Here is a 56,648-nt window from a genome sequence, read left to right on the forward strand (position 1 = left end):
GGCGGAACCCTAAGCCGCCGTTACCGCAGAAACGGATATGTACCCCGACCTTAAGTGAACGGCATTCCGCCCGAATGGAAGGTTTCGAGCCGCTGACAAGTCACCTGCTCCTGAGCCCGGTACCGGAAATTTCAAACAGGCAACACCAAGGAGGCGATTAATGAGCTATACCCGCTAATCTCCCATTGCAGTTCTTCAGCAGGAGGTTGGCAATGAAGCGCAGTCACTCACTTGCAGCTCTAATGGTCACCGCAAGCCTTTTCGGCTGCACCACTTCATCCAGCCATGGAGTGAGCGTTCCTTTGGTTGCCACCCGGCAGAACGCCGGTCAGATCGGCAATGTAACGTTGGCCGACTGGGGCAAAGAAACCGGGTTCAGTTTCTTCATCAGTGGTGCTCCAAGCGGATCGTCTCTGCCCTTACGCCTCTTCACCTTCATCAATAAAGGCAGCTGCCAGCAACCCGGGCCAGTCGCTTACGCCATGAATGATCATGTCACCACCGAACGCCAGGCCATACGCGGCTGGGCTTTCTCAAGAAGCGCGCCTGTCGCAATGCCGGTCCTGCTTTCCGGTGAGTACTCCATCGTCGTGCGAAGTGCACCGGACAGTGGCAACGTCGATATCTTTTGCGGAGACATCAGGCAGAAAGGCTCAGGGAAATAGCCTCTCTTTCACGTCTCAATCACATCGTCCGCCCAACTGATGGCCGCAACAACGGTGGGAAAACCGATCGTGCTGGTCAGTGAGATCAGCGTGTGACGGATCTGCTCTGGCGTAGCGCCCGCTTCCAGTGCCCGTCGGGTATGACTGTGCACTGCGCCCTCAGAGCGGATGGCCGCGGCGGCACCGAGCTGGATCAACTGCACAACGATCTCTTCCAGTGGGCCGGTATGACGCACCGCCGTACCCAAGGCCTCAACGGCAGCCAAGTAATCCGGGTACTGCTGTTCGAGACGCTGGTAAGTGTTGTGCGCTTTCTTCTTTGTCATGTTGGTTTCCTCACGCTGGAGGGCGATCAGTTCTCGCCTTGGCGCCCGAGTCATCAGGCTGCGATTTCCGAAACTTGCACACTGCAACAGTAGGCTACGCTTACAGCAGCTTATTGCACACGATGCTCGCGTCTGCAGGTTTTGGTTTGTTCTGGAGAGCGTCTGCAACAGCTATTTCAGACAGGCCCAAACAATTCACGCAGGACTACGTGATGACCGAGCCCCTCCTCAGTTTTGATCAACTCAAGCGTGCTGCCGCCTCCGGCGAAATCGATACCGTTCTTGTTTGCATGGTCGACATGCAAGGCCGACTGGTCGGCAAGCGATTCCAGGTCGAGTTTTTCATCGACAGCGGCCATGAAGAAACCCACTGCTGCAATTACCTGCTGGCCGACGACATCGACATGGAGCCGGTGCCGGGTTACGCCGCGGCCAGCTGGAGCAAAGGCTATGGCGACTTTGTGCTCAAGCCCGACATGTCCACCTTGCGCCGGGTGCCCTGGCTCGAATGCACGGCGCTGGTGCTCTGCGATGTGCTCGATCATCACCATCGACGCGACCTGCCGCACAGCCCCCGGGCGATCCTGAAAAAGCAGGTCGAGCGACTGCGCGAACGCGGTTACACCGGGATGTTCGCCTCGGAACTGGAGTTCTATCTGTTCGACGAGAGCTACGAGGCGATCCACGAGCGCAACTACCACAAGCCGAAAACGGCCGGTCACTACATCGAGGACTACAACATCCTGCAGACCACCCGCGAAGAACCGGTGCTGCGGGCGATTCGCAAGCATCTGCAGGCCAGCGGCATTCCCGTGGAAAACTCCAAGGGTGAATGGGGGCCGGGCCAGGAAGAAATCAACATCCGTTACGCCGATGCACTGACCATGGCCGACCACCACGTCATCATCAAGCACGCCTGCAAAGAGATCGCGCAACTGCAGGGCAAGGCGATCACGTTCATGGCCAAGTGGCGTTATGACGCCGCCGGTTCCAGCAGCCACATTCACAATTCGCTGTGGGACAAGAACGGTAAAAAGCCGCTGTTCTTCGACACCAAGGCCGAGTTCGGCATGTCGAAACTGATGCGCTCCTGGGTGGCCGGGCAGCTTAAATATGCCAACGACATCACCTGTTTTCTCGCGCCTTACATCAATTCGTACAAGCGCTTTCAGGCCGGCACCTTTGCCCCGACACGGGCGGTATGGAGTCGGGACAATCGCACCGCGGGCTTTCGTTTGTGCGCAGAAGGCAGCAAATCCATTCGCATCGAATGCCGCATTGGCGGCGCCGACCTCAACCCCTATCTGGCCTTCGCCGCCTTGATCGCGGCAGGACTGGCCGGCATCGACGAGAAGCTCAGCCTCGCGCCGCCCTTTGAGGGCGATGCCTACGTCGACGAACACTTGCCTGAAGTCTCGAAGACCCTGCGCGAAGCCTGCGCCGCACTCCAGGGCTCGACCATGTTGCGCGAAGCGTTCGGCGATGAAGTGATCGACCACTACGTGCACACCGCCGAATGGGAGCAGAAAGAGTACGACCGGCGGATCACCGACTGGGAACTGCAGCGCGGGTTTGAGCGCTATTGAGACCGCCATCATGACGTCAACGATTCAACTCATCTCCCCGGTCGATGGCCGGGTCTATGCCGAACGTCGCTGCGCCGATGCAGCGCAAATCGACCAGGCTCTGGCAGCGGCCGAAGCGGCCCAGGCGCAATGGAAACGCCGGCCACTGAGCGAACGCGCCGCCTTCTGCAGCGCCGCGGTGGACGCGATGCTGGCCATGAAGGCTGACATCGTGCCGGAATTGGCCTGGCAGATGGGCCGCCCGGTGCGTTTTGGCGCTGGCGAACTGCGCGGGTTCGAAGAGCGTGCCCGCCACATGATCGCCATTGCGCCTGAAGCGTTGGCAGCGCTTGAACCCACTCCGGTTGCGGGTTTTCGACGCTGTATCAAACGCGAGCCGCTGGGTACGGTATTGGTCGTCGCGCCCTGGAATTACCCCTACCTGACCGCGGTGAATACGATTATCCCGGCACTGATGGCCGGCAACAGCGTCATCCTCAAACACGCGTCGCAAACGCTGCTGGTGGGTGAACGGTTCGCCGAGGCGTTTCGTCGCGCCCATCTGCCCGAAGGGCTGTTCCAGAACCTGCTGCTCAGTCACGTTTATACCGGAGCGATCATTGCCTCTGGACGCGTGCAGCAAGTGAACTTCACCGGCTCGGTCGAAGCCGGCAAATCCATGGAACACGCTGCCGTCGGAGGCTTCCTTGGCGTGGGCCTGGAGCTCGGTGGCAAAGACCCGGCCTACGTACGGGCAGACGCCAACCTCGAACACGCGGTGGAAAACCTGGTGGACGGCAGCTTCTTCAACTCCGGGCAAAGCTGCTGCGCGGTCGAGCGTATTTATGTCGATGAAAAAATCTACCCGGCGTTTGTCGAACGCTTCGTAGCGCTGACTCGCCAATACGTGCTGGGCAACCCGCTGGACGAAGCCACCACGCTCGGCCCGCTGGTCGCCCCGAGTGCCGCTGAGTTCGTTCGCGGACAGATCGCCGATGCGCTGACCCAAGGTGCTCGGGCGCTGATCGATCCAAAGGAATTTCCTGCCGACGCGCCGGGCAGCGCCTACCTCGCGCCGCAAGTACTAGTCGACGTCACCCATCAAATGTCGGTGATGCGCGAGGAAAGCTTTGGTCCCGTGGTCGGCATCATGCCGGTGGCCAGCGACGACGAAGCCATCGCCTTGATGAACGACAGTGAGTTCGGGCTCAGCGCTTCCATCTGGACGCAAGACCTTGCCGCCGCCGAGCGCCTGGGCAACGAGATCGACACCGGCACCGTGTTCATGAACCGCTGCGATTACCTGGACCCGGCCCTGGCCTGGACCGGTGTGAAGAACAGCGGGCGCGGCGTCACGCTGTCGCGCCTGGGTTATGAAAATCTGACCCGCGCGAAATCCTTCCATTTGCGCCACGAGATCTGAGCCATGAGCCTGACCGCGAACTGGAATTACCCCACAAGCATCCGCTTCGGTGTCGGCCGCATCGCTGAGCTCGCCGAGATCTGCCGCAGTCAAGGGATCCAGCGACCGTTGCTGGTCACCGACAGTGGCCTGGCGCGTGCCCCGATCACCATCGCAGCAGTGGACGCCTTGCGCGCCGCCGGCCTTGGCGTCGCACTGTTTTGCGACCTTAAACCCAACCCGGTCGAAGCCAATCTGGCGGGCGGGCTCGACGCCTGGCGCGCCGGTAAACACGATGGCGTGGTCGCCTTCGGCGGTGGCAGCGGCCTGGACATGGGCAAGCTCATCGCGTTCATGAGCGGCCAAACCCGCCCGGTGTGGGACTTCGAAGACATCGGCGACTACTGGACCCGCGCCGACGAAGGTAGCATCGCCCCGATCATTGCGGTGCCGACCACGGCAGGCACCGGCTCCGAGGTGGGCCGTGCGGCGGTGATCATCGATGAGCGTACGCACACCAAACGCATCATCTTCCACCCGAAGATGATGCCGCGCGTGGTCATCAGCGACCCGGCCCTCACCGTCGGCATGCCGGCCAAGGTCACCGCCGGCACCGGCATGGATGCGTTTGCGCATTGTCTGGAATCCTATTGCGCCCCCGGTTTTCACCCCATGGCCGAAGGGATTGCGGTGGAAGGCATGCGCCTGGTCGCCAATGCCCTGGTGCGGGCCGTACACACGCCCTCGGACCTGGAGGCGCGCGCGGAAATGCTCGCGGCTGCTGCGATGGGCGCTACCGCTTTCCAGAAAGGTCTGGGCGGGATGCACGCCCTCTCACATCCGGTGGGCGCCCTGTACGACACCCATCACGGCATGACCAACGCCACGTTCATGCCCTATGTCCTGAAATTCAATCGCCCGGCCATCGAGGAACGCATCACGCGCCTCGCGGCTTATCTGCGTCTGCCCTCGCCCGGCTTTGACAGTTTTCTGGCCTTCGTCCTCAAGTTGCGCAAGGACATCGGCGTGCCCCATACGCTGGTTGAGCTGGGGGTGGATGATCGGCAGGCCGACTTGATCGCGGACATGGCGATTGTCGACCCTTGCGCCAGCGGCAACCCGCTGCCACTGACCCGAAATGGCGCGGCAGAAATTTTCGAAGCGGCGTACCACGGCCGTCTATAGAGCAGTTGTCTGTCCATGGCCAAAGTGCGAACGCGCAGCATGGACGGGGTTTATCCGCAAGAAACAGGAGCAGTACGACAAGGGGTTGAAGGCCAGCCCATCCGGTCACGTAAAACCCGGATGGATGCGTATCAAAACCTGAGGGGCACACAACATGAAGCCAGCAAGCCAGCCCGGCACGAGCGCGCCGCAAGACGATGACGTCAAGGTGCTGCACAGCATGGGCTATGCCCAGCAGCTCTCGCGACGCATGGGCGTTTTCTCCAACTTTGCCATTTCCTTTTCGATCATCTGCATCCTCTCGGGTGGTATCAACTCACTCGCTCAGGGCACCTCGGGTGCGGGCGGTGCGTCAATCGGCATCGGCTGGCCGATCGGTTGCCTGATCTCCGGGGTGTTCGCCATGGCCATGGCGCAGATTTCCTCGGCCTACCCCACCGCTGGCGGCCTCTATCACTGGGGGTCGATTCTCGGTAACCGCTTCACCGGATGGCTGACCGCGTGGTTCAACTTGCTCGGGCTGGTCACCGTGCTCGGTGCGATCAACGTCGGCACCTATTACTTCTTTTTCGGCGCCTTCGGACCGGCCCTGGGCATGGAGGACACCACCACGGTGAGGGTGATTTTCCTGGCGATCCTGACCGGCCTCCAGGCCTTGTGTAACCACCTGGGTATCGGCCTGACCGCGAAGCTCACCGATTTCTCGGGGTATCTGATCTTCGCCACGGCGCTCGCGCTGACCATCGTCTGCCTGATCTCTGCACCCAGCTATGAGTTCGCCCGGTTATGGACCTTCAGCAACTATTCCGGCGAGGCTGGCGGCAGCGTTTGGCCTCAGGTGTCGAACGGCTGGATTTTCATGCTCGGCCTGCTCTTGCCGATCTACACCATCACCGGCTATGACGCCTCCGCGCATACCTCGGAAGAGACCCGAAATGCCGCCATGTCGGTGCCACGCGGCATGGTCATGTCGGTGGTCTGGTCGCTGCTGTTCGGCTGGGTGATGCTCAGCGCATTCGTATTGATGCTGCCGAACATGGATGACGCGGCCAAGCAAGGCTGGAACGTGTTTTTCTGGGCCATGAACACACAAGTCAACCCAACGTTGAAGCTCGCACTGTACGTGGCGATATTCATTTCGCAGGTCCTCTGTGGGCTGGCGACGGTGACCTCGGTTTCACGCATGATCTTCGCCTTCTCCCGGGATGGCGGCTTGCCCTGCTCGAAAGCGCTGGCCTCGGTCTCGCCGACATTCCGTAGCCCGGTGGCGGCGATCTGGACCGGTGCCACCCTCGCGGTATTGTTTGACTGGGGATCGTCGGTGATATCCGTCGGTGCAACGCCGGTCTACACCATCGTGGTGTCCTGCACAGTGATCTTCCTGTTCTTCTCCTTCGTCATTCCCATCGTGCTGGGCCTGTTTACCTACGGGACCTCGAAGTGGCCAACCATGGGGCCGTGGAACATGGGGCGTTTCTGGTACACCGTGTTTGCCCTGCTCTCGGTCCTGTCGATGGTGATTATTTTCGTCATCGGCATCCAGCCACCGAACGATTGGGCGCTGTACATCACCATCGGCTTTCTGGTGCTGACGGCCATCGTCTGGTTCGGTTTTGAAGCCCGTCGCTTCCAGGGTCCGCCGATTGGCGACATGATCGTCAAGCGTCAGGCTGAAATTGCCGCGGCTGAAGAGGCGTTGAATAAACGGGCTGGAAGCTGATCGCTACAGATGAATAACCTGTGGCGAGGGAGCTTGCTCCCTCTGGGCTGCGCAGCGGCCCCAAAAGATCGCAGCCTTCGGCAGCTCCTAGAGGTTTACACGCCCCTGTAGGAGCTGCCGAAGGCTGCGATCTTTTAAGGCAACACTCATGCTACATCGATCAGCTCTCAGAGGACATGATTGAGTCGTCGCCGGACTCAGCAGCCAGCTTCAATCGGTCAGCTTTACTGATGTATTTAGACTTGCTTGCCGGTGCCAGTTTGGCACTGGCCTTTTTGGCGTGAGCCTTTAATAACTGCTGTATTTTTTTACGACGATTCATATTTTTTCTACCCGGCTTGTAAGTCTTGAATGATATCAGCTTGCGGTTTGCGCAAAAAAGTAGAAGTGGCCCTAGTGCCGCAGGTGGTGCGTTGTTACTGTCAGCGGCTTGAGAATCGGCCTCTTTGGAGCCTCGCATGCCCCCTCTCTGCACCCTCCAGCCTCTGCCCTCCTCAACACTGTTTTCGCTTCGTTCGCGCAGCCTGCTCGCGCGGACCTGGTTGCGATTGGCCTTGTGCCTGAGCATTGTCGCGCCCGGCATGGCCGCTGCAGAGACACGCCCCGAGAACATGGTTTATCTGCGTACGATTGATCCGGGCATCGAGCAAGACATTCGCTATGCCAGCGCTCACAACTTCACCGGGCACCCACTCGACGGGTACGACGCTGGGGAGTGCCTGTTATCGCGGGACGCCGCCAAGGCCCTCGCTCGGGTACAAACGGCCTTGCGTGCGCAGGGTTACGGTTTGAAGGTGTTTGACTGTTACCGACCGAGCCGTGCCGTTGCCGATATGGGGCGTTTCGCTTTGGTGCCAGGTGACCCACGCAAGGCCGAGTTCTATCCGCGCGTGGACAAGCAGGACTTCTGGCGCCTGGGTTACGTGGCCCGGGTGTCGGGCCACTCCAAAGGCTCAACCGTGGATCTGACACTGACCGGCCCGGATGCCCTGCCCGCCGATACCTGGACACCTTCAGCCGGGCAAGTCGATTGCACGGCCGCCTATGGCCAGCGTTGGCGCGACGGCGCACTCGACATGGGCACCGGTTTCGATTGCTTCGATGAGCGAGCGCATACCGACAACCCGACGATCAGCGCTGCCGCCAGGGACAATCGCCAGAAGCTCAGCAGGGCGATGGAAAAAGAAGGGTTTACCGGGTACTCGAAGGAATGGTGGCACTTCACCTACAACGGCGAAGGATCGCCGAAGAACGTCATGGACTTCCCCATCACGCCGCTGGGGACACGCGATGTTCTCGACACCGCCAATCAGCTGATTGTGGTCACCACAAAAAACTGGACTGACATCCAGGGCACAGCCCAGCGCTATGAACGGCAGGGCAACACCTTTCGAAAATACGAATCGCCGTTTCCGGTGGTGGTCGGCAAGAGCGGGCTGGCGTGGGGCAAGGGTCTTGGCAGCGTTGAGCAACGCGAAGGTCCGATCAAACGTGAAGGCGATGGAAAAGCGCCAGCCGGGGTATTCAAACTGGGAACGGCGTTTGGCTACGACAGCACGGCCGACACCCGACTGCCTTACCTGGCGCTGACCCCGACCATCGAATGCGTGGATGACAGCCACTCCGCCCGCTATAACGAGCTGGTCAATGGAGCGACTGTTTCGAAAGACTGGAACAGCTCCGAACGTATGCGTCGCGATGACGATATGTATCGAAAAGGCATTTTCATCAAGCACAATACGCCGGCGTCCCCCGCCTGGGGTTCGTGCATTTTCTTCCACATCTGGCGTGGGCCCACCTCCCCGACGCTGGGCTGCACCGCCATGGATCAAGCGGATATTTCTCGCTTGTTCCATTGGCTGGATCCTCGCCAGTCCCCGCTGCTGGTTCAAATGCCCGAGGCGGAATATGAGCAAATCCGCGAAAGCTGGAACCTCCCCGAACGTTGATACAACACCGTTACGCAGGCTGTTACTTCCTGATCCGCACCGGCGCCAATGACCCTCCTGACTGTAACGCCAAGACACTTTGCCGCACTGCGCGACCCGCCTATCGTGAAGCCGTCAATGTGCTTACAGGGTCGTGACCCATCAGAAGCCCGCTGCCCATTGATTGCCCAACACTCAACCAAGGAAGAGGGAAACCATGAGTCAGTCAAACGCAGTCAGCAAACAAAGCCAGCAACTGCACAAAGACGTGCAAGAGGCGTTCAAGTCGTTCCAGAGCGTCGCCCCAACGGCCCTGAAAACCACCGACTACAGCAAGGTGCTGACGTCGACCCTGGCGGCCACCCAAAAGTCGGTCAAGATCCAGATCGCCGCCGCTGATCTGACCCTGCTCAAACAATCAGGCTACAAGCTGTGCTTCGCCAAAAAGGTCGGCAATGAAGCCTACAACGTGGTCTGGCAGTCCTATGTTCAGTATCTGAGCAACAGCACGTTCAGCTGGACGCCCCAGTATCAGTTATTCGGCGCCAACTCTTTCCAGGCCAACGTGCAGGTTGATGTGTCGACCAACCTCGTCAATATCGGGCTGGGCCAACAGTCGATACTCGACAATGCCGGCCTGTTGGGTTCGGCGACGAGCGGTGGCCCCGACACCTCCATCACCCTGGTGAACAACTACGGTGCGATTCACCCCGGCCTCAGCCAATTGTCCACGGGCATCGATGGCAAGCAGATCAGCACGCCCATCTACGTGGCCTCGGCACAAGTCGTCACCGGCCAGACCGTGCTAACCCCCGTCGAGACCATTCTGGTGTGGTTCGAACAGAACGTGCAGACCAGCACCATGTTCAGCACCTCACGCTCGCAATCCATCGAAATCGACCTGACCTTCGATAACAGTGCGACCCGCCTCTACTCTGGCGGTAGCTGGACTGTCGTGTAACGTCAGCCTCCAGGGGCAACCTTGTGGTTGCCCCTCTGTTCATCAATCGTCACTGCCACCCCGGGCGAAATAACCCGTCAACGACCGGCAGATGGATTCGGCCAGATCTTCCTGAGTGGCGATGCCATAGGGTTGATTGCGATCGAACTGCTCTGACCAGCGAATGCGGCCCTGAGCGACATCAATCAAGCGTACCGAGGTCCGGACGCGGGCCGGCTCCACCCGCACGCTGCCCTCCAGCGAATAGCTGCCGCGCCTGGCCCGCTCCAGGTCTGGTGCTTTTACGCTGCTTCGTGGCACCTTCATCAACACATGGTTTGCAGGTGTTTGCATCTGTTCGAACGACTCGAACAGCCTGCAACTCAACTCTTCGCACAAGCCCTGGGTAAAGTCATCGCCATCATGGGTGATGCAGGTAAACGGCTGGAGCTGCAGGACAGGATGGCGAATGGCGATGCCTTTGAGTCTGAGTCGCTGGTACGCCAGCCGATAACAACCGGCCGGCAGGCTCAGGCGCACCGGATCCTGCTGGCCAAACGTGGCGTAATGACTGGCGAGCTTGCGCCGCAACCGGCCTACCTGAACCCGCACCACCGGATCATCGCCGGTGCTATAGACCGCCGGATCACGGCGAAACACCGCGATGCCGATGGCGTGCTCGGTAAGGGGGATGTCCGAAAACTGAAGGTCGTACTCGACCAGAAAGCGCAGCAGGCTGCCCATCCGCCGTGACTTGGCGAACAACGGGCTGGCCAATAACTGCGCGAGCACCCGCTCCACCTCTTCCCGAGCGAGAGGCTCGGGAACGATGTCCGCACTCGAGTTACCACTGTGCTTGGTCACAACTGCCTGCCTCCTTGCAGGTTGCCGCCTGTCGCCCGCCACCTCGATGGCCATGAACGACTCGAGCGCTGCCAGAACGTAGCGTAGCAGTTGCAATCGGATCGGGAAGATATTGCAGCGGCTGGAATTCCTGGCCATTGCCAAAGGAACACTCAGTGCAAATTCGTATACCATATCTGCAATTCAATCCTAACGATCACGACCGTGGCCCTGACAAAACTCAACGCTCCCGACCTTGGCAATTCGCCTTCGACGTCGGAAATCATCACCCGTCATCTGCGTGACGCCATCGTCGCCGGGCATTTCGCCGAGGACGAGCCGATTCGCCAGGACGATATCGCCCGCCAGTTCAACGTCAGCAAGATTCCAGTGCGCGAAGCCCTCAAGCGCCTGGAGGCCGAAGGACTGGTGATGTTCCAGCGCAATCGCGGGGCGATGGTCACCCGGGTTTCCGATGCGGAACTGGCGCAGATGTTCGAAGTGCGCATGCTGCTCGAAGACAAGGTGCTGCGCCTGGCCATTCCCAACATGACCGAAGAAACCTTCGCCCGTGCCGAACGCATCTGCCAGGAGTTCATCGGCGAAGATGACGTGGGTCGCTGGGCCGAACTCAACTGGGAACTGCACGCTTGCCTCTACGAACCGGCGCAACGACCGTTTCTGGTCGGCCTGATCCGCTCGGTCAACGACAAGCTGGAGCGCTACCTGCGCATGCAAATGAGCCTGTCGGCCGGCAAGGAACGCGCCGATCACGAACACCGGGAAATCCTTGCGGCCTGCCGCGCCGGTGACGTGGACCTGGCGGTGAAGTTGCTCGACGAGCACATTGCCGGCGTCTGCAAGACCCTGTTCGAGCACCTGCCTCACAGCCACTGACCCCTCGCCACACTGTGCCGATTTCGTCATCGGCACTGGATAAAACCATCAAGCCGGCAAGCCCTCGTACAGGCCACTCTTTTGTTCACTCATCTGAACGGGCGTGGCCAACTTATGAAACGCATCACCGTGATCGACTCCCACACCGGCGGCGAACCGACCCGCCTGGTGACCTCCGGTTTTCCTGACCTGGGCAGCGGCAGCATGGCCGAACGTCGACAGCGGCTGGCCGAACAGCATGATCAATGGCGCGCTGCCTGCGTGCTGGAACCACGGGGCAGTGACGTGCTGGTCGGCGCCCTGCTCTGTGAGCCGGTGGACCCGAGCGCCTGTGCCGGCGTGATTTTTTTCAACAACAGCGGATACCTCGGCATGTGTGGCCATGGCACCATCGGCCTGGTGGCCTCACTCGCGCATCTGGGCAAGATCGGCCCTGGGGTGCACAGCATCGAAACCCCGGTGGGCACCGTGCAGGCAACGTTGCACGAAGACTATTCGGTGAGCGTGCGCAACGTGCCGGCTTACCGTTACCGCAAAGCGCTGTCACTGCAGGTACCGGGGATCGGTCAAGTGACCGGCGATGTTGCCTGGGGTGGGAACTGGTTTTTCCTGATTGCCGACCATGGCCTGCGCGTTGCTGGCGATAACCTCGATGCGCTGACCGCCTACACCTACGCCGTGCAGCAGGCACTGGAGGCTCAGGGTATTCGCGGCGAAGACGGCGGGTTGATCGACCATGTCGAGCTGTTCGCCGATGACGAGCAGGCCGACAGCCGCAACTTTGTCCTCTGCCCCGGCAAGGCCTACGACCGCTCTCCGTGTGGCACCGGCACCAGCGCCAAACTGGCGTGCCTGGCGGCCGACGACACATTGCAGCCGGGGCAGATCTGGCGTCAGGCCAGTGTCATCGGCAGCGAGTTCGAGGGTTCCTACGAACTTCAGGGCGAGCGCATTGTGCCGACCATTCGCGGCCGCGCCTTTATCAGCGCCGAAGCCAGCCTGATCATCGAGCAGGACGACCCGTTCGCCTGGGGCATTCGCCCGTGAACGAGGGCCGGGTGGGCGATGTGATCGTGATTGGCGCCGGCATCATCGGTGCCGCTTGTGCCCAGGCGTTGGCGGGGCGCGGCTTGCGTGTGCTGGTGCTGGACGCCGGCCTGCCCGGCGCTACAGCAGCGGGCATGGGCCACTTGCTGGTCCTCGACGACAACCCGGCCGAACTGGCCCTCAGTCAATATTCCCTGCAACGCTGGCGCGAACTGGCGCCGGCCCTGCCCGACGGCTGCGCCTACCGCCGCAACGGCACCCTCTGGCTGGCGGCCAATGCCGAAGAAATGGCCGTCGCCCACAGCAAATACCTGAACTTGCAGGCCCAAGGCGTGGCCTGCGAATTGATCTCCCGCAGTGCCTTGCACCAGCGCGAACCAGAACTGCGCGAGGGCCTGGAAGGCGGATTACTGATCAATGGCGACGGCATTCTGTATGCGCCGGCGACGGCTAATTGGATGCTGGACACACCGAACATCAGCCAACGCCGGGCGCGGGTCAGCGAGGTCGATGGCAACCGCGTGCGACTCGACGACGGCCAGTGGCTGAGCGCCGATGCGGTGATTCTGGCCAACGGCATCCAGGCCAACGAGCTGTGCCCGGAATTACCAATCGAACCCAAGAAAGGCCACTTGCTGATCACCGACCGCTACCCCGGCAAAGTCACCCACACCTTGGTGGAGCTCGGATACGTCACCAGCGCCCACAACGCCAGCGGTCCATCGACGGCTTGCAACATTCAGCCCCGACCAACCGGGCAACTGTTCATCGGCGCGTCGCGACAATTCGGCACCACTGACCCGCAGGTCGAGGGCTGGATGCTGGCGAAAATGCTCCGGCGTGCCGCCGACTACATGCCGGGTCTGGCTCAACTCAATGGCATCCGCGCCTGGACCGGTTTTCGCGCGGCCAGCCCCGACGGCTTGCCCTTGGTGGGTCAGCACCCACAACGCAAAGGTTTATGGCTGGCGGTCGGTCACGAGGGCCTCGGCGTGACGACCGCCCCCGGCACCGCCGACCTGCTGGTCGCGCAGCTGTTCGACGAAACGCCGCCACTGGCCGCACAACCGTATCTGCCGCAACGTTTTCTCGGAGAGCCCGTTTATGCCTGAATTGATGCTGGACGGACGTGCCCTGCGGGTGGCCGAGGGCACCAGCGTCGCCGCGGCACTGGCGCTAAGCGGCGATGGCTGCACGCGCACCTCGGTCAGTGGCCAACGCCGCGCACCGCTGTGCGGCATGGGCATTTGCCAGGAATGCCGGGTGACCATCGATGGTCGACGGCGTCTGGCCTGCCAGACGCTGTGCCGTGACGGCATGCACGTGGAGACTCAAGCATGAGCGAATACGCCGACCTGCTGATCATCGGTGCCGGGCCTGCCGGAATGGCCGCTGCGCTCGCTGCGGCGTCAAGCGGTGCGCGCATCGTCCTGCTCGATGACAACCCGCTGCCGGGCGGGCAAATCTGGCGTGACGGGCCTCAGGCCAAGCTGCCGAACCCGGCACGTCAGATGCGTGATCGGCTGGAGGCGTGCAGCAACATCCGTCGCCACTCCGGCACTCGGGTGATTGCCTGCGTCGGGCCGAAACAACTGCTGGTCGAAGACGCCGATCGAGGCTGGGTGATCGGCTACGACAAACTGATTCTGTGCACCGGCGCCCGCGAGTTGCTGCTGCCCTTCCCCGGCTGGACGCTGCCCGGCGTGACGGGCGCGGGTGGCCTCCAGGCATTGATCAAGGGCGGGCTGCGGGTGCAGGGCGAACGCGTTGTGATTGCCGGCAGCGGACCGTTATTGCTGGCCAGCGCCGCTACTGCAAAACACAACGGCGCCCGGGTACTGCGCATCGCCGAGCAAGCCCGCGCGCCCGCCGTCGCCGGTTTCGCCGCGCAACTGCCACGCTGGCCCAACAAGCTGATGCAGTCGCTCACGTTGATTGACCGCCACTACCGCACCGGGACTTATGTACTGGCCGCTCTGGGCAATGAGCGGCTGGAAGGTGTGCGCCTGCAACAGCAAGGAAAAATCGTCGAACTGGAATGTGATCGCCTGGCCTGTGGCTTCGGTCTGATTCCCAATACCCAACTCGGCCAGGCCCTCGGCTGCGAACTTGAAGATCAGGCAATCGCCGTCGATGCCTGGCAGGCCACTCGCCGCGCCGATCACTACGCGGCAGGTGAATGCACCGGTTTCGGTGGCAGTGAACTGGCGTTGGTCGAAGGCGCCATCGCCGGCCACGCCGCCGTCGGTGAACTTGATTCAGCCCAAGCATTGTGGCCGCGCCGTGCGCGCTGGCAGGGTTTTGCCAACGCGCTGAACAAGGCCTTCACCCTCGATCCGCAACTCAAGACGCTGGCACAACCCGACACCTTGGTGTGCCGTTGCGAAGACGTGCCTTACGGGTTACTTGCCGGGCACACTGACTGGCGCGAGACCAAACTGGCCAGCCGCTGCGGCATGGGCGCGTGCCAGGGCCGGGTGTGTGGCGGCGCGTTGCAGCACCTGTTCGGCTGGCAACCTTCGACACCACGGCCGCCGTTCAGTCCGGCACGGATCGAGACCTTGCTCTGCCTGGACGACACCCCGCCGGCCTGAATGCCGGCCCGGGGCTTTCGGGTCCGTCGCCGAGTCTTTATGATCCCGGGCATTGCCTCCAGACGCCCAGCGCCATGTATGCCTCGCTCACTACCTTCAAACCCTGCGACCTGCCCACTCTGCTGAGCAGTCTGCAGCCGATCGCGGCGCTGCTCGATACCCTGTCGGACGTGGTGTTTTTCATCAAGGACAGCGAGGCCCGCTATGCCTTCGTCAACCAGACCCTGGCCCGGCGCTGCGGCTTCAAACACAGTGACGAGTTGCTCGGGCGCACCGCCGACATGGTCTTTCCCGAGCGCTTCGGCCCGCTGTACACCGAGCAGGATCGGCGGGTGCTGTCCACCGGCCGCGAACTGGCCGACCAACTCGAACTGCACCTGTATTACGGTAACCAACCGGTTTGGTGCCTGACCCACAAACTCGCGCTGCGCGACCTGCAAGGTCAGATCGTCGGCCTGGCCGGCATCTCCCGCGACCTGCAAACGCCACAGTCGAGCCATCCGGCCTTTCAGAAACTCGCCGCAGTGGACGCGCATATCCGCAGCCATTTCGCCCGCCCTATCAGCCTTGCCGAACTGACCGCGATCGCCGGGTTTTCCGTGGCGCAACTGGAGCGCCATTGCAAACGGGTGTTCCAGCTCACCCCACGGCAGATGATTCACAAGGCGCGCCTGGAAGAAGGCTCTCGACTGTTGCTGCACACCGACCTGCCCATTACCGAGATCGCCCTGCGCTGCGGTTACACCGACCACAGTGCCTTCAGCCGGCAGTTCCGCGCCTTGACCAGTCTGGCACCGAGTCAGTATCGCGAAAGCCGTCGCTGAACCCGGGCGAGTGTTCCTTTAAGGGGCGCCCGGCGTTCCCACTGCTCCCTTCTGTAACACCACCTGATACAGCCCGCCGAGGCGTTCTTCTCCTACGCCCTATTCCTAAAATCTTGCAGGACGTTTAACTCAAGGCTTGGCGATAAATTCTCGCCTCTGTTCGGAAACAGGCACGCTCATTGCTAATCACATATCGTATACGAAATTCACAATACGATATCCAACAGCACTTTCCGACAACGAGGCCTCTATGAAAAACCCCGCATTTGCCGTAGCCCTCAGCGCTGTTCTCAGTACTTCCTTTATCGCCACCGCCCAGGCCGACAAGCTCGACGACATTATTGGTTCGGGCAAGCTGCGCTGCGCCGTGACCCTGGACTTCCCGCCCATGGGTTTTCGTGATGCAAGTAACAACCCGGCCGGTTTCGACGTGGACTACTGCCACGACCTGGCGAAGATCCTCGGGGTCGACGCCGAAGTGGTTGAAACGCCCTTCCCCGATCGAATTCCGGCGCTGGTCTCCGGGCGCGCCGACGTGATCGTTGCGTCCACGTCCGACACCCTCGAACGGGCCAAGACCGTCGGCCTCACCGTGCCGTACTTCGCCTTCCAGATGGTGGTGCTGACCCGCGACAACACCGGCATCAACAGCTTCGCCGATATCAAAGGCAAAGCCCTGGGCAACACCAGCGGCACCTATGAAGCCATCGCCCTGGAAAAAGACGTGAAGAACTGGGGCACCGGCACCTTCCGCGCGTATCAGTCGCAGAACGACACGCTGCTGGCGGTCGCCCAGGGTCACATCGACGCCACCGTGGTCACCAACACCGTGGCCGCCGCCACGATCAAGTCGGGCAAATACAAGAACCTGAAAATCGCCGGTAACGCGCCGTACACCATCGACTACGTGTCGCTGGGCGCCAAGCGCAACGAGTATGGCCTGCTCAACTACCTCAACCTGTTCGTCAATCAGCAGGTGCGCAGCGGCCGCTACAACGAGCTGTTCACCAAATGGGTCGGCACCGAGATTTCACCCACCGACCTGACTGTGCCCAAGGTCTATTACTAAGGTGTCCGGCATGCCTAGGCCAACCTCTCTGACCGGTCGCAGCCTGGTCGCCGGCGCCGCACAAGGCGCCTTGCTGTTCGCCGATGTCGGGCTGAGTTTCTGGGGCGGGGTCGATCCGTACAGCGGCGAGGTCATCGACCGTCACCACCCGCTGAGCGGCGAATACCTGGCCGCCCGGGTGCTGGCGATTCCCAGCGGCCGCGGCTCGTGCACCGGCAGCAGTGTGCTGATGGAACTGATCAGCAACGGTCATGCGCCGGCCGCACTGGTGCTGGCCGAACCCGATGAGATCCTGACCTTGGGCGTGCTCGTGGCACAGACCATTTTCGAGCGTTCCCTGCCGGTGCTGTGCATCGGCCGGGAGGCCTTCGCCGCCTTGCGCGGCAAGGCCTTTGCTCGGGTCGAAGCCTCAATGGTGACTCTGTTCGAACACCTGCCGGGCGATGCCTGGCAGGCACTCGACAGTCCGTTGCAGACAGCAGAAAAAAACACCGCTATCGAACTCACCGATCACGATCAGGCACTGCTCGACGGCGAGCATGGCAAAGCTGCCCAAGTGGCCATGAAGATCGTCTTGCGCATGGCTGAACTGCAAGGCGCCCGTCACCTGGTGGATGTCACCCAGGCACACATCGACGGCTGCATTTATACGGGACCTGCGAGCCTGCGCTTCGCCGAACAACTGGTGCAGTGGGGAGCAAACGTACGGGTGCCGACCACCCTCAATTCAATTTCTGTCGACCAACGCCGTTGGCGCGAGTTGGGCATTGATCCGGCACTCGGTGTGCCGGCCAGCGCCTTGGGCGACGCGTACATGGCGATGGGCGCACAGCTGAGTTTTACCTGCGCGCCCTACCTGCTCGACAGCGCGCCGAAGGCCGGCGAGCAAATCGTCTGGGCCGAATCCAACGCCGTGGTGTATGCCAACAGCGTGCTCGGCGCACGCACCCTGAAATACCCGGACTACCTGGATATCTGTATCGCCCTGACCGGCCGCGCCCCCCTGATCGGCTGCCATCTGGACGCGCAACGTAAAGCGAGACTGCAAATCGAATTGCCGGTTTTGCGCGAGCTGGACGATGCCTTCTACCCGCTGCTCGGCTACCACATCGGCGCCCTGGCCGGCAGCCGGATTCCACTGGTGCTGGGGCTGGAACACAGCAAGCCGAGCCTGGACGATTTGAAAGCCTTCGGTGCGGCTTTCGCTACTACTTCCGCGGCGCCGCTGTTCCATATCGCCGGGGTGACCCCGGAAGCACTCGACCCAGCACAGGCACTGGAAGCGAATGTCCCTGTGCCGGTGGAAAAAATCCGCCTGAAGGATTTGCTGCTCAGCTGGCGAGAACTCAACAGTGCCCGCGACAACCGGGTGGATGTGGTCTCGCTGGGCAACCCGCATTTCTCCCTCAGCGAATTCGCGCATCTGGCGCGGCTGTGCCGGGGTCGGCACAAACACCCCGAGGTGGTGCTCGCCATCACCTGTGGTCGCACGGTGCTGGAGCAGGCGCGCGAGGCCGGGCATATCGCGGTGATCGAAGCCTTCGGCGCGACCCTGGTCACCGATACCTGCTGGTGCATGCTCGGCGAGCCGGTGATCCCGCTGGCCGCCAAAACCTTGATGACCAACTCGGGCAAGTACGCCCATTACGCACCCGGCCTGGTGGGCCGCAAGGTGCACTTCGCCAACCTCGCCGAATGTGTCGACGCCGCCTGCTGCGCCACGGCCAGTGGTCGTTTGCCGGCCTGGCTGCAATCGGCCGCCTCCCTGGAGAGCCCTGCGCATGTTTGATTACACCTTCCAATGGCGCGCAACCCTGCGCGCCCTGCCGGACATGCTCGCCGGCGCCTGGGTCACCTTCGAGACCGCTGCACTGTCGATGATCTTCGGCGTACTGATCGCCCTGGCCCTGACGGTGATGCGCGAAACCAAACAGCCGTTGTTGCGCGGCATCGGCAACGGCTGGGTGTCAATCGCCCGCAACACCCCATCGCTGTTCCAGATCTACGTCCTCTACTTCGGCCTCGGCTCGCTGGATTTGCACGTCAGCTCATGGTTCGCGCTGCTGGCCGGGATCACCTTCAACAACGCCGGTTACCTCGCGGAAAACTTTCGCGGTGGCCTCAAGGCTGTGCCCGGCACGCAAGTGCGCGCTGCGCGGTCGCTGGGCATGAGTGCCTTTCAGGCTTACCGGATGATCATCGTCCCGCAACTGCTGCGGATCGTGTTCTACCCGTTGAGTAACCAGATGGTCTGGGCGGTGTTGATGACGTCGCTGGGGGTGATCGTCGGGCTGAACAATGACCTCACCGGCGTGACTCAGGATTACAACGTCAAGACGTTCCGCACTTTCGAATATTTCGCCATCGCCGCGGCGCTGTATTACCTGATTGCCAAGGCGATCGTCGGCGTCGCCCGGCTGATGGCCTGGCGGCTGTTCCGTTACTGAGGAGGTGAGCATGTTGACCACCAGTTTTTCCTGGAATGACCTGTTGTTCTTGCTTGATGGCGCCTGGGTCACTCTGAAACTCACGTTCTGGTCGATCATCCTCGGCTCTTTCGCCGGGCTGCTGTTCGGCCTGCTGCGGGCGCTGTTGCCACGCGCCAGCCTGCCACTGGCCTGGGTGCTGGACGTGTTTCGCAGCGTGCCGTTGCTGATCCAGTTTGTGTTGTTCAACTCGCTGAAAAGCATCGTCGGCTTGAACATCAGCGCCTTCAGCGTTGGCTGCATTGTGCTCGGGGTCTACGCCGCCGCGTACTTCACCGAGATCGTGCGCAGCGGCGTGCTGTCGGTGCCGTTCACCGTGCGCCGGGCCAGCCGCTCGCTGGGCCTGAGCTTCCTCCAGGACCTGCGCTGGATCGTCCTGCCGATGGCCACGCGGGTGGCTTTTCCCGGCTGGCTGAACCTGGTCCTCAGCGTGATGAAAGACACCGCGCTGGTGATGTGGATCGGCATCGTCGAACTGCTGCGCGCTTCGCAAACCATCGTGACCCGCATTCAGGAACCGCTGCTGGTGCTGTGCATCGCGGGCCTCATCTACTACGTCATGAGCCTGGTGGTCGCTCGCCTCGGCGCTCGTCTGGAAAGAAGGTGGCAAGAAAATGATTGAGATCGACAACGTACACAAATCCTTCGGCAACCTCGAAGTGGTCAAGGGCGTCAACCTGACGGTGAACAAGGGCGAGGTGGTGTCGATCATCGGCGGCTCCGGCTCGGGCAAATCCACCCTGCTGATGTGCATCAACGGCCTGGAGCCGATCCAGAAAGGCAACATCCGCGTCGACGGTGTCGAGGTCCACCACAGCGCCACGGACCTCAACCGTCTGCGGCAGAAGATCGGCATTGTCTTCCAGCAATGGAACGCGTTCCCGCACCTGACCGTGCTGGAAAACGTGATGCTGGCGCCGCGCAAAGTACTGGGCAAGAGCAAGGCCGAAGCCGAGGAACTGGCGGTCAAGCAACTGACCCACGTCGGTCTGGGCGACAAGCTCAAGGCCTTTCCCGGCAAGCTCTCCGGCGGCCAGCAACAGCGCATGGCCATCGCGCGCGCCCTGGCCATGTCGCCGGACTACATGCTGTTCGACGAAGCCACGTCGGCCCTCGATCCGCAACTGGTGGGCGAGGTGCTGGACACCATGCGCATGCTCGCCGAAGACGGCATGACCATGGTCCTGGTGACCCACGAAATCCGTTTCGCCCGCGATGTGTCCGACCGCGTGGCATTTTTCCGCAATGGTTTGGTGCATGAGATCGGTTCGCCTGATCAGGTTATCGGTAACCCGGTGCATGCGGAAACCGCGGCCTTCCTGAAATCAGTGAAATAACCGATGGCCCCATCGCGAGCAAGCTCGCTCCCACAGGGTTTGGTGGTGTACACAAAATCAGTGTGGGAGCGAGCCTGCTCGCGATGAGGCCCTAACAGACAAAACAAGGAGCAAACCATGCGCTCATCAAAAGTCATCCATGTAGTCAGCTGCCACGCCGAAGGCGAAGTCGGCGACGTGATCGTCGGCGGCGTCGCGCCACCGCCCGGGGCCACCGTGTGGGAACAGTCGCGCTGGATTGCCAAGGATCAGACCCTGCGCAACTTCGTCCTCAACGAACCGCGCGGCGGGGTGTTCCGTCACGTCAACCTGCTGGTGCCGGCCAAGGATCCTCGGGCGCAGATGGCCTGGATCATCATGGAACCGGCCGACACACCGCCGATGTCCGGCTCCAACTCGCTGTGCGTGGCCACCGTGTTGCTCGACAGCGGCATCCTGCCGATGACCGAACCGCAAACCCGGCTGGTGCTCGAAGCCCCGGGCGGGTTGATCGAAGCGGTGGCCGACTGCCGTGACGGCAAGGTCGAACGGGTTGAAATCAAGAACGTGCCCTCCTTCGCTGACCGCCTCGACGCCTGGATCGAAGTCGAAGGCGTCGGCTCATTACAGGTCGATACCGCGTACGGCGGCGACAGTTTTGTGATCGCCGACGCCAAGCGCCTGGGCTTTTCCATTGGCCCTGATGAAGCAGCCGAACTGGTCGAGGTCGGGCTGAAAATTACCCGCGCGGCCAATGAACAATTGGGCTTTGTCCATCCGCTGAACCCTGAGTGGTCGCACATTTCCTTCTGCCAGATCGCCGCGCCCCTCGTCTATGAAAATGGCATCGCCACCGGCGCCAACGCGGTAGTGATTCAACCCGGCAAGATCGACCGCTCGCCCACCGGCACCGGCTGCTCGGCGCGCATGGCGGTACTGCAGGCGAAGGGCTTGATGCAGGTCGGCGAGCGTTTTATCGGCCGTTCGATCATTGGTTCCGAGTTTCACTGCCGCATCGATTCGCTGACGGAAGTGGCCGGACGCCCGGCGATTTATCCGTGCATTTCCGGTCGAGCCTGGATCACCGGCACCCACCAGTTACTGCTCGATCCGAGCGATCCGTGGCCACAAGGCTATCGCTTGTCTGACACCTGGCCGGGTGCCTGAGCACGGCCTTACAAACCCTTACCAAAAAAACTCTGACAAACGGCTAGTAAAAACCCCACGAAACTGAAAAAAGCACTGGCCGAGTCTTTTCACTTGCAATATCGTATACGAAATACAATTACCGAACCGGAGGCAACAATGAGCAAGCGCATTAACTGGAGTGGCGTCTTCCCCGCGGTGACCACTCAATTCAACGACGACTTCTCCATCAACCTGGAAAAAACCCACCAGGTGATTTCCAACGTGATCCGTGACGGCGTGTCGGGCCTGGTGGTGTGCGGTTCGGTGGGGGAAAACACCTCGCTGACCGCCGAAGAAAAAATCGCCGTGACTGAAGTCGCGGTCGACGCCTCCCGCGGCCGCGTGCCGGTCATTTGCGGTGTGGCCGAATTCACCAGCATCGCAGCGGCCAAAGTCGCCAACGCCGTGCGCCGGGTTGGTGTTGACGGGGTCATGCTGATGCCGGCGCTGGTCTACGGCTCCAAGCCGTTCGAGACCGCCGAGCACTACCGCTACGTGGCGAAAAACGCCGACGTTCCGCTGATGGTTTACAACAACCCGCCGATCTACAAAAACGACGTCACCCCGGACATCCTGATTTCCCTGGCCGACTGCGACAACGTGGTGTGCTTCAAGGATTCCTCCGGCGACACCCGTCGTTTCATCGACGTGCGCAATGAAGTGGGTGACCGTTTTGTGCTGTTCGCCGGCCTTGATGACGTGGTGCTGGAAAGCATCGCCGTGGGCGCCGAAGGCTGGGTCTCGGGCATGTCCAACGTGTTCCCGAAAGAAGGCGAAACCATCTTCCGCCTGGCCAAGGCCGGTCGCTTCGCCGAAGCCATGCCGATCTACGAATGGCTGATGCCGATCCTGCACCTCGACGCCCGTGCCGACCTGGTGCAGTGCATCAAGCTGTGCGAAGCCATCGCCGGTCGCGGTAGCGCCCTGACCCGTCCGCCACGCCTGGCCCTGCCGGAAGCCGATCGGGTGTTCGTCGAACAGATCATGGCCAAGGCCTTGGCCAATCGTCCAGAACTGCCGGACGTCGGTCTCTGAGTGATTGCCGGGCGGGCCATTACGGCCCCGGCCCGGCTTGCCCCGATACCGGTAAGTTAAGGTGCGCAAACTTGTGGGAGCGAGCCTGCTCGCGATGGCGGCGGTACCTTCAGCATCAATACTGGCTGACCCACCGCTATCGCGAGCAGGCTCACTCCCACAGGGCTGCGGTGTTCAGGTCCATAACTTTCCGGCATTACGGCTTTGCCCTGTCTTTGCGCCTCTACAGGAAACGTCAGCATGCCCAATCCTCACAGCACCGCCCGCGCAACCACACCTTCGGGACTCAAGCGCGTGGTGGCCGCCGCCATGGCCGGCACCGTCGCCGAATGGTATGAATTCTTTCTCTATGGCACCGCCTCGGCACTGGTCTTCGGCCAATTGTTCTTCCGTCAAACCGACAGCCCGATCGATGGCATCCTTGCCGCCTTCGCTTTGTATGCCGTTGGCTTCCTCGCCCGCCCATTGGGCGGCTTGGTGTTCGGTCATTACGGTGACAAGTTCGGCCGCAAACGCCTGCTGCAATTGAGCCTGGTGGTGGTCGGTATCACCACGTTCCTGATGGGCTGCCTGCCCGGTTTCGACCAGATCGGCTACGCCGCGCCCGTGTTACTGGTGCTGCTGCGGCTGATCCAGGGCTTCGCCTTCGGCGGTGAATGGGGCGGTGCGATTCTGCTGGTGTCCGAACACTGCCCGGACAATCGCCGAGGCTTCTGGGCCAGTTGGCCGCAAGCCGGTGTCCCGGCCGGTAACCTGGTGGCGACTGTCGCGTTGCTGCTGTTGTCGTCGAACCTGTCGGAGGAGCAATTCCTCGCGTGGGGCTGGCGCGTCGCGTTCTGGTTCTCGGCGGTGGTGGTGCTGATCGGCTACTGGATTCGCACCAGCGTCGATGACGCGCCGATCTTCAAGGAAGCCCAGGCCCGTCAGGCGCAAAACAAGCAACAACAATTGGGCGTGGTCGAAGTGCTGCGTCATCACTGGCGTGCGGTGCTGGTCGGTATCGGTGCGCGGTTTGCCGAGAACATCCTTTACTACACCGTCGTAACCTTTTCGATTACCTACCTGAAACTGGTGGTGCACAAGGACACTTCAGAGATTCTGTTTCTGATGTTCGGCGCGCACCTGCTGCATTTCTTCATGATCCCGTTGATGGGTTATTTGTCCGATCTGGTCGGGCGTAAACCGGTGTACCTGACCGGCGCAATCCTCACCGCGTTCTGGGGCTTCATCGGCTTCCCGATGATGGACACCGGCAACAACTGGCTGATCATCGGGGCCATCACCTTGGGCCTGGCGATCGAGTCGATGACCTACGCGCCCTACTCGGCGCTGATGGCCGAAATGTTCCCGACCCACGTGCGCTACACCGCGTTGTCCCTGTGCTACCAAGTGGCACCGATCTTCGCCGGCTCGTTGGCGCCGCTGATTGCCCTCACCCTGCTCAACAAGTACCACAGCTCGACGCCGATCGCCTGGTACCTGGTTTGCGCTGCGCTGATCTCCATCGTCGCCGTCGGTTTGACCCGGGAAACCCGGGGTAAGTCACTGCATGTGGTGGATGCCGAATCTGCTGCGCGGATCGCTGCTCTGGATACCGCCGAACCCGCCAGCGCACGCCGGGGTGATTCGTTGGCTTGACGCAGTCAAAAGATCGCAGCCTTCGGCAGCTCCTACAGGGATCGCGCATATCCACGAATTATTGGGTGTACGCGGCTTGTGTAGGAGCTGCCGCAGGCTGCGATCTTGGCGATCCGGCAAACAGAAAAAGACTTGCCTGAGCCCCCCTTTTCCGACAGGAGTTTTTCATGCCCCACATCATCGGCCACAACTACATCGGCGGTGCGCGCAGTGCCGCCGGCAACATCACCGTGCAAAGCCATGACGCCAGCACCGGTGAAGCACTGCCCTACTCGTTCATGCAAGCCACCATTGACGAAGTCGACGCCGCTGCCCGGGCCGCGACCGCCGCTTACCCGACCTTCCGCAATTTGCCGGCGAGCCGCCGCGCGGAGTTTCTCGAGGCCATCGCCGCGCAACTGGACGCGCTGGACGATGCGTTCGTTGCCCTGGTCACCCGCGAGACGGCGCTGCCGACCGGGCGTATTCAGGGTGAGCGCGGTCGCACCAGCGGACAGATGCGCCTGTTCGCTCAGGTCCTGCGCCGTGGCGATTTCTATGGCGCGCGTATCGACCGCGCCTTGCCCGAACGTCAGCCGCTGCCACGGGTGGACCTGCGTCAGTTCCGGATCGGCGTCGGCCCGGTCGCGGTGTTCGGCGCGAGCAATTTCCCGTTGGCGTTCTCCACCGCCGGTGGCGACACCGCTGCCGCCCTGGCCGCCGGTTGCCCGGTGGTGTTCAAGGCCCACAGCGGGCATATGGCAACTGCCGAACTCGTGGCCAATGCAATCGTCCACGCCGCCGAGCAAACCGGCATGCCGAAAGGCGTGTTCAACATGATCTACGGCGCGGGTGTCGGCGAAGCGCTGGTCAAGCATCCGGCGATTCAGGCGGTCGGCTTCACCGGTTCGCTCAAGGGCGGTCGCGCCCTCTGCGACATGGCCGCCGCACGGCCTCAGCCGATTCCGGTGTTCGCCGAAATGAGCAGCATCAATCCGGTGCTGGTACTGCCCGAAGCCCTGCAACTGAGGGGAGAGAAAATCGCCAGCGAACTTGCCGCGTCAGTGGTGCTCGGCTGCGGCCAGTTCTGCACCAACCCCGGTTTGGTGATTGGCATTCACTCTCCCGAGTTCAGCACATTTATTGAATCGCTCAGCGCGGTAATGGCCGATCAGCCAGGGCAAACCATGCTTAACGCCGGCACGTTAACCAGCTACGCCAAGGGTGTGCAGGCGCTGCACGCGCATCCGCACATCACTCACCTGGCCGGTCGTGAACAACAGGGTAAGCAGGCCCAGCCGCAACTGTTCAAGGCTGACGTCAGCCTGCTGCTCAACGGCGATTATCTGTTGCAGGAGGAAGTGTTCGGCCCGACTACCGTGTTGGTGGAAGTGGCTGACAAGGCCGAACTGCAACGGGCGTTGCAGAGTTTGCACGGTCAACTTACGGCCACCCTGATTGCCGAAGCCGGAGACCTGCAAACCCATAGCGACCTGCTGCCGCTGCTTGAACAGAAAGTCGGCCGGGTACTGTTCAACGGCTACCCGACTGGCGTCGAAGTCTGCGATGCGATGGTGCATGGCGGTCCCTACCCGGCCACCTCCGATGCCCGTGGCACCTCGGTCGGCAGCCTGGCCATCGAGCGTTTCCTGCGCCCGGTGTGTTACCAGAATTGCCCGGATGCGCTCCTGCCCGAGGCGCTGCAAAACGCCAATCCGCTGGGCATCGCCCGTCTGGTCGACGGCACCAGCCACCGCCAACCGGTTTAAATAATCACTCAGCGGTGCCTCCCTGTGGGAGCGAGCTTGCTCGCGATGAGGCCATCAGATTCAACATCTTCGTTGACTGACACGACGCCATCGCGAGCAAGCTCGCTCCCACAGGGTTGAGGGCGTGCCCCGTTTCTTCAGTCCAGCAGCGCCTTCAAGTCGTTGTACAAGGCTTCGGGAATCTGCACGCCCTCCACCGAACTGCGTGCTCGCGCCTCATAACGCCGTTGCGACGGCAAGCGCGCGCCCTGCCCTTGTATGCTCTGGAACATCACTTCGGCACGGGCCAGGTGCTGCTCGGTGGCCTCACCGAGAAAGCGTCGCGGATCGAGGGCGATGATCAACTCGCCATGGTACGGCGACGATTTGCTGCCCGCGTCGTACGCCAGCGATTCCGCACTGGTCAGGTCACCGATCAACGGCCCGGCGATCAACTCCACCATGGCAGCCAGCGCCGAGCCCTTGTGCCCGCCGAACGTCAGCATCGCGCCGGCATCGAGCACCACATTCGCATCGGTGCTTGGCTGCCCGTCTGCGTCCACACCCCAACCTTCAGGAATCGCTTGGCCGGCACGTCGATGCAACTCGATCTCGCCACGGGCAATCGCACTGGTGGCGAAGTCGAACACAAACGGATCCTTGCCCGAACGCGGCCAGCCAAACGCAATCGGATTGGTCCCGAACACCGGTTGACTGCCTCCCGCCGGCGCGACCCAGGCATGACTGGGATTACACGCCAGCGCCACCAGGCCGGCAGCAGTCAGTTGCTCGATCTCGACCCACAGGGCGGAAAAATGCACGCAGCGATTGATCGCCAGCGCCGCAATCCCGTTTGCCCGGGTTTTCTCCTCCAGTAAGGGCAGGCCTGCCTGAAACGCCAACTGGGAGAAACCACCCGCCGCATCGACTCGCACGATCGAAGGGGCCTGGTCGATCACCCGTGGCTCGGCATCGGCCACCACCTTGCCGGCCCTGAGCGAATTCACGCACCCCAATATCCGGTACAAACCGTGGGAGGCGCAGCCATCGCGCTCGCCGGCAATCACCGTGGCGGCCACCGCCTGAGCGTGGGCAAGGTTGAAACCGTTGTGCAGCAAGATCGATTCGGCCAGCTCGCGAGCTTCGGCCAGGGACAGTCGTTTCATCATCAACTCCTTGGACAGACCGCCCAGACTGGCCCATTCCAGACGCCACGGCTTGATCGCTTTAGGCCCGGTCGACGACGAATTCAGCACATCCCGGCAACCCACCATTCGTCGGCTGGGCCGTGCACTACCCCTTGACACCGATTGAGCTCTGCGCGAGTATTATTTCAATCGCATACGATACAAACGTATACGACAGACAACCACCACCTATTGAAACGTTGAGGATTCATCCCATGAGCAAGATCGAAAAAGTACTGTTTACCGGCAAAACCCACACCACGTTCAGCGACGCGACCCGTGCCCACGGCAACCTCGACATCGAGCTGTCGTCGCCAGGTGACGCAAAACCGGCCCACGTATTTGCAGCCACCCAAGCGCACCCGACCGCCGAGCAACTGTTCGCCGGTGCATGGTCGGCCTGCTACATCTCCGCCATCGAACACATCGCCAAGGCGAAAAAAGTGGTGCTGCCGGCCGATGCGTCTGTCGACATCGAAGTCGATCTGGGCCAGACCGGTCAGGCTTACTTCCTTCAGGCTCGATTCTTTGTCCGCTTGCCGGGCGTGGCACACGACGTCGCAACCGCACTGGCGCACGCCGCACACGAACTCTGCCCGTACTCGAAAGCGACGCTGGGCAACATCGATGTGGCGGTGAACGTCCTGACGGCGTGAAAATCGCTTTAATCCAATGAATATATCGCATGCGATATAAGCGCATGCGAAAACAATACAAACTCAGGAAATCATCATGAGCAAGATCGAAAAAGTACTGGTCACCGGTAAAACCCACACCACCGTCAGCGACGCTGGCGTCACCTCGCGCGGCCATGACGGCAGCCTCGACATCACCCTGTCGACGCCCGGCATCGCCAAGCCAGCCCACGTGTTCGCCGCCACTCAGCCGCACCCGACTGCCGAGCAACTGTTCGCTGGCGCCTGGTCGGCCTGCTACACCGCTGCCGTCGGACTGGTGGCCGGTGAGATGAATGTGGTGTTGCCGTCGGATCTGTCCGTCGACATCGAAGTCGATCTGGGTCAGACCGGTCCGGCCTACTTCCTTCAGGCTCGATTGACCCTGCGCGTGCCGGGTTTGTCCCACGACATCGCGACGACACTGGCGCACACCGCCGATCAAATCTGCCCGTACTCGAAAGCGACGCGGGGTAACATTGACGTGGCCCTGAACGTCCTCACGGCATGACGCACCGCGCGGCGTTGCTATCGATCGGCATAGTCGATACGCCACATATATCGTATACGCTTTAAGCGCATACGAATCACAAACCCAAAAAAACGTTGAGGACTCAACCATGAACAAGATCGAAAAAGTCCTGGCCACAGGCAAAACCCACACGACATTCAGCGACGGTGACAACTCTTCCCGCGGCCTCTCCATCCAGCTCTCTTCGCCTGGAAACCCTAGACTGGCACACGAGTTCGCAGCCATTGTTCCGCACCCAACGGCAGAGCAGTTTTTCGCCGGCGCATGGTCGGCCTGCTACACCGCTGCCGTCGAGCTGGCGGCGAAAAACATGAAGGTGACGCTGCCGCCTAATATGGCCGTTGATATTGAGGTCGATCTGGGCCAGACCGGTCCGGCCTACTTCCTCCAGGCCCGGCTGACTCTTCGCGTGCCAGGCTTGACGCAAGACGTCGTGACGGAGCTGGCGCACGCCGCAGACCAGATCTGCCCGTACTCGAAGGCAACGCGCGGCAATATTGGCGTGGTCATCAACGCCCTGACAGCGTGATGCACCGTACGACCGGTTCGACTTTCGCCGTCGAACCGGTCGCCACCGTCAGTTAGAGTCGTTCCGACACAATCGCATACGAGGTATATTTCGCTTTTTTGCGAGCCATCCGTCTTTGGCCAACGAGGATGTACATGAAACCCACCGACAACGCCGCCCCCGACGACCTGAAACTCTCCGAATTCCTGTGTTTTGCGGTCTATTCCACCAACCTGGCGTTCGGCAAGGCTTACAAGCCAATACTCGAGCAGCTTGGGCTGACCTATACGCAATACATCACCATCGTCGCGCTGTGGGAGGAAGACAACCAGACCGTCGGCAGCCTGGGCGAGAAGCTGTTCCTCGAATCGAACACACTGACCCCAATCCTGAAGAAGCTGGAAGCGATGGGTTTTTTGCAAAGGCAGCGCGATCCCGAGGACGAGCGCCAGGTAAGGATCAGCCTGACGAAGAACGGTCGACAGCTGCGCGAAAGCCAGCCGGAAATGGGCCTCGCCGACGCAACGGGCCTGACGCTCGACGAGTTCACGACCCTGCAGAGGGCGATCGTGAAGCTGCGCAACAATCTGATCAAGTCGACGAAAGGCGGGGAATGAGCCGGCACGTCGATCTGAATATTTTCGTGTGCGAACTAGCGCACCGCCTCATCCCGCACCACCCCGCGCTCCTCGAGCAAGCGCACAAACATGGTCAGACTTTGCGACACCGTCCCGCGGCGCCACACCAGCCAGGTGCGCAAATAGCGGAACGATTCCGATAACGGCCAGATGCTCACGGTGGTGCATCCGGGCATGCTGTTGAGCATGCTGCGGGGCATCAGCGCCAGGCCTGCACCGGCGCTGACGCACGCCAGCATGCCGTGATAGGACTCCATTTCGAAAATCTTGCCGGGCACGGCCGCGTCCTTGGCGAACCAGCTTTCGAAGTGGTGTCGGTAGGAGCAATTGGAGCGGAAGGCATAGATGTTTTCGCCATTAACATCCCGCGCACGATGAATGGGGGAATGGTTGAGCGGCGCGATCACCACCATTTCTTCCTCAAACGCCGGCACGCCCTCCAGTGCCGGGTGCAGCACCGGCCCATCGACGAACGCTGCCGCCAATCGTCCCGACAACACCCCGTCGATCATGGTCCCCGAAGGTCCGGTGGACAGGTCCAGCTCGACCTTGGCGTGCTTCTGGTTATACGCGGCCAGCAGCTCAGGGATGCGCACCGCAGCGGTACTCTCCAACGACCCTAGGGGAAACGATCCCTGAGGTTCTTCACCCGCCACGGTGGCGCGTGCCTCCTGGACCAGGTCGAGGATGCGCCGGGCATAATCCAGAAAACTCCAGCCGGCCGGCGACAGGCGCAGGCGGCTCTTCTCGCGGATAAACAGGTCCACGCCCAGATCCAGCTCCAGTTGCTTGATCCGCGTCGTCAGGTTCGACGGCACCCGGTGGATGTGCTGAGCCGCCGCGCTGATGCTGCCGTGCTCGGCGACGGCTTTGAATATTTCCAGCTGAACCAGATCCATGTCATTCTCCAAACGTGAACGATATGCTCAGTATTATTCAGTTTCCAGAAAACAAACGCCACCGTAACCTGAGCACATCCCCACCTCGCAGGACGGTGCCATGACTCAAGTTTCCAGCCTCACCCACGCCATTTCGATCAACCCCGCCAACGGCGAGCAGATCGGCCACTACCCTTTCGAATCTGCATCAGCACTGGACGCTGCCCTGTCCCGCGCTGCTGCCGGGTTTCGTGCCTGGCGCAGCAAACCGGTTGATCAACGTTCGCAGTTGTTGACCGCCCTGGCGCGGGTATTGCGCGACAACGCCGCCGCGATGGCGAACATGATCACCCTGGAAATGGGCAAGCCGATCACTCAGGCGCGTGGCGAAATTGAAAAGTGCGCGCTGCTCTGCGAGTGGTACGCCGAACACGGCCCGGCGATGCTGAGCGCTGAACCGACGCTGGTTGAAGGTGGAAAAGCGCGCATTGAATACCGCCCGCTCGGCCCGATTCTCGCGGTAATGCCGTGGAACTTCCCGATCTGGCAAGTCCTGCGCGGTGCTGTTCCAGCATTGATCGCCGGCAACACCTACGTGCTCAAACATGCACCCAACGTGATGGGCAGTGCTTATCTGTTGCGTGAAGCCTTCAAGCAAGCCGACTTTCCCGACGGTGTATTCGAGGTGATCAATGTCACGCCGGACGGCGTCTCCACCGCGATCGCCGATCCCCGCATCGCCGCCGTGACCCTCACCGGCAGCGTGCGAGCCGGCATCGCCATCGGCGCTCAAGCCGGTGCGGCGTTGAAGAAGTGTGTACTGGAACTGGGCGGCTCCGATCCGTTCATCGTGCTCAACGATGCCGACCTCGACGAAGCGGTCAAAGCCGCCGTGATTGGCCGTTACCAGAACACCGGGCAAGTTTGCGCGGCCGCCAAACGCTTGATCGTCGAGCAAGGAATTGTCGAGGAATTCACGCGCAAGTTCGTCGAAGCCACGCAAAAACTGCTGGTCGGCGATCCTCTGGCTGCCGACACTTACATCGGTCCGATGGCTCGCTTTGATCTGCGTGATGAACTGGATCAGCAGGTGCGCGACACCCTGGAAGAAGGCGCGACATTGCTGATGGGCGGCAAGAAGGCTGAAGGCCCTGGCAACTTTTACGAGCCCACTGTTTTCGGTGACGTCACCGACCAGATGACCTCGTTCAAACAGGAGCTGTTTGGCCCGGTGGCCTCGATCATCACGGCGCGCGATGCGGCGCATGCATTGGCACTGGCGAATGACAGTGAGTTCGGCCTCACTGCAACCATCTACACACGCAACGTCGGGCTTGCCGAGCAGATGGTCGGTGAACTGGAAACCGGTGGCGTGTTCATCAATGGTTATTGCGCCTCCGATCCGCGTGTCACCTTCGGCGGCGTGAAGAAAAGCGGGTTTGGCCGTGAACTCTCGCATTTCGGTGTGCGCGAATTCTGCAATGCCCAGACGGTGTGGCTGGATCGGCGCTGATTGCATAACGATGCCCGGGAGCCTTTTGGCTCCCGGGCTCACACGCTATTCGTTCAGATAATACAGCTTGTTCACAATCATCCAGCGGTAATTGATGTTCAGTAGCGACAGATAATCGGTAAATCGCATGCCGAGATAATCATCATTGACCTTTACCGCGGCGGCATCACCCGTGACATCGATGCTGAGTACTTCCCAAAACGGTTTGACCTCTTTGGCTGCCGGCCCCTCCGCCTTGATCGCGCTGATAAATTCCTCCAGGGATGCCCATTCCAGCTTTTCTTCGTAATGACCAATGATGCGGCAAGAAGGATGGAAGGCCTGTCGCAGCAAGGCTTCATCAGCGAACACCATGCCTTCTACATAATTGCGGACCACCACGTTGATGTGTTCTCTAGCCAGCAGTTGAGTCGTCATGTCATACCTCCAGCGTTCTCACCATCGCACCGCCGGATCAGGTTGTTCAATCATCATCCCACCCTGAAAGTCTAGCACCGCGCGCTTAACCGCCCTGGACGGCGACTATGATGATGGGGGTCACTTGCCTTTCGAGGAGCTGAGAGATGTCGCTGACTCTGTACTACCATCCGCTGTCGTCGTTCTGCCACAAAGTGCTGATCGCGCTCTTCGAAAACGCTGTCGAATTCGAGAAGCGGATCATCGATCTCGCCAATGATGCAGACAGAGCAGAGCTGCAAGCGCTATGGCCGCTCGGCAAATTCCCGGTCATCCGCGACCACGCTCGCCAGCGCAACGTGGCGGAGACCACGATCATCGTCGAATACCTGGATCGATTTTATCCTGGTGAACATCCACTCGTTCCCAGCGATTGGGAGACCGCGCTGGGGGTCCGTCTGTGGGACCGTGTGTGCGACCACTATCTCCAGCACCCGCTGCAACAGATCGTGTTTGATCGCCTGCGCGGCACTCACGGCGATTTGACCAGAGAGCGTTCCACACTGCGGACGACGTACGGCATGCTCGACCGCCAGTTGGCGTCCAGAATCTGGCTCGCCAGTGCAGATTTCAGCCTGGCCGATTGCGCCGCGGCCCCGGCACTTTTCTACGCCAGTACGCTCGAGCCTTTTCCCGACGACTACGGTCACTTGAAAGCCTATTTCGACAGGCTGATGAACAGACCGTCCGTCCAGCGGGTGATCGACGAAGCCAGGCCCTGGTTTTCGTTTTATCCATTTGAAGAGGCCATCCCGGAGCGATTTCGTCAGGCGCCGGACCCCACCTGACAGGCCTCGACACTTCGCCTAACGCACCACGTCGATCAACTGCTCACGCTGCGCCCCCGTCAGCATCGGACCGAAACCTGCACTGGCATTTTCCGCCATGTAACGCGGGTTGCCGGTGCCGGGGATCACACAAGTCACCGCCGAATGCGTCAGCAGGAACTTGAGCGCCAGTTGCGGCCAGCTATTGACCCTCACATCCGCGGCCCAGCGTGGTAACGGTTTGTCCTTCAAGCGGGCGAGCAAATCACCGCCGCCGAATGGTCGATTGCAGATCACCGCCACACCTCGCTCGCGACACAGCGGCAGGATGCGTTTCTCGACGCCGCGATCGTCCAGGGCATAGTTGATCTGCAAAAAGTCCAATGGCTCAGACTTGAGTACCGCTTCCACCTCGTCATACGCCGACGCTGTGTAATGGGTGATGCCGATGTAACGAATGCGCCCTTCTTCCTTCCATTTGCGCAGCGTGGGCAAATGAGTTTTCCAGTCCAGCAGGTTGTGAATCTGCATCAGGTCGATCCGGTCCGTCTGCAGCAGTTTGAAGGACTGTTCCATCTGCGCGATGCCTTCTTCGCGGCCACGGGTCCACACCTTGGTGGCCAGAAACGCCGGCGAGCGCGGTTCGTGAATCGACAGCAGCTCACCGGTCGTCTGTTCGGCGCGACCGTACATCGGCGAACTGTCGATCACCTTCCCGCCCTTCTCGAACAACGCTCGCAGCACCGCAGGCAGCTGCTTGTAGGCGGGGCTTGAAGGCTCGACATCAAAACCGCGATACGTGCCCAGCCCAACGATCGGTAGTAGTTCGGCGCTGGATGGAATGGCCCGGGTCAGCATGTTCTTGCCTCCTGTTTCGGTCGACGGCGTGGATGCTGCAAAAGCTGGATCGAAGGTGAAAACCGCCGAAGCACCGGCAGCCAGCGTGAGTATTTTTCGACGCGTGTACCCATCAGTGTGGCTCATGGAATTGCCCTTCCACATTTTTGCTGTCAGCCACGGTCCACAGCACTTCTCGCGCCGCACGCACGAGGCTAGCCACATCAGCATAGCTACCCGCCCAATGCCTATCAGCTAAAGAGCGACACAATCCGTAGCAGCTGGCGGAGCCTGCGTTCGGCTGCGAAGCAGTCGTGAAATCAGACGATGCGGTGTTTCAGGAAGACCGCAAACTCAGGTTTTACGACTGCTCCGCAGCCGAACGCAGGCTTCGCCAGCTGCTACGGATCGCGTTTTGGCTTAACTGATCCGATGGGCATGGGTGCCCTCCCGGTGCGTGGCGCTATCGGTCTACTACACTCTGACAGCGATCAAGCGATAGCCGTCTTCCGGCCAGAGCCGTCAATGCCGCCCACTAAAGTTAGCCGAATGCCACGAATTCTGGTGTCAATCGTCGTCATCGTCGCCGTTGTGTATCTGGCGCTCTGCGCTGCGCTGTTTGTGTTTCAGCGCGCCCTCATCTACTTCCCGCAACCCCGCGCTGTCGGCACTTCGGCATCGCTGCTCACGCTGTCAGTCGACGACGCGCAGGTGCTGGTGTCCGTCAGGCCGCACGACGGGCCGAATGCGTTGATCTATTTCGGTGGAAATGCCGAGGACGTCTCCCGGAGCCTGCCTTCGTTTTCCGAAGCCTTTGCCGATCACGCCGTCTACTTGCTGCACTACAGAGGCTACGGTGGCAGTTCCGGATCGCCCTCCGAGGAGATGATTTCGCGCGACGCCCTGACCTTGTTTGACCTGGTCTACGCCACCCATCCACACATTACGGTGGTCGGTCGCAGCCTGGGCTCGGGTGTCGCCGTGCGCCTCGCCAGCCAACGCCCGGCGGCGCGTCTGGTGCTGATCACGCCCTACAACAGTGTTGAAGAACTTGCCGCCCGGCAGTTTCCCATCTTCCCGGTGAAGTGGTTGCTCAAGGACACCTTTGAATCCTGGAAGTACGCCGCCCACATCACGGTGCCGACGCTCTTGATCGCAGCTGAGCACGACGAAGTGATACCGCGTTCCAGCACCGAGCGGCTCTTCACCCATTTCGCCAACGGAGTGGCGTCGCTGAAGGTCATACCGGGTACGGGGCACAACTCGATATCCGAGAGTCCCGAGTACCTCAAGGTGTTGGGCGATGGTTTGTAAGTGGTGGTCCCACGGGCAGTGTTCGACTAGCGCAGCGACCGGAACGCCGTGCGAAGTTCCTCGGTAAATAGCTGGGGCTGTTCCCAGGCCGCGAAGTGGCCGCCCTTGTCGGCCTGGTGGAAGTAGATCAGGTTGCTATAGGCGCGCCGGGCCCACGTCTCCGGCGGGCAGTAGACATCCTCTGGAAACACCGTGACGGCCACCGGCAACGAAATCTCGGTGGTCTTCTGTGCGGCCGAAGAAAGAGGACTTCGCCCCATGTTCTCCCAGTAGAGCCTGGCTGCCGAGGCGCCGCTATTCGTCAGCCAGTAGAGCGTGATGTCGTCCAGCACTTCATCCTTCGTTGGCGACTGTTGGGGGTCGGCGCCGTATGTCCACCGGGCAAAGCCTGGATGCACGAGCAGGAGCGCGGCGAGGAAGGCCGGTGAATCCGTCGCGCCGTAACCGATCATCTGCGGTCGCGCGGCCATCATCGCGCTGTACGCCAGGTTCCCCTGTTTGACGAGCGTGGCGACGGCGTCATAGGTCGCGCGCTCCTTCTCGGAAAAACCCGCCGGCGCCAGTCCGCCAACCGCGAGCGCCGCGCTCGCTTCCGCCGGTATCGTGGCTGGCAGGTTTAGGTGAATGCCGCGCAATCCGGCCGGCGCCTGGCGTGCCATCGCGCTGGTAATGGGGGCGCCCCAGTCGCCGCCCTGAGCGACATAGTGGGTGTATTCGAGGCGCTGCATCAGCTGCGCCCAGACCCGGGCGATGTGGTCTGGATCCCAACCGATACCACTCGGCTTGCCAGAGAAGCCGTAGCCAGGAATGGACGGAATCACCACATCGAAGGCATCTGCCGCATTGCCCCCGTGCGCGGGCGGATCGGTGAGCGGACCGACGACCTTGATGAACTCGAACACCGAGCCCGGCCACCCGTGGGTCATGATCATCGGCAAAGCGTTCGGGTGGGGGGAACGCACCCAGATAAAGTGGATGTCGACCCCGTCGAGGGTGGTCACGTACTGCGCCAGATTATTGAGCTGAGCCTCAGCCTTGCGCCAGTCGTAGTCCGTGCCCCAGTAGCGAACCAGCGCCTGCAACTGTTCCAGCTGTGCGCCCTGTGATCGATCGGAAACCGTCTCTTTGTCCGGCCAGCGGGTCGCCGCGATACGGTTGCGCAGATCGACGAGTTCCTTGTCCGCAACATTGACGTGGAAGGGCTGAATGGCCTGGGGATCGGCAGCGGGAGCGGCGCTGGCAAGGGCCGAGACGCAAAGCGCGAGGGTCGCTGCAGCGACCGCGAGTGTGAGCTTCATCTTCATACCTCAGCTGAGGGATACGATGAGTCCGTCCGTGGTGAGAATGGCATGGGCGCAGGTCAGGCGGCGCATGGCGCCCTTTACGATCTCGACGTCAAAAAGGTTAGACAATCCCGGACGTTTTCACACGGCCTGAAACCGGTCATTCATGCTTGATCGCTGAACGCTTGCCGCTTCTCCAGACAGCAAAACGCCCTCCTCGGCGGCAGGCGCAGGGAGGGCGAATGGTAACGATGCCAACTTGCCAATAACGTAACAGGCCCGGCTCAGACCAGATTGATTTCGACGTTGATGTTGCCCCGCGTGGCTTTGGAGTACGGACACAGCTTGTGCCCTTCATCCACCAGCGCCCGGGCGGTTTCGCGGTCCATTCCCGGCAGGCTGATGTTGAGGCGAGCCTGCAGCAGGTAGCCGCCTGCGTTGGTGCCCAGGTCAACTTCGGCGTCAATGGCCAGGTCAGGCGGAAGCGTGACCTTCATTTTGCCGGCAGCGACTTGCATCGCACCGATGAAGCAGGCTGACCAACCCGTGGCGAACAACTGCTCCGGATTGGTGCCGTCGCCCTTGGTGCCAGGGGACGAAAGTTTGACTTCGAGTCGTCCATCATCACTGCGTGATGCGCCGTCCCGCCCACCCGTGGTGTGGACTTTGGCGGTGTACAGTACTTTTTCGATCTGGGTCATGATGATCTCCTGATTGAAAATGCCGGATGAAAAAGGTTGCCCTCTGTGAGCGTACCGACCAGTCCTTGCTGCTTGATGGATTCGCCATTCGTCAGGGCGCTTGCGTCAGCCGCAGCGGACTGGACCTTTCAATATAGATGGCGGTGGGCGACTTCGGGCTATGAGTAAGCACCAATCACCCACTTAACTTTTTCCAGCGCCTCGCGCAGTGCGCCCATCTCTGCCGACCCCAGCGCCAAGCGAATCGCATGCGGTACATGAGCAGAAGTCGCAAAAGGCTCGGCGGTTGAAACCGCCACTTTTTCACGCAGCAACGCTGCGGCGATCTGGTCGGCCCTCGCATCTTCGGACAAAGGCAGCCAAAGAAAATAGGACGACGGATGACGAATGCACGGCAGGCCCGCCAGCACTTCGGCGGCCATCGTTTGCCTGGCTTGCGCATCCTGGCGTTTTTCAGCTTCCAGTTGCATGACGGTGCCATCGTCGAGCCAGGTGCTCGCGATCGCCGTCAGTACGCCGGGGGTATTCCAGGTGGTCGCCCTGATCGTTCGCTCCAGCGCGGGCACTTTTTCGGCCGGGGCGGCGACGAAACCTACGCGCAGTCCCGTGGCCACGCTTTTGGAAAGCCCTGAAACGTACACGGTCCGCTCGGGGGCGAGTTGCGCTATCGGTGCCGGCGGGTTCTCGGCAAGGAAGGCATACGCGGCGTCCTCGATGATGAGCAAGTCATGCCTGCGCGCGATCGTCACCAGCGACTCGCGCTGATCGGCACTCATCACCCATCCCAGCGGATTGTGCAGCGTCGGCATCGAGTACACCGCCCGCACGCGGCGACTCCGGCACAGACGGTCCAGCGCCTCCAGATCAGGCCCCTGCTCGGTCACGGGAATGGGCACGATTTCAAGGTGCAAGGCTTCGGCCAGCACGATGAATCCTGAATAGGTCAGCGCATCCGCTGCAATCACATCACCGGGTTGCAACAGCGCCATCATCGTCACGGCCAGCCCATGTTGAGCGCCACTGACCATTAACACTTGCTCGGCATCTACCGTCAGCCCTCGGGCGAGCAAATGACGCGCCACCGAGGCGCGCTCATGCAGGCGCCCGGCGTGTGGCTGGTAGCGCAACAGGGATTCCAGATCACCGCCCGACGCGAGTTGGCGCAGCGCATTTCGCAAGAGTTCTGCCTGCCCGGGCAGCGAGGGATAGTTGAAGTTGAGGTCGGTCATTCCAACGGCAACGTTTTTCTGGTCAATACCCAAGCCCGGCGGCAACGACGTCTCCCGCACGAACGTGCCTCGCCCCGTCTCGCCGCTGACCAGGCCCATGGCTTCGAGCTCTGCATAGACCCGAGAGGCGGTCACCAATGCCAGCCCTTCTGTTGCCGCCAGTTGACGATGCGTTGGCAAACGCGTGCCCGGCAACAATCGCCCTGACCGGATGTCAGCCGCCAAAGCATCCACTAATGACTTGTACCGTGAGCGAGGCATGTCGAGATGTATCCATGACGATTTTTTGATTGTAGTGATCGTCGATCATACGATGGAACTCTGCAAATTGAGAGTGCCCTCAGATGGAACGAACCCTGCAAAACCCAATGACGGAAAAGACCGCGAGCGGATGGCTCAACGGGTTCATCGGCGTGCTGATTTTCAGCGGCTCGTTACCGGCCACACGGTTGGCCGTGCTGGAATTCGACCCGGTGTTCCTGACCGTTGCCCGAGCGGCGATTGCCGGGCTTCTGGCGCTTTGCATGCTGGTGCTATTTAAAGAAAAACGTCCCGCCAAACGTCAGCTTATGCCCTTGGCGATCGTGGCAATGGGGGTTGTAGTTGGGTTTCCGCTGCTGACGGCGCTGGCGCTTCAGTACGTGACGTCGGCGCATTCCATCGTCTTCGTTGGCCTGTTGCCGCTCGCCACTGCGGTGTTCGGCGTGTTGCGCGGCGGGGAGCGTCCACGGCCGGTGTTCTGGTTGTTCTCGGTGCTGGGCAGCGCGTTGGTCGTGGGGTTTGCGGTCTCGCAAGGCCTTACCGCTTCGCCGACCGGCGACATTCTCATGCTGCTGGCCATCCTCGCCTGCGGGCTGGGTTATGCCGAAGGCGCAAAGCTTTCAAGAACACTGGGAGGCTGGCAGGTGATCTCGTGGGCATTGGTGTTGTCGCTGCCCGTCATGGTCCCGCTGACCTGGTTGATGGCCCCGGCTTCGTTCTCGGGGATTACCCCATCCGCGTGGTTGAGCCTGGCTTACGTATCGATCTTCAGCATGCTGATCGGTTTCGTCTTCTGGTACCGCGGGCTGGCCCAAGGGGGGATTGCCGCCGTCGGCCAGTTGCAACTGCTGCAACCGTTTTTTGGTTTGGCGCTGGCGGCCACGTTGCTTCACGAACACGTGAGTATCGGCATGCTGGGGGTTACCGTCGCGGTGATCCTTTGCGTGGCTGGGGCGAGGAAGTTTTCGAAGTGAGCGGGCGCGACAAACGTTGCTGCCAGTTTCCGCCATTGGCGCGCTGGCAGGCTTCTTCAGAATCGAACTGCACATGGGCCGATACCGGGCTGACGAGAACGTCCGCTTCGCCTAACGCAATGGCCGTCAACTCGAGCATGCGCTCGCCCTGCCCACTGGCCAGCGCATGATCTTTATTGGCCTGCGTATCGAAGACCCAGATGACCCTCAGGCTGGAAGGGAACCGGTCGTAATCGATCTCGTGGGTCAGCCAGCAGAACCCGAGGATTTCCACTTTGGCCGTCTCACACGCCTCGGTCAGGGTGGCAATCAGGCGACGCTCGATTTGGGCCTGATCGCGTTTGCTTAGCGGCATGAGTGGGTCCTTGTGACGGGTAAAAAGTAGCCATCATACGACACCTCCACGTCCTCTTTGGAGGACGCACTGCGCCCAACGTAAATATGCCTCTTTCGCCCGTGAACCTTGTGTTGAAGCGCCAGTCATAGCCGAGCCGTGAATTCCACTTGCCCGCTCAGAGCTATTCATCCATGCGCCAAACCCTCCTGTCCGTTCGCGTTGCCTCGCTCTGTTTCATTCCTCTGCTTTCCCTGTTCGCCAACCCCGCCCACGCCGGTGCCGAAAGGCAGTTGGTGGAAGCCATCAACGACTACCGCGCTCACCCCGATCGCTGCTTGGGGCGCGCCGGCCGAGCGTTATCGCCGCTGGCGTTGAAGTCGAACCTGGCCTTGCCGATCGGCTATGGCGGCGGTTTGCGCGATCGATTGAAAGCGTCCGGCTATCAGGCGGTGACGGTGCGCACGATTCGTGTGGTCGGTGCGCAGGATGCCGATGAGGCCTTCGACATGCTCCAGAGCGATTACTGCGGGGCGTTGCTCGATACCCAATATGCCGACATTGGCGTCAGTCGCGCCCGAAGTGAGTGGCAGGTGGTGCTGGCGCAGCCCGTGCTGGACAGTCGCGTGGGTGATTCGCGTGCTGTCAGTAAAGCGTTGCTGGCACAGGTTAATGCGGCACGCTCAAAGCCGAGACTCTGTGGTCGTCAGCGCTTCGCCGCCACACGACCATTGGCCTGGAACGCAGCCCTGGGCGCTGCGGCGCAAGGGCATAGCAAGGCGATGGCCTACGGCAACTACTTCGCACACCAGGCCCCCGACGGTGACATGCCCGCAGACCGGGCCAGAGCCGCTGGTTTCCGTGGCCGGCAGATCGGCGAGAACATCGCTGCCGGCCAGGGCTCACCGAGCAAGGCCATGTCGGGCTGGCTGGCCAGCCCGGGGCATTGCGCCAACCTGATGAATCCGATGTTTACCCAAATGGGCGCAGCCTATGCGGCGGACGCACGCAGTGATGAGGGGGTTTACTGGACGATGTTGTTTGGCGCGCCTTGAGTGATTGAGCGGCGCCTTATTTTGGGCGCCGCACCGCCCTCACCTTTCCACTGCCACCGCCGCCGCAGAAAAACTGCTCGCCGCCGTCCGATTCAAGCCCCGACACCCCGACGCCGGCCGGCAGCTTCACACTCTCCAGCACCTCGCCGGTGGTCGAATCGATATGGCGTAACTCACTCTCGTCTTCTTCCCAGGTGCCATGCCACAGCTGACCCTCGACCCAGGTCACTCCGGTGACAAAGCGGTTGGATTGAAGGGTGCGCAGAATCGCGCCGGTCTCGGGATCGATCTGATGAATCTTGCGATCTCGATACTCGCCGACCCACAGCGTCCCTTCCGCCCACGTCAGCCCTGAGTCACTGCCGCCAGGCGCCGGAATAGTCGCGAGTACACGGCCGGTCTGCGGGTCAATTTTCTGGATGCGGTCCTCGGCGATCTGGAACAGGTGCTGCCCGTCGAAGGCAGTGCCGGCGTGGGCGGCGACATCGATTGAGCGCAGTGTCTTGCCACTGTCAGGGTCCAGGGCGTTGAGTTTGTCACCGGTGGCAAACCACACATGCCGGCCGTCCCAGGTGACGCCATGGACCTTGTCGACACCGGCAAAGGGTCCATATTCACGAAGGATTTTGGCTGCTGACTGTTTCATGTTGGCATTCCTCGTTACGGGTGGGTGACGTTCATCCTAGTCACCCGGCAGCGGCACCGGGAGTAACAAGGTCGTCGCGAAACCCGGCACCGGCGGGGTCATCCAGCGACGCGCCCGGCCGCGACCGAACGACTGCACCTTGCCCGCGCGGGCCAATTCCTCGAGTGCCCGTTGCACCGTGCGCTGGCTGGCACCGAGGGCCAGTGCCAGGGCCGAGCTCGACCACGACTCACCGTCGACGAGGAAAGCGAACACCGACCCGTGCTTCTCTTCGACGTGTTGCGCCAGCACCACAACGTCAGAGGCAACCAGCGCCACCAGCGCAAAACCACGTTGAGTTGCAGTGACGCCGGCCAAGGGTTTCAGCGCCGCACGCAGTCGCCCGATTTCGACTCTCAACCGTGCGCGAAGGGACTCATCGGCGTGCTTCAAACGAAAGGCCCGGGTAATCAGCGTTTCCCTCGACACGTCAGCCGGCCACGCTTCGGCCAGTGCCCGTGCGAGGGCGAACAAGACCGGGCGTGTAGCGAGGGGAACCGACATGCCGGCACCACGCACGACGTAGCGACAGGCGTCCACGACCAGCGACGTGGACGCCAGCAACGCTTCAACCTCATCCAGCAACAGAGGCCGTTCTTCGCCATAGGCAATCAAACGCGCGACGGGCGTGTCCAGGACAAGGGCAGCGTTTTCCACCTCGGCCGTCAGCGCAGGAATATCGGCGTCGCGCGCGGCGTGCTCGGCCCTTGTGAGTGCAGACCGCGCCTTGTTCGTCTCCAGTCGTCGCATCGCGATCCCGGCCACGACCAGTTCGTGGGCGGTGCGCAATGCCGGCGGCAACGGCGCGGGATCAAGCTCGGCGAGCAGCACCTCGGCCTCTTCGAGATGCCCGATCAGCAGCAAACGCCGAATCTGCAGATACCGCGCATGAGCGGCGTTCACTCGATCGCCGTGCGCCTCAAGCGTCACCCGCGCCGACTCGAGTGCCTTCACCGGCCAGCCCAACTCCCGAGAGGCCAGCGCGATCTCGGCCTCGGCGACCACACAGCGCGCCCGAGCCAAGGCCTCCTTCGGCCCGAAGGCCCGCGCCGCCTTCTGCACCAGCGCCTTGGCTCGCACCAGGTCGCCGAGTTGCGCCATCGCAATCCCGCGCAACGCCAGCGCCGGCGCATCGTCGCGCAACGCGACCCGGTTCAGCGCGCCAAGCGGATCACCCGCCGCCAGCGCCTGCGCTGCGGCCGTGATCAGCGAGTCCATCGCAATCCCGCCACTGTTGTCACTCCCACCGTCGGATGTTCGCTGTTGAGTCTATCTCACGATGACCCATCACGAAGGCTCCGCCAGCGACTACAGACCGCGTTAAGGATTAGCGGACCAGAGGCTGTCAGGGATGCACACGACGCCGTCGAACAGCAGCCGCGCGGTGCGCATCAGCCCGCAACCCGCCAGTTGCCCGTCCTGAAGGCGCAGCTCTACGGTGAACTCTCCCGTCGGGTGCTCGACCGAGAGTCGCTTCACTTCCCCCGCACCTACACTGGCCAGACCCGCCGCCACACTCCCTTTGATCAAACAGGCAGCCGCGACACTGACTGCCCCGAACACGCCGATGCTGGTGTGGCAGCGATGAGGAATGAAGGTGCGTGTGCTCAGCGCCCCGCCCGCCTGCGCTGGCGCAACCAGGCACATTTTTGGAACATTGCGCTGGCTCACGTCACCCAGATTCATCTGCGGGCCGGCCTGCAAGCGGATCGATTCGAGCCGGGCCTTCAGCTCCGTGTCGGCATCCAGTTGTTCTGTGCGCTCATAGCCGCTGCAAGCCAAATCTTCAGCGCGGATCAGCACCACCGGCATGCCATTATCGATGCAGGTAACCTCGACACCGTCGAACACATCCACAACGTTGCCGGTCGGCAGTAGCGCTCCACAACTGGAGCCCGCGACATCCTCGAACTCGACGATCAACGGCGCGGCATAACCTGGCACCCCATCGATCCGCGCCCCGCCTGAATAGCTGACGATGCCGTTGGGTGTGGGCACATGAGCCACCGCTATCTGACCGGTGTTCTCCATGAAGATCCGCACCGGGGTGACGGCGCCAGTCACCTTCACCAGCCCACGTTCGATGGCGAACGGGCCCACGCCAGCGAGGATATTTCCGCAGTTCTGGCCGTAATCGACACGCGGCTCTTCGACCAGCACTTGCGTGAACAGGTAATCAACGTCGGCCTCGGCGCGGGTGGACGGTTTGATGATCGCTACCTTGCTGGTCAGCGAGTCGCCGCCACCGATGCCATCGATCTGACGCCCGTCCGGCGAGCCCATCACCGTCAGCAACACACGGTCGCGCAGCGCCGGTTGCTCCGGCAAGTCGCTGGCCAGGAAGTACGCCCCTTTTGATGTCCCTCCGCGCATCAACAGGCAGGGAATGCGTGTCTGTCCCATGCTCAGTCTCCGAGTTCGTCGAGACTGTCGACGTAGCGCAAACCCTTTTCGGCCAGGCGCGCACGCATGTTGTAGATATCGAGCCCCAACTCACCCTTGGCCAGGCGCAGTGCTTTCTGCTCTTCCAGATCGGCGCGGGCGCGGCTGGCTTCGACCACTTGCGGAACTTCGTCGCGACGCACGATGACCACACCATCGTCATCCGCGACGACGACATCGCCCGGAAGCACCAACTGACCAGCGCAAATGACAGGAAGGTTGACCGAGCCCAGTGTCTCTTTGATCGTGCCCTGGGCACTGATGGCGCGGGACCAGACCGGGAAGCCCATTTCCCGCAGCGTGTGAGTGTCCCGAACGCCCGCGTCGATCACCAGTGCGCGCACACCGTGCGCCTTGAGCGAGGTCGCCAACAGGTCGCCGAAGTAGCCATCGGTACACGGCGAACTCGGGGCAACCACCAGGATATCGCCCGGTCGACATTGCTCGACAGCCACATGGAACATCCAGTTATCGCCGGGGGCGACCAGCACCGTGACTGCCGAACCGCTGATCACGGTCCCCTGCTGAATCGGCGTGATCGACGACGTCAGCAGGCCTTTGCGCCCCTGCGCTTCATGAATGGTGGCGACACCGTAACGACTCAGTTCATCGACGAGCACAGCCTCGGCCCTGTCGATGTTACGGACCACGATGCCGGTTTTTCCGATCAGTTCGCTCATGCCAGATTCTCCGTCACGCGCGGGAAGATGCTCTGGTAGCCCTCGGCATAAACGATGTTGCGGCCGGAGGTAATGCCGACGTTGCGTTTGGCTTGCACGCCGCGTTGCAGGGCGACACGGGTGTAGTACTCCCAGAGATGTTCCTGACCGGCCATGCACTGAATGGCGGCGTACTTTTTGTCCCAGACCTCGGTGATGTCCAAAAAGACGTCGGGGCGCCATTCGCATTGCTCGGGCTGATGCGGTTCGAAGCTGTACACCGGCGGCGCACCGACAATCTTCTCGCCCGGTTTGTAGCCTTCGGCCTGGGCGATGATGCGTGCCTCTTGCGTCAGGTTCATCGCCAGTGGGTGGTCGTAGTTGTAGGGGTCTTTCAGCGAGTGGCTGAGGACGAATTCCGGCTGGGCCTTGCGAAACACATCAGCCAGGCGGAACAGCGTTTCTTTATCGGCACGCATCGGGTAATCGCCAATGTCGAAGAACTCGACACTGGCGCCCAGAATATCGGCAGCGGCCTGGGCTTCTTCGCGGCGTGCGGCTTTGACCTTCTCTTCGCTCATGTCGCCCTTGCGCCACAGCTTGGCGGATTCGCCGCGCTCGCCGAAAGACAAACAGACGATGTGCACGGCATAGCCCTGTTGCGCATGCAGCGCGATGGCACCGCCCGCACGCCAGACGAAATCGGCAGAGTGTGCGCTGACGACCAGCGCGTTTTTTGGTGACTCGATCATTGCGGGTGCTCCTCCTGCGTTTCGAAAGAGCATCGCACTGCGACCCGCCACCGGAGTAATGCGTTCAAGTGTTCGAGGTATGCGTTTTTTTTATTGCCACTCCATTTAGGTAAAGGCATAGTCCGGCTCAAACGCGGACCTTCAGAGCATGAGCCCCATGGAACCCAGTGAACTTCCCAGCCTGATGCACGTACGGGCCTTCGTCCGGGTGGCCGATCATGGGAGCGTTTCCAAGGCTTCTGTCGCCCTGTTTCGCGCTCAGTCGGTGGTGACCCGGTCGATTTCCGAACTGGAAACCCGGCTGGATGTGCCCTTGTTCGAACGGCACGCCAACGGCATGCGATTGACCGACTTTGGCGAGCGGTTGTTGCCCCGAGCACGGCGCGTGCTGGCAGAACTGGACACCGTGCCGAAGCTGTTGGGTGGCGGGGAAAAACAGCCGGTTGAGCCGCTTTATCTGTTCCAGGCCCGGCGCCTGCAAGTGTTCGTCAAACTCTGTGAAACCCACCACATGCAGACCGTGGCCAGCCTTCTGGGGCTGAGCCAACCCGCCGTCAGCTCGACCCTCAAGGTGCTGGAAAGTGGCTGCGGTCAACCCCTCTTCGAGCGCACGCCTCGCGGGTTGCAGCCGACCCGTGCCAGTCATGAAATCCTGTTCCCGATCCGCCGGGCACTGAACGAGCTGCGTCACATCGAGACCGACATCACCGCCATCCGCGGCACCCTCCAAGGTGTGGTGCAGGTCGGCGCCCTGCCCCTGGGCCGCACGCGCATATTGCCCGAAGCCATCGTGCGCCTGATGGCCGAGCATCCGGGTATCCAGGTGATCACCAATGAAAGCCCATTCGATCTGCTCGCAACCGAACTGCGCGCAGGCGATGTGGACTTCATTTTCGGTGCGTTGCGCTCGGCAGCCTATGCCAGCGATCTAACCGGCGAGTCACTGCTCACGGAAGAAATGGTGGTGCTGGCACGACGGGGTCACCCGCTCTATGCGAAAACCGACCTGCACGACGAACTCAGCGCTGCCCAATGGGTGCTGCCCCGCGCCGGTTCGCCCGCTCGCCAAATGCTCGATGACTGTTTCAGCGGGTTTGGCATCGCGCCGCCGCGGCCGGTGGTGGAAAGCGGTGACATGGCAATCATCCGCGGCTTGTTGCTGCGCTCGGACATGCTCGCGGCAGTCTCCGCTCACCAGCTGGAACAGGAGATTGCTTCCGGCGAGCTGTGCATCCTGCCGCTGGTGCTGAAACAGACCACCCGGGCGATCGGCCTGACCTATCGCAACGGCTGCCTGCATTCACCGGTGGCTCACGCCCTGATGGACATGATTCGCCGGGTGATCCGCGAGCAATCCACCGTCTAACCAAGGAACACGCAACCTGTAGCAGCTGCCGAGCCTGCGAGGCTGCGTTCGAGGACGAAGTCCTCGCAAGTCCTGTGTACGCGGTTTTCCTGAAAGAACCGGTTGTCTGATTTCACGACTGCTGCGCAGCCGAACGCAGGCTTCGCCAGCTGCTACAAAGTGTGCGTCAAGGCTCGCCGTTTAGCCTGGCTTTAGAGCAAGCTCAATGGATAGCTGACGATCAAGCGGTTTTCGTCGAACTCGTTGGTGCTGTAATCGCGGCGGATACTGGAGTTGCGAAGGCGCATATTGAGGTTCTTGAAGGTGCCGCTCTGCACTGTGTAAGCCAGCTCCGATTCACGGCCCCATTCCTTGCCATCGCTCACCGCCCCCACATGCACGTTGTCACCGCTGATGTAGCGGTTCATCAGGGTCAGGCCGGGCACGCCGAGGGCGACGAAGTTGTAGTCATGGCGCAGCTGCCAGGATTTCTCCCGGGCGTTGTCGTAGCTGCTGTTGTAGCTGTCGTTGGCCAGGGTCCCGCCGCTGGTGCCGTTGACCCGCATCCACGCATCATCGCCGCTGAGTTTCTGCAGGCCGACGTAGAACGTGTTGCCGCCATAACGGGCCGACAGCAGGGCCGAGAAGGTGCGGTTGTCGAGGTCGCCGGCGCGGGCGCTGCCGTCCTCGCGGCCCCAGAAGTAGCCCAGATTCGCGCCGAGGGTCCAGGCGCCGAGCGGCTGACTGTGGACCAGTTGCAGATACTGCTGCTGGTAAATGTCTTTGAGCTCGGCATTCCACACACCGATCATCGTGCGTTTTTCGTTGAAGCTGTATTCGCCGCCGACGAAGTTGAAACGATCAGAGGTGAACGCGGTTTTGCCCTGCATGAACATGTCTTCCATGCTCGCATCGTTGCGCGGGCTGTTCTGGCGGAACTGACCGCCGTACAGCGTCAGGCCATCGATATCCTGCGAGGTGATTTGGCCACCCTGGAAAGTTTGCGGCAGTGAGCGGCCATCGTCGGACCGCAGGATCGGCAACACTGGCATCCACTCGCCGACCTTCAATTCGGTTTTCCCTACTTTCATTTTCCCGGCGACCGCCAGTCGGCCGAAGTCATCGGCAGGACGCCCGTCGCCGTCGATCGGCAACAGTTGCGTACCGCCCGTGCCTTTACCGCCGTCGAGCTTCACCGAGTAGAGCCCCAACGCATCCACCCCGAAGCCGACCGGGCCTTGAGTGAAACCGGACCTGACGTCGAGGATGAAGCTCTGGGTCCACTCCTCGGCCTTGCTCTGCGGGTAGGCCGGGTTGATGAAATTGCGGTTGATGTAGAAGTTGCGCAGGTTCAGGTTCGCGCTGGCATCCTCCAGAAAACCTGCGGCCGAGCCTTCCACAGGAAGCGCGGAAACGACGGCCAGCGTGAAGACGACTCGAGGATTAACGGTGATTTTCATTGTTATTGTTTTCCGATTTTTGGGTAAAGAAATGCCCTGCGCCCGGAAGTGCCGGGCACAGTGAGGTCAATCAAATTGGTTGCGATGGCGGCTCGGAATGAGCCGCCCAAGACGGTTGGAGCGTTGAGCCCCGATGATCAGCGAGGGGCTTTGCCCGCCACCGAGTAGAGTACCTGCTGATTCCTGGTCTTCATGAACTCGTCCAGGCTCTGCCCGCGCATCGCCGCGTAGACCTGCAGATTGGGAATCCCGAGTACTGCCGCGAGTTTTTCCAGGACGAAGAAGATTGCCCCGTAATGGATCAACCCGCGCCAGTCGCGACGTCGCAGCAGATCGCGTTCCTCTTCGCTCAGCCCGCCTTCATCGAACAGCGCCTCAGGCGCATCGAGAAAGCGCTGACGCCACTCGGGTTCGATCATGCGGTGCAGAAACTTGTTGAGGCGATATCCCTTGGCGCTGCGTTCCAGCGTGAACGGATACGTCCCCTCGAGTTTCTCGATGCCGGCCAACTGGTGCTGCATATGCCGCAAGTGCCTTGCGTTGACCTCGGCAGGAACGGTCCGGTCCTGGTTCTCCAACAGCAAGGTTGCGATCCCGGTCATCGACGGCAAGTAGTAGTCCTGATGCAGGTTTTTCACCGTGGCCGACAACGCGCCGCGCATGATCAGCCAGGTGATCACCTCCGAACCTTCCAGCCCACCAAGCGTGACGTACTCGGCCAGGGTCATTTCGGTCAGGCGCACCGGGTCGTTGACCAGCAGATCAATGAATTGCTCATCCCACTGCGGGTTGTTGAAACCGCACCGCTCGCCATGCACCTGATGGGACACGCCACCGGTGGCGACGATGGCCACCTTCAGGTCATCGGGGTAGCTTTCAATCGCCCGGCGCAAGGCCAGTCCCAACTTGTAGCAACGCAACGCGCTGGGCACCGGGAATTGCAGCACGCCGACCTGAAGCGGCACGATCTCCACCGGCCAGGCAGGCTCGCAAGGCAACAGCGCCGACATCGGCGAGAAGAAGCCATGGTCCAACGGTTTGTCGCGGAAGAAGCTCATGTCGAATTCATCGGCCATCAGGCTTTCGCCGATGTGCCGCGACAACGCTGCATGCCCGCCGACCGAGGGCAGCGAGCGTGGATTGCCGCCCTCGTCGGCGACCTCGTAGCGCTCGTCGACCCCTAGGGAAAACGCGCCGTAGTGGTCGAAGAAAAACGACGTCACATGGTCATTGAAGATGTAGAACAGCACATCCGGTTGCTGCTCCTTCAACCAGACCTTGATCGGTTCGAAGCCTTCGAAAATCGGCGCCCAGGCCGCCTCATTCTGTTTATCGTGATCGACCGCGAAGCCGATCGTGGGAGTGTGAGATACAGCGAGGCCACCGATGATGCGTGCCATGACGAGTTCCTTTGTTCGAAAAAGATTATTGCGCCAGCAATGTCCGACTGACCCGGCGCCGCGCATGACCGTTGGCCAGGATCGCCAGTGCCGCGATGAAGGCCGGCAAGCCCAACATAGCGAAGAGTAAAGGCAGGCCCAGCCCGAGACTGAGCACCGCACCGCCGATGAGAGAACCAAAGATAGCCCCGAAGCGGCCGATACCGAGCATCCAGCTCACACCGGTAGCGCGGAAATCGGTTGGGTAATAACCGGGTGCGAACGCGTTGAGACCGGTCTGCGCACCGCTCATGCAGAAACCCGCGGCAATCACGCCAAAGGCCAACAGGCTCGACTCCAGGCTGAACGCCCCCAGCAGCAGAATAAAGGCACCGCCCAGGGCATAAGAGGTGGCAATCACGGTGTTCGGATTACGCCGGTCCATGGCCCAGCCGACCACGATCGCCCCGACGGTGCCGCCGATCTGAAACAGGCCGGTGATGGTGGCCGCCCGTTCGATGGACAAACCGCCTTCACGCAACAGTGTCGGCATCCAGCCCATGGTCAGGTAGATCACCAGCAGCCCCATGAAGTAGGTCAACCAGAGTGCGAGGGTGCCGAAGCGATAAGGCTCAGTGAACAGCATGCGCACTGGCGCTTTGTGCTGAGCCTGGGGTTCGGCAATCGTAAACGTAGTGGTGGCTGAAAAGGTCCCGCCCAACTTGTTAAGTACCTTGGCGATCTGGCTGGCCGGCGCATTGCGAGCTGCCAGAAAACGTGCCGACTCGGGCAACAGCAGCCAGAGGAATGGCAGCAGCACCAGCGGCAGAATCCCCCCGGCGAGCAGCACCGATTGCCAGCCGTGGCTCGGAATCAGCCAGGCCGCGAGCAAGCCGCCCATCCCCGATCCCATGTTGAAACCGGTGAACATAATGGTGATGAACAGCGAACGATTGCGCTCAGGCAAGTATTCGGACAGCAACGTGGTGGTATTGGGCAGCGCGGCGCCCAGCGCCACCCCGGTCAACAAGCGCAAGGCTGCCAGTTCATAGGGATTGCGGGCAAACGCACACGCCAGGCTCAGTACGCTGAAACCGGTCACGGCAAACAGCAGCACCTTCTTGCGACCCAAGCGGTCAGCGTATGGGCCGGCCGTCAAGGCACCGATGGCGAGACCGACCATGCCGGCGCTCATCACCGGACCAAACGCCGCTTTGGAAAGCCCCCACTCCTGAATCAGCGAAGGGGCGATAAACCCCATGACCGCAACGTCGAAGCCATCGAACAGAACAATGAAGAAACACAGGCTCATGATGAGCCACTGGTATCGGGCAACCGGCCGGTTGTCGATCCACGCTTTGATATCGACCGTTTCGTTACTCATGCTTTCACCTTCTTATTTTTGTAGAAATTCCGACAGGCTTGGAAGGGTTGCCGGCCAGGAGGCCGCCCGAGATTCGAATGTTGGGCGTGACTCTAAGGCCGCAGGTGCCTGCCCCGCCTCTGGGAAATCCTTAAGCGGGTATCGGTTTTTCTTATCGGGTGATTTAGAACGGTTGCTCAGCCTGAGGAACGGCGCGCTTTTGCTGGCACAGCAAAACCACGCACTCGCTGACGAAGGCCCCGGCCACCGCCAACGCCATGTCTTTCTGTGAATCCCAGGGATCGTTCTGCGCGCCGATGAAGGCACGCGAGGTGTCATCGCCCAGGTAGGCGCCACCGATCCATTCCACCAGCTCGTAAATGGCCGACGTCGACAGAATGATGTTCAACGCCATAAACACCAACCAGAAACCCCGCAACGGCGTCAGGCGCACCAACACTTCTCGAATGGGGTAGGCCATCAACAGCCCATAGCTCAGATGGACCAGCCGATCAAAATGATTGCGATGCAACCCCAGCGCTTTATCGAGGCTCACCCCGGTCAAGGCTGAACACCATTGGTCATACGGCACCTTGGCATAGGTGTAGTGAGAACCCAGTTCGTGAATGCACAGGAAAACGAATACCAGGCTGATGGAAACGGCCGACAGGCGAAACCGGCCGGAGACAGCCAACAGTGTGCCCACCAGGAACAACACCAACAGGTTCTCCAGTGCCCAATCCACTCGGCTGCGGGGTGAATAACCCGACACCACGATGATCAACACAAACAGCATCAGCAGCGTCAGGTCGTATCGCTGGTGTGCCTTGGGCTGCATGGTTTGAGCTCCTCAAAGCGAAGAATGACGACGGCTCTTGAGTCCTTCTACATGGATCAACCGATCGCGAGTCCGGTTCAGGCACACCGACAAAAGGCAGCCCTCACAGCGTCATCGTCCAGAACGTGCGTAAGTAACGGTTTTCCCGCGTCTATGCTTCGAATAGACGCGGGGCCTCCCCATGCCGCCAGTAAAAGACTCTGCCTATCACGACCCAATACTCCCCCTATTAGCTGACTTCCCAACTGGGGTCTAACCTTATTCGAGCGCCGGCACCATAAGCCGGCCGGTCAAGAGCTGATAAGGAGATAGGAATGGGTCAGAAGCCTGACTAAACCTGCCGTGGCCACCGTGCAGGCAACTCGATTGCCGCTGTTCAGAATTCCCGTGTGATCAAAACAATCAGTTGATCAAACTGCTGGCCCTGCAGCCTGTGTCATTGGTTTCGCCCGTTGCTGTTTAACGCCCGCGTTGGGCCGGATAGCCGGATGAATACGACCAAAAGGTAGCTCACACATGGCAAACGAATCGAAATGCCCGTTTATTGGCGCCGCTGGCGGTGGCACGACGAACCGCGACTGGTGGCCCAACCAACTGAATCTGAAGATCCTCCATCAGCACTCGTCCCTGTCCGACCCCATGGACGAGGGCTTCAACTACGCCGAAGCATTCAAAAGCCTGGACTTTGAAGCGGTCAAAAGAGACCTGACTGCGTTGATGACCGATTCCCAGGACTGGTGGCCGGCGGACTTCGGTCACTACGGGCCACTCTTCATTCGCATGGCCTGGCACGCCGCCGGTACGTACCGCACCGGTGACGGTCGTGGTGGCGCCGGTTCCGGCCAGCAACGCTTCGCGCCGCTCAACAGTTGGCCGGACAACGTCAGCCTCGACAAGGCGCGCCGGCTGCTCTGGCCGATCAAGCAAAAGTACGGTCGTAAAATTTCCTGGGCGGATCTGATCGTCCTCACCGGCAACGTCGCGCTGGAGTCCATGGGCTTCAAGACCTTTGGCTTTTCCGGCGGTCGCCCGGACGTCTGGGAACCGGATGAAGACGTCTATTGGGGCTCGGAAAACAAATGGCTGGGTGGCGACACCCGCTACGGCAAAAAAAACGAGCCCATGCAAGAACCTGGCGAAGGCCCACTCGTAGCTGAGCCAGGGGAAAATGAGGAGAGCCGCACCGACCAGGGGCGCAACCTGGAGAACCCGCTCGCCGCCGTGCAAATGGGCTTGATCTACGTGAACCCGGAAGGACCGGAAGGCAACCCCGACCCGGTCGCGGCCGGGAAGGACATCCGCGAAACCTTCGCGCGCATGGCGATGAATGACGAAGAAACCGTGGCACTGATCGCCGGCGGTCACGCCTTCGGCAAGACCCACGGCGCTGGACCTGCCGACAATGTCGGTGCCGAGCCCGAAGCCGCTGGCCTCGAACAACAAGGCTTTGGCTGGAAGAACAGCTTCGGCACCGGCAAGGGCCCGGACACCATCACCAGCGGCCTGGAAGTGACCTGGACCACCACGCCCACCCGATGGAGCAACAACTATCTGGAAAACCTGTTCGGCTTCGAGTGGGAACTGAGCAAAAGCCCGGCCGGAGCGAACCAGTGGATACCGAAAAACAATGCCGGCGCCGGCATTATTCCTGATGCTCACGACCCGTCAAAACGTCGTAATCCGACCATGCTGACCACCGACCTGTCGCTGCGGTTCGACCCGATCTATGAACCGATTTCGCGGCGCTTCCTGGCCAATCCAGACCAGTTGGCCGACGCGTTCGCCCGCGCCTGGTTCAAGCTGATCCACCGCGACATGGGTCCCCTCTCCCGCTACCTCGGCCCGGAAATGCCGAGCGAAGAGCTGCTGTGGCAAGACCCGATTCCAGCGGTCGACCATGCCTTGGTCAACGACAGTGACGTCGCCGCACTCAAGAGCAAACTCCTGGCCTCGGGCCTGACCGTCTCGCAGCTTGTATCAACGGCTTGGGCGGCAGCTTCGACCTTCCGTGGCTCCGACAAACGCGGTGGCGCCAACGGTGGGCGCCTGCGTCTGGCCCCGCAGAAGTTCTGGCAGGCCAACCAGCCTGAGCAATTGGCGAGCGTGCTGGCAAAACTCGAGAGCATCCAAAACGAGTTCAACAACAGCGGCAAGAAAATCTCGCTGGCAGACCTGATCGTGCTGGCCGGTAACGCCGGCGTCGAACAGGCGGCGAAAAATGCCGGTCAGACCGTAACGGTGCCTTTCACACCAGGACGGATGGACGCCTCGCAAGAGCAAACGGACGTGGAGTCTTTCGGCTTCCTCGAACCCATCGCCGATGGCTTCCGCAACTACCTCAAAGGCAGATACCGCGTCTCAGCCGAGCAGCTGTTGATCGACAAGGCGCAACTGCTGACCCTCACCGCGCCAGAAATGACCGCGCTCATTGGTGGCATGCGCGTGCTGAACACCAACGTCGGACAAACCAAACACGGTGTATTCACCAAGCAGCCGGAGGCGTTGACCAACGACTTCTTCAAAAACCTGCTGGATATGGGCGTGGAATGGAAACCGGTGTCGGAGGCTAATGAGGAGTTTGAAGGGCGCGATCGCAAAACCGGCGATTTGAAATGGACCGGCACCCGCGTCGACCTCGTCTTCGGCTCAAATGCACAGCTGCGAGCGTTGGCTGAAGTCTATGCAACCGCTGATGCGCAGGAGAAGTTCGTCAAAGACTTCGTAGCCGCCTGGGCCAAAGTGATGGACCTGGATCGCTTCGACGTTAAGTAACACGAGCGGTATCGCTGAAACTGCAACGCCTCCCACTGTGGAGGCGTTGTGCTTTTTGATTGCAGGAAGGACTACGTCGGAGAGATCGTGGCCAGGGCACCAATCAAAATGGTCAACACCAGAAATCCACCCAGAAAAATCGCCATCTTGCCCATTGGGGCCTCCTACATTAAGAGTTTGCGGTGCAGCGGTTTCCGCGACTGCGGAGCGTGCCGTTATTGTGAGGCGGAGGCTGTGTGCATTACAGATGCAGATGGCGCAGGAAAATACGGATCAGAACACCGAATTGGGGCTAGATCGCCTTTAAACGTCAATTGCGCCAGGATCTATTTATGCCGCTGAGTTTTCATAAAATGCACGCCAATGGCGATGACTTCATTATTGTGGACTCGCGAAACGCGGCCAATCCAATGACAAGTACCCTGAATTGGCAGCAGACGAGTCAATCAAGCAAAAGAGCATCAAGCCTATTTCTATTGAGGTGGTCAAGCAGGCTGGTGGTTGGGGCGGAGCTATTGCTGGAGCAAGGATAGGTGTCGTCGCGGGTGCTGCGGTTGGCATCGAAACGGGTCCCGGAGCAATCGTTAGTGGAGCTGTCGGAGGGATTATCTTCGGCACCGCAGGTTATTTCGGGGCCAGTTGGCTCACCGAATACCTACAGGACTGAGACAGATCATGAGCATTTTTAGTCGTATCAAAGCCCTCATAAAGCAGGAGCAGAAAGAGCAAATCGTCGGATATTCCATACCAGAACTGAAGTCGATTTTTACTAAGTCTTTATTAAATATTGATCCTCCCCTACCCGACTATCCGCAAAACACGTCTTTGGAGGACATAGGCATTCCAGCCTACTACTCTCCATTTTTAATCGGCAACGAAGATACTCGTAAGTTTTTGACGCTCGTCGAAGACAACTTCACGTATGCGACTGAAAAAACGTTTAACGAACTACCCGTAAAGCAGTATGTAAACACTCAAAAAACTGAGCACTTGGTGTTTTTCATATCTACCAGAGAATTCAACTCTGTGACTGTACGACTGGTCACCAATAATGTTGATTTCTTGGCCAGCATTGCTCGCGAGAAATTCTCCGTGCCTCCTCCATGGATTGTTTTCGAGAAGTACAACCCTTCTTGGTGGGGAGGCGATATGCAAGGCGCTCAGGGATACTATAACGACAGCTACTTCTCACCGTTTTTCACAAATTTAAGCGCAGCAGAAAGGGAAATTTATTACGCAAGATACAGCGCTCCGAATGATTGGATAAAAAGCTTGAAATTAATGTACGACGTTGAGTGATCGTTTACGTTTCTGGGGCCGCTTCGCAGCCCAACGGAGGCAAGCCCCCTCGCCACAAAAAACTCGCCAGCCTTAGCATTTCGTAATCTGCAAGATCGAATTGCGCCCACAAAAAAGC

General features: G+C 60.9%; 55 protein-coding genes and 1 pseudogene. 36 read left to right on the forward strand and 20 right to left on the reverse strand.

What is annotated here, in order from left to right; genetic code table 11:
- Positions 1-212 precede the first annotated feature (212 nt).
- The gene (locus tag VD17_RS21015; RefSeq protein ID WP_046055478.1) at positions 213-665 is read left to right on the forward strand and encodes a hypothetical protein; all 453 of its coding nucleotides are present in this window, start codon (positions 213-215) and stop codon (positions 663-665) included.
- Positions 666-673: 8 nt separating this feature from the next.
- On the opposite strand, the gene VD17_RS21020 is transcribed toward VD17_RS21015, so the two are convergent.
- Positions 674-991 (reverse strand): carboxymuconolactone decarboxylase family protein, encoded by a 318-nt coding sequence (locus tag VD17_RS21020; RefSeq protein WP_008157167.1) that lies wholly within the window; start codon positions 989-991, stop codon positions 674-676.
- A gap of 212 nt (positions 992-1,203) precedes the next feature.
- Here VD17_RS21020 and VD17_RS21025 point away from each other — a divergent pair, with 212 nt between their 5' ends.
- From VD17_RS21025 to VD17_RS21040, 4 genes are all read left to right on the forward strand, one after another.
- Positions 1,204-2,577 (forward strand): glutamine synthetase family protein, encoded by a 1,374-nt coding sequence (locus tag VD17_RS21025; protein ID WP_046055479.1) that lies wholly within the window; start codon positions 1,204-1,206, stop codon positions 2,575-2,577.
- Between the two features lie 10 nt (positions 2,578-2,587).
- On the forward strand, positions 2,588-3,979 hold the full coding sequence (locus VD17_RS21030; protein WP_046055480.1) for an aldehyde dehydrogenase family protein: 1,392 nt from the start codon (positions 2,588-2,590) through the stop codon (positions 3,977-3,979).
- A gap of 3 nt (positions 3,980-3,982) precedes the next feature.
- Positions 3,983-5,143: an iron-containing alcohol dehydrogenase gene (locus VD17_RS21035; RefSeq protein ID WP_046055481.1), complete on the forward strand. Its 1,161-nt coding sequence runs from the start codon at positions 3,983-3,985 to the stop codon at positions 5,141-5,143.
- Positions 5,144-5,297: 154 nt separating this feature from the next.
- The gene (locus VD17_RS21040) at positions 5,298-6,863 is read left to right on the forward strand and encodes an amino acid permease (protein WP_046055482.1); all 1,566 of its coding nucleotides are present in this window, start codon (positions 5,298-5,300) and stop codon (positions 6,861-6,863) included.
- Between the two features lie 160 nt (positions 6,864-7,023).
- Here the strand turns inward: VD17_RS21040 and VD17_RS31770 are convergent, their stop codons facing one another.
- A complete protein-coding gene (locus VD17_RS31770) occupies positions 7,024-7,185 on the reverse strand; it encodes a DUF2986 domain-containing protein (protein ID WP_080932051.1) in 162 nt (53 codons plus the stop codon).
- Positions 7,186-7,321: 136 nt separating this feature from the next.
- Between VD17_RS31770 and VD17_RS21050 the strand changes: the two genes are divergently transcribed.
- Entirely contained in the window at positions 7,322-8,812 is a 1,491-nt protein-coding gene (locus tag VD17_RS21050) for a M15 family metallopeptidase (protein ID WP_080932049.1), read from the forward strand.
- 196 nt (positions 8,813-9,008) lie between these two features.
- A complete protein-coding gene (locus tag VD17_RS21055; RefSeq protein WP_033056569.1) occupies positions 9,009-9,752 on the forward strand; it encodes a hypothetical protein in 744 nt (247 codons plus the stop codon).
- Between the two features lie 42 nt (positions 9,753-9,794).
- Here VD17_RS21055 and VD17_RS21060 read toward each other — a convergent pair whose 3' ends face one another.
- Positions 9,795-10,649 (reverse strand): hypothetical protein, encoded by an 855-nt coding sequence (locus VD17_RS21060; RefSeq protein ID WP_259674588.1) that lies wholly within the window; start codon positions 10,647-10,649, stop codon positions 9,795-9,797.
- A 150-nt stretch (positions 10,650-10,799) separates the two neighbouring features.
- On the opposite strand from VD17_RS21060, the gene VD17_RS21065 reads away from it, so the two are divergent.
- The 15 genes from VD17_RS21065 to VD17_RS21135 all read left to right on the forward strand — a co-directional run bounded on the left by VD17_RS21065 (position 10,800) and on the right by VD17_RS21135 (position 26,416).
- Positions 10,800-11,471: a GntR family transcriptional regulator gene (locus VD17_RS21065; RefSeq protein WP_185049412.1), complete on the forward strand. Its 672-nt coding sequence runs from the start codon at positions 10,800-10,802 to the stop codon at positions 11,469-11,471.
- 114 nt (positions 11,472-11,585) lie between these two features.
- Positions 11,586-12,518 carry a 4-hydroxyproline epimerase gene (locus VD17_RS21070; protein WP_046055485.1) on the forward strand — a complete coding sequence of 311 codons (933 nt, stop codon included), beginning with the start codon at positions 11,586-11,588 and terminating at the stop codon, positions 12,516-12,518.
- The gene (locus tag VD17_RS21075; RefSeq protein WP_046055486.1) at positions 12,515-13,630 is read left to right on the forward strand and encodes an NAD(P)/FAD-dependent oxidoreductase; all 1,116 of its coding nucleotides are present in this window, start codon (positions 12,515-12,517) and stop codon (positions 13,628-13,630) included. Before VD17_RS21070 ends, VD17_RS21075 begins: the two co-directional genes overlap by 4 nt.
- Entirely contained in the window at positions 13,623-13,859 is a 237-nt protein-coding gene (locus tag VD17_RS21080; RefSeq protein WP_008157207.1) for a (2Fe-2S)-binding protein, read from the forward strand. The genes VD17_RS21075 and VD17_RS21080 overlap by 8 nt, the downstream gene beginning before the upstream one ends.
- Complete coding sequence (locus tag VD17_RS21085; RefSeq protein WP_046055487.1) at positions 13,856-15,112, forward strand: NAD(P)/FAD-dependent oxidoreductase; 1,257 nt, start codon at positions 13,856-13,858, stop codon at positions 15,110-15,112. Before VD17_RS21080 ends, VD17_RS21085 begins: the two co-directional genes overlap by 4 nt.
- A 74-nt stretch (positions 15,113-15,186) precedes the next feature.
- Positions 15,187-15,936 carry an AraC family transcriptional regulator gene (locus VD17_RS21090; protein ID WP_008157205.1) on the forward strand — a complete coding sequence of 250 codons (750 nt, stop codon included), beginning with the start codon at positions 15,187-15,189 and terminating at the stop codon, positions 15,934-15,936.
- A 250-nt stretch (positions 15,937-16,186) separates the two neighbouring features.
- Entirely contained in the window at positions 16,187-17,005 is an 819-nt protein-coding gene (locus VD17_RS21095) for an ABC transporter substrate-binding protein (protein WP_046055488.1), read from the forward strand.
- Between the two features lie 10 nt (positions 17,006-17,015).
- Complete coding sequence (gene lhpI / locus VD17_RS21100) at positions 17,016-18,794, forward strand: cis-3-hydroxy-L-proline dehydratase (protein ID WP_046055489.1); 1,779 nt, start codon at positions 17,016-17,018, stop codon at positions 18,792-18,794.
- Entirely contained in the window at positions 18,787-19,452 is a 666-nt protein-coding gene (locus VD17_RS21105; protein ID WP_046055490.1) for an amino acid ABC transporter permease, read from the forward strand. Before lhpI ends, VD17_RS21105 begins: the two co-directional genes overlap by 8 nt.
- A 10-nt stretch (positions 19,453-19,462) precedes the next feature.
- Positions 19,463-20,113: an amino acid ABC transporter permease gene (locus VD17_RS21110; RefSeq protein WP_008157201.1), complete on the forward strand. Its 651-nt coding sequence runs from the start codon at positions 19,463-19,465 to the stop codon at positions 20,111-20,113.
- On the forward strand, positions 20,106-20,828 hold the full coding sequence (locus tag VD17_RS21115) for an amino acid ABC transporter ATP-binding protein (protein ID WP_008157200.1): 723 nt from the start codon (positions 20,106-20,108) through the stop codon (positions 20,826-20,828). Before VD17_RS21110 ends, VD17_RS21115 begins: the two co-directional genes overlap by 8 nt.
- Positions 20,829-20,945: 117 nt before the next feature.
- Positions 20,946-21,974 carry a trans-3-hydroxy-L-proline dehydratase gene (locus tag VD17_RS21120; protein WP_046046812.1) on the forward strand — a complete coding sequence of 343 codons (1,029 nt, stop codon included), beginning with the start codon at positions 20,946-20,948 and terminating at the stop codon, positions 21,972-21,974.
- A gap of 138 nt (positions 21,975-22,112) precedes the next feature.
- Complete coding sequence (locus tag VD17_RS21125; RefSeq protein WP_033056590.1) at positions 22,113-23,030, forward strand: dihydrodipicolinate synthase family protein; 918 nt, start codon at positions 22,113-22,115, stop codon at positions 23,028-23,030.
- A 240-nt stretch (positions 23,031-23,270) separates the two neighbouring features.
- Positions 23,271-24,668, forward strand: a complete 1,398-nt coding sequence (gene abaF / locus VD17_RS21130; protein ID WP_046055491.1) for a fosfomycin efflux MFS transporter AbaF — start codon at positions 23,271-23,273, stop codon at positions 24,666-24,668.
- A gap of 167 nt (positions 24,669-24,835) precedes the next feature.
- Positions 24,836-26,416 (forward strand): aldehyde dehydrogenase (NADP(+)), encoded by a 1,581-nt coding sequence (locus tag VD17_RS21135; protein WP_046055492.1) that lies wholly within the window; start codon positions 24,836-24,838, stop codon positions 26,414-26,416.
- Between the two features lie 137 nt (positions 26,417-26,553).
- Here VD17_RS21135 and VD17_RS21140 read toward each other — a convergent pair whose 3' ends face one another.
- Positions 26,554-27,561, reverse strand: a complete 1,008-nt coding sequence (locus VD17_RS21140; protein WP_046055536.1) for an Ldh family oxidoreductase — start codon at positions 27,559-27,561, stop codon at positions 26,554-26,556.
- Between the two features lie 236 nt (positions 27,562-27,797).
- On the opposite strand from VD17_RS21140, the gene VD17_RS21145 reads away from it, so the two are divergent.
- The 4 genes from VD17_RS21145 to VD17_RS21160 all read left to right on the forward strand — a co-directional run bounded on the left by VD17_RS21145 (position 27,798) and on the right by VD17_RS21160 (position 29,913).
- Positions 27,798-28,238: an Ohr family peroxiredoxin gene (locus VD17_RS21145; RefSeq protein ID WP_046055493.1), complete on the forward strand. Its 441-nt coding sequence runs from the start codon at positions 27,798-27,800 to the stop codon at positions 28,236-28,238.
- 76 nt (positions 28,239-28,314) lie between these two features.
- Positions 28,315-28,767, forward strand: coding sequence for an Ohr family peroxiredoxin (locus VD17_RS21150; protein ID WP_046055494.1), 453 nt, complete (start codon positions 28,315-28,317; stop codon positions 28,765-28,767).
- Positions 28,768-28,876: 109 nt separating this feature from the next.
- Complete coding sequence (locus VD17_RS21155) at positions 28,877-29,317, forward strand: OsmC family protein (protein ID WP_046055495.1); 441 nt, start codon at positions 28,877-28,879, stop codon at positions 29,315-29,317.
- A gap of 134 nt (positions 29,318-29,451) precedes the next feature.
- Positions 29,452-29,913 (forward strand): MarR family winged helix-turn-helix transcriptional regulator, encoded by a 462-nt coding sequence (locus VD17_RS21160; RefSeq protein WP_046055496.1) that lies wholly within the window; start codon positions 29,452-29,454, stop codon positions 29,911-29,913.
- A 35-nt stretch (positions 29,914-29,948) separates the two neighbouring features.
- On the opposite strand, the gene ptrR is transcribed toward VD17_RS21160, so the two are convergent.
- The gene (gene ptrR / locus VD17_RS21165; protein WP_046055497.1) at positions 29,949-30,833 is read right to left on the reverse strand and encodes a putrescine utilization regulator PtrR; all 885 of its coding nucleotides are present in this window, start codon (positions 30,831-30,833) and stop codon (positions 29,949-29,951) included.
- A 100-nt stretch (positions 30,834-30,933) separates the two neighbouring features.
- On the opposite strand from ptrR, the gene VD17_RS21170 reads away from it, so the two are divergent.
- Positions 30,934-32,325 carry an aldehyde dehydrogenase family protein gene (locus VD17_RS21170; protein ID WP_046055498.1) on the forward strand — a complete coding sequence of 464 codons (1,392 nt, stop codon included), beginning with the start codon at positions 30,934-30,936 and terminating at the stop codon, positions 32,323-32,325.
- A 45-nt stretch (positions 32,326-32,370) separates the two neighbouring features.
- Here the strand turns inward: VD17_RS21170 and VD17_RS21175 are convergent, their stop codons facing one another.
- Positions 32,371-32,742, reverse strand: a complete 372-nt coding sequence (locus VD17_RS21175) for a nuclear transport factor 2 family protein (RefSeq protein WP_046055499.1) — start codon at positions 32,740-32,742, stop codon at positions 32,371-32,373.
- Positions 32,743-32,888: 146 nt separating this feature from the next.
- Here VD17_RS21175 and VD17_RS21180 point away from each other — a divergent pair, with 146 nt between their 5' ends.
- The gene (locus VD17_RS21180; protein ID WP_046055500.1) at positions 32,889-33,569 is read left to right on the forward strand and encodes a glutathione S-transferase family protein; all 681 of its coding nucleotides are present in this window, start codon (positions 32,889-32,891) and stop codon (positions 33,567-33,569) included.
- An 18-nt stretch (positions 33,570-33,587) separates the two neighbouring features.
- On the opposite strand, the gene VD17_RS21185 is transcribed toward VD17_RS21180, so the two are convergent.
- Positions 33,588-34,532, reverse strand: coding sequence for an aldo/keto reductase (locus VD17_RS21185; RefSeq protein ID WP_080932050.1), 945 nt, complete (start codon positions 34,530-34,532; stop codon positions 33,588-33,590).
- A 378-nt stretch (positions 34,533-34,910) separates the two neighbouring features.
- Between VD17_RS21185 and VD17_RS21195 the strand changes: the two genes are divergently transcribed.
- Positions 34,911-35,699 (forward strand): alpha/beta hydrolase, encoded by a 789-nt coding sequence (locus VD17_RS21195; protein ID WP_046055503.1) that lies wholly within the window; start codon positions 34,911-34,913, stop codon positions 35,697-35,699.
- Between the two features lie 26 nt (positions 35,700-35,725).
- On the opposite strand, the gene VD17_RS21200 is transcribed toward VD17_RS21195, so the two are convergent.
- From VD17_RS21200 to VD17_RS21210, 3 genes are all read right to left on the reverse strand, one after another.
- A complete protein-coding gene (locus VD17_RS21200; protein ID WP_046055504.1) occupies positions 35,726-36,997 on the reverse strand; it encodes an epoxide hydrolase family protein in 1,272 nt (423 codons plus the stop codon).
- 269 nt (positions 36,998-37,266) lie between these two features.
- Positions 37,267-37,683, reverse strand: a complete 417-nt coding sequence (locus tag VD17_RS21205) for an organic hydroperoxide resistance protein (protein ID WP_046055505.1) — start codon at positions 37,681-37,683, stop codon at positions 37,267-37,269.
- Positions 37,684-37,841: 158 nt separating this feature from the next.
- Positions 37,842-39,173, reverse strand: a complete 1,332-nt coding sequence (locus VD17_RS21210) for an aminotransferase-like domain-containing protein (RefSeq protein ID WP_046055506.1) — start codon at positions 39,171-39,173, stop codon at positions 37,842-37,844.
- A gap of 83 nt (positions 39,174-39,256) precedes the next feature.
- Here VD17_RS21210 and VD17_RS21215 point away from each other — a divergent pair, with 83 nt between their 5' ends.
- Positions 39,257-40,147: a DMT family transporter gene (locus VD17_RS21215; protein WP_046055507.1), complete on the forward strand. Its 891-nt coding sequence runs from the start codon at positions 39,257-39,259 to the stop codon at positions 40,145-40,147.
- On the opposite strand, the gene VD17_RS21220 is transcribed toward VD17_RS21215, so the two are convergent.
- Complete coding sequence (locus VD17_RS21220; RefSeq protein WP_046055508.1) at positions 40,095-40,502, reverse strand: hypothetical protein; 408 nt, start codon at positions 40,500-40,502, stop codon at positions 40,095-40,097. The genes VD17_RS21215 and VD17_RS21220 overlap by 53 nt on opposite strands.
- Positions 40,503-40,675: 173 nt before the next feature.
- Here VD17_RS21220 and VD17_RS21225 point away from each other — a divergent pair, with 173 nt between their 5' ends.
- Positions 40,676-41,536: a CAP domain-containing protein gene (locus VD17_RS21225; protein WP_046055509.1), complete on the forward strand. Its 861-nt coding sequence runs from the start codon at positions 40,676-40,678 to the stop codon at positions 41,534-41,536.
- Between the two features lie 16 nt (positions 41,537-41,552).
- Here VD17_RS21225 and VD17_RS21230 read toward each other — a convergent pair whose 3' ends face one another.
- From VD17_RS21230 to galB, 5 genes are all read right to left on the reverse strand, one after another.
- On the reverse strand, positions 41,553-42,182 hold the full coding sequence (locus VD17_RS21230; RefSeq protein WP_046055510.1) for a Vgb family protein: 630 nt from the start codon (positions 42,180-42,182) through the stop codon (positions 41,553-41,555).
- Positions 42,183-42,218: 36 nt separating this feature from the next.
- Positions 42,219-43,439 (reverse strand): hypothetical protein, encoded by a 1,221-nt coding sequence (locus tag VD17_RS21235; protein WP_046055511.1) that lies wholly within the window; start codon positions 43,437-43,439, stop codon positions 42,219-42,221.
- 102 nt (positions 43,440-43,541) lie between these two features.
- Positions 43,542-44,624 carry a 4-oxalomesaconate tautomerase gene (locus VD17_RS21240; RefSeq protein WP_046055512.1) on the reverse strand — a complete coding sequence of 361 codons (1,083 nt, stop codon included), beginning with the start codon at positions 44,622-44,624 and terminating at the stop codon, positions 43,542-43,544.
- Between the two features lie 2 nt (positions 44,625-44,626).
- Complete coding sequence (locus tag VD17_RS21245) at positions 44,627-45,343, reverse strand: 4-carboxy-4-hydroxy-2-oxoadipate aldolase/oxaloacetate decarboxylase (RefSeq protein ID WP_046055513.1); 717 nt, start codon at positions 45,341-45,343, stop codon at positions 44,627-44,629.
- Positions 45,340-46,074, reverse strand: a complete 735-nt coding sequence (gene galB, locus VD17_RS21250; RefSeq protein ID WP_046055514.1) for a 4-oxalmesaconate hydratase — start codon at positions 46,072-46,074, stop codon at positions 45,340-45,342. Before galB ends, VD17_RS21245 begins: the two co-directional genes overlap by 4 nt.
- Positions 46,075-46,231: 157 nt before the next feature.
- On the opposite strand from galB, the gene VD17_RS21255 reads away from it, so the two are divergent.
- Positions 46,232-47,440: a LysR family transcriptional regulator gene (locus VD17_RS21255; RefSeq protein ID WP_046055515.1), complete on the forward strand. Its 1,209-nt coding sequence runs from the start codon at positions 46,232-46,234 to the stop codon at positions 47,438-47,440.
- A gap of 191 nt (positions 47,441-47,631) precedes the next feature.
- Here VD17_RS21255 and VD17_RS21260 read toward each other — a convergent pair whose 3' ends face one another.
- The 4 genes from VD17_RS21260 to VD17_RS21275 form a co-directional block, all read right to left on the reverse strand.
- On the reverse strand, positions 47,632-48,879 hold the full coding sequence (locus VD17_RS21260; protein WP_046055516.1) for an OprD family porin: 1,248 nt from the start codon (positions 48,877-48,879) through the stop codon (positions 47,632-47,634).
- A gap of 137 nt (positions 48,880-49,016) precedes the next feature.
- Positions 49,017-50,279: a gallate dioxygenase gene (locus VD17_RS21265; RefSeq protein WP_046055517.1), complete on the reverse strand. Its 1,263-nt coding sequence runs from the start codon at positions 50,277-50,279 to the stop codon at positions 49,017-49,019.
- A gap of 25 nt (positions 50,280-50,304) precedes the next feature.
- Complete coding sequence (locus tag VD17_RS21270) at positions 50,305-51,642, reverse strand: MFS transporter (RefSeq protein WP_046055518.1); 1,338 nt, start codon at positions 51,640-51,642, stop codon at positions 50,305-50,307.
- A 163-nt stretch (positions 51,643-51,805) separates the two neighbouring features.
- On the reverse strand, positions 51,806-52,459 hold the full coding sequence (locus tag VD17_RS21275) for a DUF2238 domain-containing protein (RefSeq protein WP_046055519.1): 654 nt from the start codon (positions 52,457-52,459) through the stop codon (positions 51,806-51,808).
- A gap of 516 nt (positions 52,460-52,975) precedes the next feature.
- Here VD17_RS21275 and katG point away from each other — a divergent pair.
- The 4 genes and pseudogenes from katG to VD17_RS21295 all read left to right on the forward strand — a co-directional run bounded on the left by katG (position 52,976) and on the right by VD17_RS21295 (position 56,530).
- A complete protein-coding gene (gene katG, locus VD17_RS21280) occupies positions 52,976-55,231 on the forward strand; it encodes a catalase/peroxidase HPI (RefSeq protein ID WP_046055520.1) in 2,256 nt (751 codons plus the stop codon).
- 332 nt (positions 55,232-55,563) lie between these two features.
- Positions 55,564-55,656 (forward strand): annotated as a pseudogene (locus VD17_RS32695) (diaminopimelate epimerase); the annotation flags it as partial.
- A 2-nt stretch (positions 55,657-55,658) separates the two neighbouring features.
- The gene (locus VD17_RS21290) at positions 55,659-55,898 is read left to right on the forward strand and encodes a hypothetical protein (protein ID WP_046055521.1); all 240 of its coding nucleotides are present in this window, start codon (positions 55,659-55,661) and stop codon (positions 55,896-55,898) included.
- A gap of 8 nt (positions 55,899-55,906) precedes the next feature.
- Positions 55,907-56,530, forward strand: a complete 624-nt coding sequence (locus VD17_RS21295) for a hypothetical protein (RefSeq protein WP_046055522.1) — start codon at positions 55,907-55,909, stop codon at positions 56,528-56,530.
- Positions 56,531-56,648 lie beyond the last annotated feature (118 nt).

This window comes from Pseudomonas fluorescens (assembly GCF_000968015.1).
Lineage (GTDB): Bacteria > Pseudomonadota > Gammaproteobacteria > Pseudomonadales > Pseudomonadaceae > Aquipseudomonas > Aquipseudomonas fluorescens_W.

Coding starts and splice junctions, on each gene's coding strand:
- VD17_RS21050 (WP_080932049.1), top strand. CDS start 7,322: ATGCCCCCTCTCTGCACCCTCCAGCCTCTGCCCTCCTCAACACTGTTT.
- VD17_RS21055 (WP_033056569.1), top strand. CDS start 9,009: ATGAGTCAGTCAAACGCAGTCAGCAAACAAAGCCAGCAACTGCACAAA.
- VD17_RS21195 (WP_046055503.1), top strand. CDS start 34,911: ATGCCGCCCACTAAAGTTAGCCGAATGCCACGAATTCTGGTGTCAATC.
- VD17_RS21120 (WP_046046812.1), top strand. CDS start 20,946: ATGCGCTCATCAAAAGTCATCCATGTAGTCAGCTGCCACGCCGAAGGC.
- VD17_RS21070 (WP_046055485.1), top strand. CDS start 11,586: ATGAAACGCATCACCGTGATCGACTCCCACACCGGCGGCGAACCGACC.
- VD17_RS21140 (WP_046055536.1), bottom strand. CDS start 27,561: ATGAAACGACTGTCCCTGGCCGAAGCTCGCGAGCTGGCCGAATCGATC.
- VD17_RS21210 (WP_046055506.1), bottom strand. CDS start 39,173: ATGCCTCGCTCACGGTACAAGTCATTAGTGGATGCTTTGGCGGCTGAC.
- VD17_RS21215 (WP_046055507.1), top strand. CDS start 39,257: ATGGAACGAACCCTGCAAAACCCAATGACGGAAAAGACCGCGAGCGGA.
- VD17_RS21240 (WP_046055512.1), bottom strand. CDS start 44,624: ATGGGACAGACACGCATTCCCTGCCTGTTGATGCGCGGAGGGACATCA.
- VD17_RS21115 (WP_008157200.1), top strand. CDS start 20,106: ATGATTGAGATCGACAACGTACACAAATCCTTCGGCAACCTCGAAGTG.
- VD17_RS21255 (WP_046055515.1), top strand. CDS start 46,232: ATGGAACCCAGTGAACTTCCCAGCCTGATGCACGTACGGGCCTTCGTC.
- VD17_RS21275 (WP_046055519.1), bottom strand. CDS start 52,459: ATGCAGCCCAAGGCACACCAGCGATACGACCTGACGCTGCTGATGCTG.
- VD17_RS21030 (WP_046055480.1), top strand. CDS start 2,588: ATGACGTCAACGATTCAACTCATCTCCCCGGTCGATGGCCGGGTCTAT.
- katG (WP_046055520.1), top strand. CDS start 52,976: ATGGCAAACGAATCGAAATGCCCGTTTATTGGCGCCGCTGGCGGTGGC.
- VD17_RS21125 (WP_033056590.1), top strand. CDS start 22,113: ATGAGCAAGCGCATTAACTGGAGTGGCGTCTTCCCCGCGGTGACCACT.
- VD17_RS21090 (WP_008157205.1), top strand. CDS start 15,187: ATGTATGCCTCGCTCACTACCTTCAAACCCTGCGACCTGCCCACTCTG.
- VD17_RS21080 (WP_008157207.1), top strand. CDS start 13,623: ATGCCTGAATTGATGCTGGACGGACGTGCCCTGCGGGTGGCCGAGGGC.
- VD17_RS21180 (WP_046055500.1), top strand. CDS start 32,889: ATGTCGCTGACTCTGTACTACCATCCGCTGTCGTCGTTCTGCCACAAA.
- VD17_RS21085 (WP_046055487.1), top strand. CDS start 13,856: ATGAGCGAATACGCCGACCTGCTGATCATCGGTGCCGGGCCTGCCGGA.
- VD17_RS21185 (WP_080932050.1), bottom strand. CDS start 34,532: ATGAGCCACACTGATGGGTACACGCGTCGAAAAATACTCACGCTGGCT.
- VD17_RS21205 (WP_046055505.1), bottom strand. CDS start 37,683: ATGACCCAGATCGAAAAAGTACTGTACACCGCCAAAGTCCACACCACG.
- VD17_RS21110 (WP_008157201.1), top strand. CDS start 19,463: ATGTTGACCACCAGTTTTTCCTGGAATGACCTGTTGTTCTTGCTTGAT.
- VD17_RS21295 (WP_046055522.1), top strand. CDS start 55,907: ATGAGCATTTTTAGTCGTATCAAAGCCCTCATAAAGCAGGAGCAGAAA.
- VD17_RS21035 (WP_046055481.1), top strand. CDS start 3,983: ATGAGCCTGACCGCGAACTGGAATTACCCCACAAGCATCCGCTTCGGT.
- VD17_RS21200 (WP_046055504.1), bottom strand. CDS start 36,997: ATGAAGCTCACACTCGCGGTCGCTGCAGCGACCCTCGCGCTTTGCGTC.
- VD17_RS21150 (WP_046055494.1), top strand. CDS start 28,315: ATGAGCAAGATCGAAAAAGTACTGGTCACCGGTAAAACCCACACCACC.
- VD17_RS21040 (WP_046055482.1), top strand. CDS start 5,298: ATGAAGCCAGCAAGCCAGCCCGGCACGAGCGCGCCGCAAGACGATGAC.
- VD17_RS21015 (WP_046055478.1), top strand. CDS start 213: ATGAAGCGCAGTCACTCACTTGCAGCTCTAATGGTCACCGCAAGCCTT.
- VD17_RS21270 (WP_046055518.1), bottom strand. CDS start 51,642: ATGAGTAACGAAACGGTCGATATCAAAGCGTGGATCGACAACCGGCCG.
- VD17_RS21265 (WP_046055517.1), bottom strand. CDS start 50,279: ATGGCACGCATCATCGGTGGCCTCGCTGTATCTCACACTCCCACGATC.
- VD17_RS21160 (WP_046055496.1), top strand. CDS start 29,452: ATGAAACCCACCGACAACGCCGCCCCCGACGACCTGAAACTCTCCGAA.
- VD17_RS21060 (WP_259674588.1), bottom strand. CDS start 10,649: ATGGCCATCGAGGTGGCGGGCGACAGGCGGCAACCTGCAAGGAGGCAG.
- lhpI (WP_046055489.1), top strand. CDS start 17,016: ATGCCTAGGCCAACCTCTCTGACCGGTCGCAGCCTGGTCGCCGGCGCC.
- galB (WP_046055514.1), bottom strand. CDS start 46,074: ATGATCGAGTCACCAAAAAACGCGCTGGTCGTCAGCGCACACTCTGCC.
- VD17_RS21225 (WP_046055509.1), top strand. CDS start 40,676: ATGCGCCAAACCCTCCTGTCCGTTCGCGTTGCCTCGCTCTGTTTCATT.
- VD17_RS21170 (WP_046055498.1), top strand. CDS start 30,934: ATGACTCAAGTTTCCAGCCTCACCCACGCCATTTCGATCAACCCCGCC.
- VD17_RS21105 (WP_046055490.1), top strand. CDS start 18,787: ATGTTTGATTACACCTTCCAATGGCGCGCAACCCTGCGCGCCCTGCCG.
- ptrR (WP_046055497.1), bottom strand. CDS start 30,833: ATGGATCTGGTTCAGCTGGAAATATTCAAAGCCGTCGCCGAGCACGGC.
- VD17_RS21155 (WP_046055495.1), top strand. CDS start 28,877: ATGAACAAGATCGAAAAAGTCCTGGCCACAGGCAAAACCCACACGACA.
- VD17_RS31770 (WP_080932051.1), bottom strand. CDS start 7,185: ATGAATCGTCGTAAAAAAATACAGCAGTTATTAAAGGCTCACGCCAAA.
- VD17_RS21145 (WP_046055493.1), top strand. CDS start 27,798: ATGAGCAAGATCGAAAAAGTACTGTTTACCGGCAAAACCCACACCACG.
- VD17_RS21220 (WP_046055508.1), bottom strand. CDS start 40,502: ATGCCGCTAAGCAAACGCGATCAGGCCCAAATCGAGCGTCGCCTGATT.
- abaF (WP_046055491.1), top strand. CDS start 23,271: ATGCCCAATCCTCACAGCACCGCCCGCGCAACCACACCTTCGGGACTC.
- VD17_RS21020 (WP_008157167.1), bottom strand. CDS start 991: ATGACAAAGAAGAAAGCGCACAACACTTACCAGCGTCTCGAACAGCAG.
- VD17_RS21095 (WP_046055488.1), top strand. CDS start 16,187: ATGAAAAACCCCGCATTTGCCGTAGCCCTCAGCGCTGTTCTCAGTACT.
- VD17_RS21175 (WP_046055499.1), bottom strand. CDS start 32,742: ATGACGACTCAACTGCTGGCTAGAGAACACATCAACGTGGTGGTCCGC.
- VD17_RS21025 (WP_046055479.1), top strand. CDS start 1,204: ATGACCGAGCCCCTCCTCAGTTTTGATCAACTCAAGCGTGCTGCCGCC.
- VD17_RS21245 (WP_046055513.1), bottom strand. CDS start 45,343: ATGAGCGAACTGATCGGAAAAACCGGCATCGTGGTCCGTAACATCGAC.
- VD17_RS21135 (WP_046055492.1), top strand. CDS start 24,836: ATGCCCCACATCATCGGCCACAACTACATCGGCGGTGCGCGCAGTGCC.
- VD17_RS21260 (WP_046055516.1), bottom strand. CDS start 48,879: ATGAAAATCACCGTTAATCCTCGAGTCGTCTTCACGCTGGCCGTCGTT.
- VD17_RS21235 (WP_046055511.1), bottom strand. CDS start 43,439: ATGGACTCGCTGATCACGGCCGCAGCGCAGGCGCTGGCGGCGGGTGAT.
- VD17_RS21230 (WP_046055510.1), bottom strand. CDS start 42,182: ATGAAACAGTCAGCAGCCAAAATCCTTCGTGAATATGGACCCTTTGCC.